We start from the raw sequence: 56,902 nt of genomic DNA, 5'->3' as shown, positions 1-56,902 counted from the left end.
CTGCGCTGGCTGCTGATGTTCTCGCGTCAGCGTCGTGAGAACACCATGACCGAGCGTCTCGCTAACGAGATCCTCGATGCATCCAACGGCCTGGGTGCATCCGTCAAGCGTCGTGAGGACACTCACAAGATGGCGGAAGCAAACCGCGCATTCGCTCACTACCGCTGGTAATCGCTTATCGACGGGGCCGCGAGTGGTCACCGTCGTAAAGCAGCTGCCGGTATGTCAACGGCGCGCGTCGGTCGCGGTCCACGGATCTTTAAGGGTCACTCAAATAGGGCCAGCCCGGCGCTTACACCTGATGTCTTGCGTAGAATTTACGCAAAAGGTGTACGTCACGGCGCGACTTCGCGCCAAGACGGTGGCATTATAGATAAAGCAAACCCGACCGACGGCGGATTTGACGGCCAATTGCAATCCCGTAATTGAGCCTCACCGCCAAACCGATTTGAAACGAGTGGGGAATCAAGTGGCTGAAGGTGCACTTCCCGTTAAGAAGGACCTCCACAAGGTCCGCAACATCGGCATCATGGCGCACATCGATGCTGGTAAGACGACTACGACCGAGCGCATCCTGTACTACACGGGTATTAACCGCAAGGTCGGCGAGACTCACGATGGTGCGTCCACAACCGACTGGATGGAGCAGGAGAAGGAGCGCGGTATTACCATTACCTCCGCTGCTGTGACCTGTTTCTGGAACGACAACCAGATCAACATCATCGATACCCCGGGTCACGTCGACTTCACCGTTGAGGTCGAGCGTTCCTTGCGTGTGCTCGACGGTGCCGTCGCAGTCTTCGACGGTAAGGAAGGTGTCGAGCCGCAGTCTGAGCAGGTTTGGCGTCAGGCTCAGAAGTACGATGTCCCACGTATTTGCTTCGTCAACAAGATGGACAAGCTGGGCGCTGACTTCTACTACACCGTTGGCACCATCGTTGACCGCCTGGGCGCTAAGCCGTTGGTTATGCAGCTGCCGATTGGCGCTGAGGATGACTTCGACGGCGTTGTTGACCTGCTGGAGATGAAGGCCCTCATGTGGCCGGGCAAGGTCGAGATTGGCACTCCTGCGCAGGTCGAGGAGATTCCGGCTGACCTGGTCGACAAGGCTAACGAGTACCGTGAGAAGCTCATTGAGACCGTCGCTGAGTCCGACGAGGAGCTCATGGAAAAGTACTTCGGTGGCGAAGAGCTGACCATGGACGAGATTAAGGGCGCCATCCGCAAGATGGTTCTGAACTCTGAGGTCTACCCGGTCTACTGTGGTACCGCTTACAAGAACAAGGGTGTTGAGCCGCTGCTCGACGCTGTCATTGACTTCCTGCCGAATCCGCTGGACATCGGTGAGGTGCACGGCCACCAGATGGGCGACGAGGACGTCGATATGGTTCGTAAGCCGTCTAAGGATGAGCCGTTCTCTGCTCTTGCATTCAAGATCGCTGCTCACCCGTTCTTCGGTAAGCTGACCTTCGTCCGCGTTTACTCCGGTCGCGTGGAGCCGGGCCAGCAGGTCCTGAACTCCACCAAGGACAAGAAGGAGCGCGTCGGTAAGCTGTTCCAGATGCACGCCAACAAGGAGAACCCTGTTGACGAGGCAGTGGCAGGTAACATCTACGCCTTCATTGGTCTGAAGGACACCACCACTGGTGACACCCTGTGTGCACAGGATGCTCCAATCGTTCTGGAGTCCATGTCCTTCCCGGATCCGGTTATCTCGGTTGCTATTGAGCCGAAGTCCAAGGCTGACCAGGAGAAGCTGAGTACCGCTATTCAGCGTCTTGCTGAAGAGGACCCGACCTTCACCGTTCGCCTGGATGAGGAAACCGGCCAGACCGTTATCGGCGGTATGGGCGAGCTCCACCTTGACGTCCTGGTTGACCGCATGAAGCGCGAGTTCAAGGTCGAAGCAAACATCGGTAACCCGCAGGTTGCTTACCGCGAGACCATCCGCAAGCCGGTCGAGAAGTTCGAGTACACCCACAAGAAGCAGACCGGTGGTTCGGGTCAGTTCGCCCGCGTCATCATTGCTCTGGAGCCTTACGCTCCGTCTACTGACGAGGTTGAAGAGGGTGAGTCCACCACTTACAAGTTCGTCAACGAGGTGACCGGTGGCCGTGTTCCGAAGGAATACATTCCATCTGTCGACGCTGGTATTCAGGACGCAATGCAGTACGGTACCCTGGCTGGCTACCCGCTGGTGAACATCCAGGCAACCCTGCTCGACGGTGCTTACCACGAGGTTGACTCCTCTGAAATGGCCTTCAAGATTGCTGGTCAGCAGGCTCTGAAGGAAGCTGTCCAGAAGGCTAAGCCGGTCCTGCTTGAGCCGATGATGGCCGTTGAGGTCATTACTCCGGAAGAGTACATGGGTGAGGTCATCGGTGACATCAACTCCCGTCGTGGTCAGGTTAACTCCATGGAGGACCGTACGGGCGTCAAGGCTGTTAAGGCTCTGGTTCCGCTGTCCGAGATGTTTGGCTACGTTGGTGACCTGCGTTCCAAGACCCAGGGTCGCGCTAACTACACCATGATCTTCGACTCCTACGCTGAGGTTCCTTCCTCCGTGGCCGAGGAGATCATTGCAGCGCGCACCGGCGCTTAAATTGCATCGGCAGGGTGGGGCGCTCTATCAGGGCTGACCCCATCTCTGTGCGCACTGCGCTGTCACTCTTTTTAGACGGTGCAGTGCGAGGGTCTGCAGCTTTTTAGTAGATTCCCTTAAGATTTGACTGTGCTGAGATGTCGCCAGACTCTTGGCTCGTGTTAGCACAGGCAAGCTCTTGGGGGTAGCTGCTCGCAATTCATATCGTTGGGCGATTTTAGATCGCAACTCAAATATCTAGTATTTATGCAGGTAAATGACGATGTGAGTTGCTGGCCGTTACCCACCCTTAACTAGGGGGTTGGTCTGGTTTGGAAAACTCCAGTATCCTGCCCTAGTATCGAGTAACTGGCACAGTGAAAGAATAGTGCTCTTTTGCGCGCGCACGTTCCGAAGTCGTAAGCGAACAGCTTGAAAGCTTCTGATGTTGTGAAGGCGGATTGAGTGACCACAAAATTGTGGCTGCGAGAGTCGTGGCCACCTAGACCTCCAGGAGGACTAAAAGTGGCAAAGGCGAAGTTCGAGCGTACGAAGCCGCACGTCAACATCGGTACCATTGGTCACGTTGACCACGGTAAGACCACCACTACCGCCGCTATCACCAAGGTTCTGGCTGACAAGTACCCGGACCTGAACCAGTCGTTCGCTTTCGACGCTATTGACAAGGCGCCGGAAGAGCGGGAGCGCGGTATTACCATCAACGTCTCGCACGTTGAGTACCAGACCGAGAAGCGTCACTACGCTCACGTCGACGCTCCGGGCCACGCCGACTACATCAAGAACATGATCACCGGTGCTGCTCAGATGGACGGCGCGATTCTGGTTGTCGCCGCTACCGACGGTCCGATGCCGCAGACCCGTGAGCACGTTCTCCTGGCTCGCCAGGTTGGCGTTCCGTACATCCTCGTTGCACTGAACAAGTGCGACATGGTTGACGATGAAGAGATCATCGAACTCGTCGAGATGGAGATTCGCGAGCTGCTGGCTGAGCAGGACTACGACGAAGAGGCTCCGATTGTTCACATCTCCGCTCTGAAGGCTCTTGAGGGCGACGAGAAGTGGGCAGAGTCCATCGTCGAGCTCATGCAGGCTTGTGACGACAACATCCCGGACCCGGTCCGCGAGACCGACAAGCCGTTCCTGATGCCGATTGAGGACATCTTCACCATTACCGGTCGCGGCACCGTTGCTACCGGTCGTGTTGAGCGCGGCGTTCTGAACGTCAACGACGAGGTGGAGATTCTGGGCATCAAGGAGAAGTCCCAGAAGACCACCGTTACCGGTATCGAGATGTTCCGCAAGCTGCTGGATTCCGCTGAGGCTGGCGACAACTGTGGTCTGCTGCTCCGCGGTACCAAGCGTGAGGACATCGAGCGCGGTCAGATCGTTGCTAAGCCGGGCGCTTACACCCCGCACACCGAGTTCGAGGGTTCCGTCTACATCCTGTCCAAGGATGAGGGCGGCCGCCACACCCCGTTCTTCAACAACTACCGTCCGCAGTTCTACTTCCGCACCACCGACGTCACCGGCGTCGTTTCCCTGCCGGAAGGTGTCGAGATGGTCATGCCGGGCGACAACGTTGACATGTCTGTCAAGCTGATCCAGCCGGTCGCAATGGACGAGGGCCTGCGCTTCGCTATCCGCGAGGGTGGCCGCACCGTCGGCGCTGGCCGCGTTACCAAGATCATTAAGTAAGTCTTCTCCCCAATGGGGAAATGCTTTAGCTAGGTCTTAGAAGAATCCCGACTCCGCGTAAGCGGAAGTCGGGATTCTTTGTATCTGTACATAGCCGACATTAGACGGGATGGGACCGGCGCAATAGCCGTCGTTAAGCAGACTGTTCCGTAATGGGTGTGATGTACGTTGCACTTTGGAATCGCGATTTTACATTTGCAGTGTGGTCGTGCTTTAATACGGAGGTTGCTTTAACAAAGGCGTTCGCGCCAATTGTTGTATCAGGCCCAGCTGGGAACCAGTACGAAATTGGACTTAGCGCCTATGGTAAGGCGAGCATGACCACGTAGGGAAGTTTCTTCCCAATCGTGCCTCACGGAGAAAACGGGCGACACGCCCGACCGCGGGGGTCGGAGGTGGCATGGCAAATTAACAGCGGCAGTAGGCAAAATGAAGAGCCCCACGAGGGGGGACTTGTTTTCCACTGGGATTTGAGTGCAAGGCGTTATTCGTCCGCTCGGGTCATGGCCAAAAGTTAATTTGCCATGACGATCGAAGACGAAATCGCTTTGAAGTAATGCACAACCCAGTTTTAATTTCTGGCGCTGGCCATAGTTGCTGACGGCGTCGAGAAACATTGACAGGGTCGACGCCCCTTTAATTGGGGCGCGCCGACCGAGGAGAGGACAAGCGTGGCCGGACAGAAGATCCGCATCAGGCTCAAGGCCTACGACCACGAGGCTATCGACGCTTCTGCGCGAAAGATCGTGGAGACCGTTACCCGTACGGGTGCACGCGTCGTTGGCCCGGTGCCGTTGCCAACCGAAAAGAACGTTTACTGCGTTATCCGTTCGCCGCACAAGTACAAGGACTCGCGCGAGCACTTCGAGATGCGCACTCACAAGCGTCTGATCGACATTCTCGATCCAACGCCGAAGACCGTCGATGCACTTATGCGCATTGACCTTCCGGCAAGTGTCGATGTGAACATTCAGTGATCCTGGACTTTTGGTAGCGGAGACAAGATAAATGAGTGAAAACGAGATCAAGGGCATCCTGGGCACGAAGCTCGGTATGACTCAGATCTTCGACGAGGAAAACCGCGTTGTTCCGGTTACCGTCGTTGAGGCTGGGCCGTGCGTAGTGACTCAGGTGCGCACTAAGGAAACCGACGGCTACGACGCCGTCCAGATTGCATACGGCGAAATTGACCCACGTAAGGTCAACAAGCCGGAGGCCGGCCACTTCAAGAAGGCCGGTGTGACCCCGCGTCGCCACAGCGTCGAGATTCGCACCCCGGACGCTTCCTCTTACGAGGTCGGCCAGTCCGTTGGTGTCGACATCTTTGGCGAAATTGAGTACGTCGACGTCACTGGTACCTCCAAGGGCCACGGCTTTGCCGGTGGTATGAAGCGCCACGGCTTTGCTGGCCAGGGTGCTGCTCACGGTAACCAGGCTGCTCACCGTCGTGTTGGTGGCATTGGCGCCTGCGCCACGCCAGGACGCGTCTTCAAGGGCAAGCGCATGGCAGGCCGCATGGGTAACGACCGGGTCACAACCCAGAACCTGAAGATCCAGAAGGTTGACGCTGACGCGAACCTGCTGCTCATCAAGGGCGCAGTTCCGGGTGCACGCGGCGGCCTGCTGGTTGTTAAGACTGCCACGAAGGGTGGTGCTCACGCATGACCAACCTCAAGCTAGACGTACACACCGCTGAAGGCGGCGTGAACGGTTCGGTTGAGCTTCCTGCTTCCGTGTTCGACGCGGAGGTGTCCATCGCCCTGATGCACCAGGTTGTTGTCGCGCAGCGTGCAGCAGCTCGCCAGGGCACCCACAAGGTCAAGACCCGCGGCGAGGTTCGCGGCGGTGGCCGCAAGCCGTGGCGCCAGAAGGGTACCGGTCGCGCTCGTCAGGGTTCGATCCGTGCTCCGCACTGGACCGGCGGTGGCATTGTCCACGGCCCGGTGCCGCGCGACTACAGCCAGCGCACCCCGAAGAAGATGATTGCAGCTGCACTGCGTGGCGCACTCTCTGACCGTGCTCGCCACGACCGCATCCACGTTGTCGAGGAACTGGTCCCAGGCCAGACCCCGTCCACCAAGGCAGCTCGTACTTTCGTCGAGCGTCTGACTGAGCGCAACAACGTGCTCGTCGTTCTGCCACGCGAGGACGTCAACTCGTGGAAGTCGGTTCGTAACCTGCCAGGTGTCCACATCCTGTCTGAGGATCAGCTGAACACCTACGACGTTCTGAAGGCCGATGACGTCATCTTCGCCGTTCAGGCGCTTAATGACTTCATCACTCGCACCGCCGGTAAGGAGGAGAAGTAATGGCTACCATCGCAGATCCCCGCGACATCATTGTTGCACCGGTAGTGTCTGAGAAGTCCTACGGACTCATGGAGCAGGGCGTTTACACGTTCCTGGTTCACACCGACGCTAACAAGACCCAGATCAAGATCGCGGTCCAGGAGATTTTCGGTGTCAAGGTCGCTTCCGTCAACACCCTCAACCGTGAGGGCAAGCGCAAGCGTTCCCGCACCGGCTACGGCAAGCGCAAGAACACCAAGCGCGCCTACGTGACTCTCGCGGCCGGCAGCGATCCCATCGACATCTTCGGCGGTTCGGCAGCCTAGCCGCTAGCCGACGAGGAAGTTAAGGAAGAGCAAAAGTATGGCTATTCGTAAGTACAAGCCGACTACGCCGGGTCGCCGCCAGAGCTCCGTCTCCGAGTTCAGCGAGGTTACTCGCTCGACTCCTGAGAAGTCTCTGCTGCGCCCGCTGTCGAAGACTGGTGGCCGTAACGTACACGGCCACATCACCACTCGCCACAAGGGTGGCGGACACAAGCGCCAGTACCGTGTCATCGACTTCCGTCGTAATGACAAGGACGGCATTCCGGCAAAGGTCGCTCACATCGAGTACGACCCGAACCGTACCGCCAACATCGCACTGTTGCACTACGCAGACGGTGAGAAGCGCTACATCATCGCTCCGAAGAACCTGAAGCAGGGTGCCATCGTTGAGTCTGGCGCTAATGCCGACATCAAGGTTGGCAACAACCTGCCGCTGCGTAACATCCCGACCGGTTCCACCATTCACTGCGTGGAGCTCAAGCCGGGTGCCGGTGCACAGCTGGCACGTTCTGCTGGTGCTTCTATTCAGCTTCTCGGTAAGGAAGGCAAGTACGCAGTTCTGCGTATGCCTTCTTCTGAGATTCGTCGCGTTGACGCTCGTTGCCGCGCAACCGTCGGTGAGGTCGGAAATCAGGATCAGATCAACATTCGTTGGGGCAAGGCCGGCCGTATGCGCTGGAAGGGCTGGCGCCCGACTGTCCGCGGTGTTGTCATGAACCCGGTCGACCACCCGCACGGTGGTGGTGAGGGTAAGACCTCCGGTGGTCGCCACCCGGTTTCCCCGTGGGGCCAGAAGGAAGGCCGCACCCGTAAGCCGAACCGCCCGAGCGACCAGCTGATCGTTCGTCGCCGTCGTACCAACAAGAATAAGAAGCGCTAAGGAGGGAACTGAGAATGCCACGCAGCCTTAAGAAGGGCCCGTTCGTCGATGAGCACCTCCTCGCGAAGGTCGATGCACAGAACGAGAAGGGCACCAAGCAGGTCATCAAGACCTGGTCTCGCCGCTCCACGATTCTCCCCGATTTCATCGGCCACACCTTCGCCGTTCACGACGGTCGCAAGCACGTGCCGGTGTTCGTGGATGACTCTATGGTCGGCCACAAGCTGGGCGAATTCGCCCCGACCAAGACCTTCAAGGGTCACGTCAAGGATGACAAGAAGGGACGTCGATAAGCCATGAGCAACGACATTACTTCTGCACGCGCAACTGCGCGCTTCGTCCGCGTTACTCCGATGAAGGCACGTCGCGTCCTGGACACCGTTCGCGGTAAGTCCGTCGACGAGGCACTGAACATCCTGGAGTACGCACCGCAGGGTGCTGCTGATCCAGTTGCCAAGGTTGTTGCGTCTGCAGCTGCAAATGCTGAGAACAACTTCGGCCTGGACCGTCGTACTCTGGTCATCTCCGAGGCTTACGCCAACGAGGGACCGACCATGAAGCGCTTCCGCCCGCGTGCGCAGGGCCGTGCTTTCCACGTCCGCAAGCGCACCAGCCACATCACCGTGGTCGTCGAGAGCCAGAAGGAAGGTGACCGATAGTGGGACAGAAGATCCATCCACACGGTCTTCGCCTCGGTATTTCCAGCGACTGGAAGTCCCGCTGGTACGCCGACAAGCAGTACGCTGACTACCTGGCCGAGGACATCAAGATCCGCGATCTGCTGTCCACCGGTCTTGAACGCGCCGGCATCTCCGATGTCGTTATCGAGCGCACCCGTGACCGCGTGCGCGTCGACATCCACACCGCACGCCCGGGCATCGTTATCGGTCGTCGTGGCTCCGAGGCTGACCGCATTCGCGGCCAGCTCGAGAAGCTCACCGGCAAGCAGGTTCAGCTGAACATCCTCGAGGTCAAGAACATTGACGCGGATGCGAAGCTGGTTGCTCAGTCCATCGCTGAGCAGCTCGCCAACCGTGTCGCTTTCCGTCGTGCAATGCGCAAGGCTATCCAGTCTGCAATGCGTCAGCCGCACGTCAAGGGCATCAAGGTTGTCTGCTCCGGTCGTCTCGGCGGTGCCGAGATGGGCCGCACCGAGCGCTACCACGAGGGTCGCGTTCCGCTGCACACCCTGCGTGCGGAGATCGACTACGGCACCCACGAAGCTCACACCACCTTCGGTCGCATTGGCGTCAAGGTGTGGATCTACAAGGGTGACGTGATCGGTGGCCGTCGCGAGTCCGAGATCAACGCCGGCAACGCCCGCCAGCGTCGCGGCAACGACCGCCCGCGTCGCGGTGGCAAGCGTCGTCAGCGTGCATCTGAGAAGAAGGAGGGCTAATTCATGCTCATCCCGAAGCGCGTTAAGTTCCGTCGTCAGCACCGCCCGACCCGTTCTGGTATGTCCAAGGGCGGCAACAAGGTGACTTTCGGTGAATACGGTCTCCAGGCTCTCGAGCCGGCCTACATCACCAACCGTCAGATTGAGGCAGCGCGTATTGCCATCAACCGCCACGTCAAGCGTGGTGGTAAGGTCTGGATCCAGATTTTTCCGGACCGCCCGCTGACCCAGAAGCCACTGGGTGTTCGTATGGGTTCCGGTAAGGGCCCGGTCGAAAAGTGGGTTGCAAACGTCAAGCCGGGTCGCATCATGTTCGAGATGTCCTACCCGGACGAGGCAGTTGCTATCGAGGCACTGAAGCGCGCAGGCGCTAAGCTGCCGATTAAGACCCGAATCGTTCGGAAGGAGGATCAGTACTGATGTCGAACGGCATTCCCGCCCACGAGCTTCGCTCGCTGGATAACGATGACCTGGTTGCCAAGCTCAAGGAGTCTAAGGAGGAGCTGTTCAACCTCCGTTTCCAGAGCGCTACCGGTCAGCTGACCAACAACCGCCGTCTCCGCACTGTCCGCAAGGATATTGCTCGCATTTACACCGTTATGCGTGAGCGCGAGCTCGGCCTGTCTGCTGCACCAACCGATGGTGATGCAGCATGAGTGAGGAAAACATGAACACCACCGAGGCTGGCGCACGTAAGGTGCGCACCGGTTACGTCGTGTCCGACAAGATGCAGAAGACCATCGTTGTCGAGCTCGAGGACCGCAAGCAGCACGCCCTGTACGGCAAGATCATGCGCACGAACTCCAAGGTCAAGGCGCACGACGAGAACGAAGAGGCTGGCGTGGGCGACCGCGTCCGCATCGAAGAGTGCCGTCCGCTCTCCAAGGACAAGCACTACCGCCTGATCGAGATCGTCGAGAAGGCTAAGTAAGACCCGTTGGCTAACTAAACAGCTAGGGCTTTACAACGAGAACCCCGCCGCGGGAAACACGCAAGTGTTTTCTGTGGCGGGGTTTTGTTTTTGGCAAGCCATGTTTCTTCGTGTTTCTAGTCTCTTCAGTGCAGGTTTGCTGGGTTTTATCTCTGATAGCATTGGCGACGATTTGTGCTTTGTGAGGGGAGAAGTTCGGTGACTACTGACGTGACCAGGATTGATGATCGAGACCTGGAGTCCGCGCTTCGCTCACACGACGTGGCGACATTGTCGCGGCTCTTAACTGATGTTGAGCCCAAAGCTGCCGCTCGAAAGATGCGCCGCCTCAGCCATGAGGAACGTGCGCTGTTCTACCGCACACTGCCGAAAGACACGGCGGTTGAAACCTTCGATGAGCTGGACTCAGCGCTGCAGGCGCATCTGATCGACAGCCTCCGTGATCCTGAAGTCACCGCAGTCTTTGCGGAGATGGAACCGGACGACCGAGCTGAGTTGCTCGATGAGCTACCAGCCTCGGTTGCTTCAAAGCTGCTGGCCGATTTGCCGGATGATGAGCGCGAGCTCACCAACATTGTTCTCGGCTACCCCGACGGTTCCATTGGCCGCCGTATGAGCCCGGAGCTGGTATCGCTTCACGACGACATGACGGTGGGGAAAGCCCTCGAGACCGTCTGCAAGCATCTGGATGATGCCGAGTCTATCTACACCTTGCCGGTGTCGAACCGGAATCGCCGACTGATGGGCGTGGTAAGTCTTCGTGATTTGATGCGCGCCGACCGTGATATCCATGTGTCGGCAATTTTGAGGAAGGCCGACTACGCAGAGGCCACCGAGTCCGAAGAGAAGGTGGCTCGCATGTGCGCCAATCGTAAGCGCTTAGCTCTACCGATCGTCGATAGCGAGCAGCGTGTTATCGGCCTGCTCACGGTGGACGACGCACTCCGGATTCTGGAGGAAGCAGATTCCGAGGACCAAGCTCGTATTTCCGGTTCTGAGCCACTGCGCTTGCCGTACCTTGCTACGCCAATCTTTGAGATTGTTCGCTCTCGTGTGGTCTGGTTGCTCGTGCTGGCAATCGGTGCGACATTGACCGTGCAAGTCCTGGAAACCTTCGAAGAGACTCTGTCTCAGATGGTCGTTCTCTCAGTGTTCGTACCGCTGCTGATTGGTACAGGTGGCAATACCGGTAACCAGGCTGCAACTACGATTACGCGTGCGTTGGCGCTGGGGGATGTCCAACCGCGAGATATATTCAAGGTCATTCTCCGAGAGGTGAGGGTCGGCGCGTTCCTCGGTCTATTGCTTGGTTCTCTAGGCCTACTATTGGCTGGATTGTTCTACGGTTGGGACATCGGCCTCGTTATCGGCCTGACGCTGCTGGGTATTTGTACCCTCGCGGCAACCGTCGGTGGCATCATGCCGCTGATTGGTAAGAAGTTCGGCATTGACCCAGCAGTCTTCGCGAACCCGTTTATTACGACGCTTGTTGATGCCTCCGGTCTGATTATCTACTTCCTGATCGCTAAGTCGGTACTGGGGATTTAGACCCCACGGTGCGCAGCTGCACCGATACATAAAAAGTGTCCAGCTGCGCCATAATGGTGGCCATGAGCAATGGCACCCACAATCACCGCACTTGGAAAGAAATTATTGCCGCCGATCCGCAGCATTCTCGGCGCTACGCCAACCGGTGGCGGGGATTCGTGCGCGAGGGCCGCGATATCGATGGCGAGGCGCGGCTGGTGGATGCGATGGCGCCACGCCACGCTCGAATTCTAGATGCCGGCTGCGGACAGGGGCGCGTGGGCGGTTACCTGGCGAAGGCTGGGCACCGAGTCATGGGCGTCGATGTCGACCCCTATCTCATCGATGAGGCGAAACGCCAGTTCCCGGACGCGACGTGGTTGGTAGGGGATTTGGCGCAATTGGCGCACGTGCTTGACGACGGCCTCGAGAACACGCCCCACGATGACACGGCATCCGCTTTCGATGTCATCATTTGCCCCGGCAATGTCCTGACCTTCGTAGCGCCAGAAGACCGCACGAAGGTACTGCAGGCCTTCGCAGCGGCACTGAATCCGGAGGGCGGTCGTGCCATCATCGGCTTCGGTGCCGGCCGTGGCTGGGACTTTGCGGATTTTGAAACCACTGCGCAGGAGGCGGGGCTCACCGTGATTCAGCGTTATTCGACGTGGGATCTTCGTCCGTTTGAGGATGAGTCTCAGTTCCTGGTTGCAGTGCTTGAACGGGGGTAGAGAGCTGTGATCGTCGTAAAGCGGTTGCGATTCCGTGCCGGACTATCGTTATTCTTTTATGCGAATAACTGCAATTAACGGCACGCAGGGAAGGCTTCGGCGGTGACGCTATACGAAACGCTGGATACGGCTGGTGACAAAAAACAGGAACTGATGACGCAGGACTACGGGCGTTTTGCGGTTCGAGCGGTCCTGGCGGGCATGTATCTGACGTTGGGAACGGCCTTTGCAGCGGTAGCTGGCCAAGTGGCCGAAGCTGTTGCTCCGGGCACTGGGGGACTGGTCTTTGCGTGCCTGTTCGGGCTTGGACTGTTCGCCATTGTGGTGCTCGGTGCAGAGCTGGCGACTGGCAGCATGATGTTTGTGTCCTGGTCCGCTGCACGCGGTCGCATGCCGTGGGGAGTGGCTCTTCGGATGGTGGCCGTCGCCACGTTCTACAACTTCATCGGTGCCGCGATTGTGGCGCTGGTGCTAAGCCAGAGCGCCAAACTCGGTGGGATTGATGACACACATCTGATTTCCACCTTGACCGAGGGGAAGCTGGCCAAGCCGTTCTTCGGTGCTTTCGTAGAGGCGATGGGCGCGAACTTCGTGGTCAATATGGCTGTTTTAGGCGCGCTACAAGCCAAAGAAATCATTTCGAAGTTCGCTGTGATTCTGCCGATTATTGCGGTGTTCGTTGGGCTCGGGCTTGAGCATGTGATTGCGAACTTCTCGCTGTTTTCCTTGGCCTTTTTCGCCGATCCGCGTCCTGCCGGCTTCGATGGCCTGCACATTACAGGCAACTGGGTGGCAGTGTGGTTGGGCAACTTCGTAGGCGGTGGCCTGGGAATTGGCGCGGTCTACGCCTGGTTGAACCAGACGAAGACCAGCTATGTTGATTAGCTTTTGAGCTTTGCCGGAGCCTATCCGACGACCTATCTCAAGGGCTATCCGACGGCCTGCCCGAAGAGCAGGCCGACGAAGTAGGACACAATCAAACCGAGCGCGCCACCGATGACCAGACGTAGCGCAGCCTTGCCGGAGTGCGTGGAGCTGAGCTTGGCGCTGATGTAGCCGGTCAAGGCCAACGTCACGATGGTGACAACGGTGACCGCAATCGCGCCGGAGGTGGGGCCGGTGAACACCAGAGCCGCAATCATCGGCAGGATGGCGCCGAGTAGGAACGACAGTGCCGAAGAACCAGCAGCCGCCCAGGGGTTGGTAAGTTCCTCGCCGTCAATGCCCAATTCCAGCTTTAGGTGAGCTGCCAGCGGATCATTTTGTGCGATGCCGTGGGCAGCATCTTCGGCGATATGTTGTGGGATGCCGTAGCCAGAGAGAATCCCCACGAGCTCCTTATGCTCTTCATCTGGAAAGTCCTTGAGCTCGGCCTTTTCTTTGGCAATCAGTGCTCGCTCAGTATCGCGCTGAGTTGAAACCGAGACGTATTCCCCCAGAGCCATCGAGATAGCACCAGCGATAACGGCGGCGGCACCAGCAGTCAGAATGGCTTCGCGAGAAGAACCTGCTGCAATCACGCTGAGCAAGATTAGAGCAGTGGAGACGATGCCGTCGTTGGCTCCGAGGACTCCGGCGCGAAGCCAGTTGAGCTTCGACGTCTCAGAAGACTTATGCGGTTCATGAGGATGCGCGTACGTGGTCATGGCAGGACCTTTCTCCCATGTCAGCCTCACGCCTACGGGTGGTACGAGGCCTCACCATCGATTTAATGCCGATTCGGGCACATTCTCAACCAGTGAAGTGAAACGAGGGCAGTCCTCTCGTATGTAGTTTTATGCCAGCTTATGTGGGTGTTTGCGGAGGCCGTCGTGCGTCAATGTCAATACCGCGATCAGCGCAATCAGCGCGCAGGTCAACATTGATATGGCCATTGATAAAGGCAGATTGGAACCAAGCCCCACCAACGGGGAAACCGTGGCGGCCGCGAGGAACTGTGCGAAGCCCATGAGGCCGGAACCTGAGCCAATTCCGATATCTCGAACCTCCTCAATTCCGAGTGCTGTGGCATTGGCGAAGATCAGCGGCATCATCGGTACCGTAATGAACAGCAACAGCCAAGTAGTGAAGAAGTTAATCCCGACTATGGCATTAACAATCAGGCCTATCGACGTCACGAGCATGACCGTGAGTGCAACTAAAATGCCCTTGCGGGGATGAAGCCGGTTGATCATCTTGCCGTTGAGGATTGACACAAAGGTCAACATCGCTGCATTGGATGCGAACACGAGAGAGAACTGAGTAGGGGTGAGCCCCAGCAGCTCCTGGAAGATAAAGGGTGACGCAGCGATATAGGAGAACATCACCGAGAAGCCACCAGCGAAAGCTAACAAGTAGCCGACAAATACGGGCCGCTGTAGCAGCCTGCCGATATTGGGCAGGAGATTGCGCAGAGAGCCTGTGGAGCGTCGCTCTGGCGGTAGAGTTTCCGGAACCATCAGAAACACAATCGCGACCATCGCGACGTTGATGGCTGCGAGAAACCAGAACACGCTGCGCCAGCCGAATGCGGGGCCCAGAAAGCCACCCACAAGGGGAGCGATTGCCGGGGCGATGGAGGAAATGCCCATCAGCGTCGAGAAAGCTCTCGCTGATGCCTTGCCCTTCAAGAGGTCTGGGACTACAGCACGAGCCAGAACCACTGTGGAGCCACCAGCTAACCCCTGGAACAGGCGCATTGCAATAAGCGTGCCAATATTCGGTGCTATTGCACAGAGGATTGACGAGCCCAAGAACACCAAAGTCGCAATGAGAAGCAACTTCCTACGGCCCAAACTATCGGAGAGAGCGCCAATGACGAGCTGCCCTGCAGCCATACCGATCATGAAGGTTGCCAGAGTGAGCTGAACCATTGACTCGGTTGTGGAGAACTCCTTGGCTATCTCCACGAAGGAGGCCAGGTAGGTATCTGCGCCGAACGGGGCGGCGGCGGATAATAAGGCTAACCCGGCAAGTAGCGATACCGGAAGCGTCTGTGCTGGCTGTGTCTGAGCGTTCTCGGAATGTGGATTTGTCACTGTCTCAGTCTAGGGTTTCCGCGGAATAGGGTTGCTGCGGAGGGTATAAACCATGTTGGGGGCATGAAACTAAGGGATTTTGTTGTCCCGCACGAACGTGCCATAATACACAGGTTGCGCGAAGTGGCTGCGTGCTGCTCTCAACGGTCTATGACCGTAGCTAGCATGGGGTCAAAGCGATATGGAAGTTGCCTCTAGCAGGTGCTTTCGTCGTAAAGCGTAAACACAAGACATAAAGACCGCGTGCGTTTAGGACGGAAATCTGACGCACAATGCAACCAGGTCAGGAGAAACGCAGTGATTCAGCAGGAATCCCGTCTGCGCGTTGCCGACAACACTGGTGCACGTGAAATCCAGTGCATCCGCGTTCTCGGCGGCTCGACCCGACGCTTCGCTGGCATTGGCGACACCATTGTCGCAACTGTCAAGGAAGCTACTCCGGGCGGCAACGTCAAGGCAGGCGAAATTGTTAAGGCAGTCATCGTCCGTGCGAAGAAGGAGACCCGTCGTCCGGACGGCTCCTACATCTCGTTCGACGAGAATGCAGCTGTCATCATCAAGGCCGACGGTGAGCCAAAGGGCACCCGTATTTTCGGCCCGGTCGCGCGTGAGCTGCGTGACAAGAAGTTCATGAAGATTGTCTCGCTCGCACCGGAGGTGATTTAAGTGAAGATCCGTAAGGGCGATACCGTGCTGGTTATCTCCGGTCCGGACAAGGGTGCTCAGGGCAAGGTCATCGAGGCCTACCCGAAGCGCGACAAGGTCCTGGTCGAGGGCGTTAACCGTATCAAGAAGCACGTTGCAAACTCCGCTGCGGAGCGCGGTGCATCCTCGGGTGGCATTGTCACTCAGGAAGCTCCGATTCACGTGTCGAACGTCATGCTGGTCGACGAAGATGGTACCCCGACTCGCGTTGGTTACCGCTTCGATGAGGACGGCAAGAAGGTTCGCATCTCCCGCCGTACCGGGAAGGACATCTAAGCATGAGCGAAAATTACACCCCTCGTCTGAAGGCCCGTTACCGCGATGAGATTCGCGGCAAGATGCAGGAAGAGTTCTCCTACGAGAACGTCATGCAGATTCCGGGCGTTACCAAGGTCGTCGTTAACATGGGCGTCGGCGCTGCTGCTCAGGACAAGAAGCAGATCAACGGTGCTATCAACGACCTGACTCTGATCACCGGTCAGAAGCCGGAGACCCGTCGCGCTCGCAAGTCGATCGCTAACTTCAAGCTTCGTGAAGGCGACGCCATCGGCGCTCGCGTCACCCTGCGTGGCGACCGTATGTGGGAGTTCCTGGATCGTCTGCTGACCGTGGCTCTGCCGCGAATCCGCGACTTCCGCGGTCTGTCTGATCAGCAGTTCGATGGTCACGGTAACTACACCTTCGGACTGTCTGAGCAGACCATGTTCTACGAGATCGACGTTGACAAGATCGACCGCCCGCGCGGTATGGACATCACCGTCGTGACCACCGCTACCAACAATGAGGAAGGCCGCGCGCTGCTGCGCGAGCTGGGCTTCCCGTTCAAGAAGTAGTTTTGCCTCTTCGGTAGCTTCTGTCTGAAGCCTCGGATGCCGCTTGGCCTCCGGGGCTTTTTGCTGCTCCGTTAACCCTTATGTTCATGGGGGGATGTCGCTGTGCGGGGCCTGCGCAAAAGTTACCAGTGTTGCCGGTGTGAAAGTTGACCCTTTTTGGGGGTTGAAAATTAGTAAAGTCACAAGCTTTCTTAAATGAAAGTTAGGCGTTCGTGATGATTTCGTTGTAAACTGCCATTCGTCATAGTGACGGCCGCCAAAATGCATTGTGGTCGTTATCAATTTGGGCAAGATTTAAGTGACTTCAGCTTCTGTGTGGTTGAGCCAGTGGTTCTACACAGAGCGGTCCTTAAGTTAAAACGCAAAGGGATTAACTACATGAAGAACTTCTCCGTGGCCGTCCGCTCGGCTGCTGTTGCAACTGTTGCGGCTCTGGGTCTGAGCTTGGGCGCAGGTGCTGCCAACGCACAGCCGGCACTGCCGGAAATGCCGAACATTCCGATTCCGGGTATCGGCGACACCGGCCCGAAGGGCGTCAAGCAGATCGTCACCTTCGGTGACTCCTTCACCGCTAATGCCGGTAAGGGTGGCCCGCGTGGCCTGGCGCCGGGGCAGAACGTGCTGGTCGCTAACTGTGCCACCGACATGGAAAACTGGCCGAAGATTGCAGCGTCGAAGCTGAACAAGTCCCTGGGTGACTGGTCCTGTAACGGTCTTGGTGGCTTCCCGGGTCAGCTCCTCGCATACCTGGAAGCTTCCATCCAGTACGGCGACATCGGAGAGGGCACTGAGAAGGTTGTCCTGATGTACGGCGGCATGGACTGGGTCCAGTGGGTTGACGTGGCAGGCGAGCTGGTCGCAAAGCCGGACCCCAAGGCTCCGTCGCTGTTCAAGCAGACGCTGCGTCAGTTCACTGACCGCGTCCACCAGGTTGCTCCGGGTGCTCAGGTCGTCCTGGCTTCGTACCCTGAGTACGCTACCAATGACCAGCTGTGCCTGGTGAACGCCCCGAACCAGACCTTCCCGATCCCGGCACCGGGTGCCAGCGAGATTCAGGGGGCATTCCGCGACAGCATTCGCTCCGCGTCTCAGCACGTAGGTGCCGGCTTCATCGACGTCTACGAGGCAACCCTCGGCCACGGTACCTGCAACCCAAACCCGGATGAGCGCTTCGTCGCCGGTTTCGCAGATCCGGTGATGGGCCCGATGACCAATCACCCGACGGTGGCTGGCGAAAAGGCTATGGGTAACATCATCGCCGACCAGCTCTACTAATTTCCTCTAGCCGGCGCCATATCGGCTAGAAATTGAGTTCCACTGCTAATTGGTGGGGCTTCACGCCGCGAGCGGACTAACGTCCAGCCGCGGCGTTTTTGCATTTCGGCCGGTATTTGTTAGTATCACCAGGTCTGCCCTCTGTAAGAGGTGCGGCAGTAAAAATGTAAGAACTTTGCTGTAGGCCCCTCGCCTCGCATCGTCTCTGGCGTCACCTGGGTGGCGAGCTGACTCGGCTATTGAACCGAGTTGGCGAACAGTAGCCCTTAAATCGCCGGAATCACGATATTGGTAATCGCTCCAACTTAAGCTTTCGTCGTGTGACAGTTGCTGTTTGCGCGGTCATTGGAGTTAGCCACGAGGTGGGAAGGAACCGCAGCGAGAAAGGAAGCGGTCACTAACCATGACCATGACTGACCCAATCGCCGACATGCTGTCGCGCGTGCGCAACGCTAACAACGCGTACCACGACTCTGTCTCGATGCCGTCGTCCAAGCTGAAGGCTAACATCGCCGAGATCCTCAAGTCTGAGGGTTACATTGCGGACTACGCAGTCGAGGACGCCAAGGTCGGCAAGACCCTGACCCTGAACCTGAAGTACGGCCCGTCCCGCGAGCGTTCGATCGCTGGCGTGCGTCGCGTCTCCAAGCCGGGTCTGCGTGTTTACGCAAAGTCCACTAACCTGCCGAAGGTCCTCGGTGGCCTGGGCGTGGCTATCATCTCCACGTCTCAGGGCCTGCTGACTGACCGTCAGGCTTACGAGAAGAAGGTTGGCGGGGAAGTCCTCGCTTACGTCTGGTAAAGGGGGAACTACACAATGTCTCGTATTGGTAAGAACCCTGTCGTTGTCCCGGCAAATGTTACTGCACAGGTCAACGGCCAGGACGTTTCCGTCAAGGGCCCGAAGGGCGAGCTGTCTGTCTCTATCCCGGCTCCAATTACCGTTGAGCTGAAGGACAATGAGATTGTGGTCAACCGCCCGGATGACCACCGCAAGAGCCGCTCCCTGCACGGCCTGTCCCGTTCGCTGATTAACAATATGGTTGTCGGTGTGACCGAGGGCTACACCATCAAGATGGAAATCTTCGGTGTTGGTTACCGTGTCGCCAAGAAGGGCAAGGACCTCGAGTTCTCCTTGGGCTACTCGCACCCAGTCCTGATCGAAGCACCGGAAGGTATCACCTTCGATGTCGACGGCACCACCAAGCTGTCGATCACAGGTATTGATAAGCAGCAGGTCGGACAGCTCGCAGCTAACATCCGTCGTCTGCGTAAGGATGATCCTTACAAGGGCAAGGGCATTCGTTACGATGGCGAGCAGATCCGTCGCAAGATCGGAAAGACGGGTAAGTAATGAGCAACACCAACGAAAAGCGCCTCCCGGTAGGCAAGGACATCTCGACTCGTCGTCGTGTCGCCCGCGCCCGCCGTCACGCACGCTTGCGCAAGAACGTCCGCGGCACCTCCGAGGCACCGCGCCTCGTCGTGCACCGCTCTTCCCGCCACATCACCGCTCAGGTTATCGACGACTCTATCGGTCGTACCCTGGCCGCTGCTTCCACTCTGGACGCAGATCTCCGTGGCTTCGAGGGCGACAAGAAGGCCAAGAGCGCCAAGGTCGGCGAGTTGATTGCTGCTCGCGCTAAGGATGCTGGCATCGAGAATGTCGTTTTCGACCGCGGTGGCTACCAGTACCACGGCCGCGTTGCTGCTCTGGCCGAGGCTGCCCGTGAAGGTGGTCTGAAGTTCTAATGCGCACTTACAAGTCCAACGGAAGGAATGCGTGATGTCGGAACGCGATAAGCGCGAAGGCGGACGTAACTCCGCTGACAACAAGAACAACAACCGTCGTGGTGGCCGCGGTAACGACCGTCGCCAGCAGGACGAGCGTTCGCAGTACATCGAGCGCGTAGTAACTATTAACCGAGTTTCCAAGGTCGTCAAGGGCGGTCGTCGCTTCAGCTTCACCGCTCTGGTCATCGTCGGTGACGGCGAGGGCATGGTCGGCGTCGGCTACGGCAAGGCCAAGGAAGTACCGGCAGCTATCCAGAAGGGTGCTGAAGAGGCTCGTAAGAACTTCTTCCGCGTCCCGATGATTGCTGGCACCATCACCCACCCGGTTCAGGGTGAGACCGCTGCTGGCATCGTGCTGCTGCGCCCGGCTGCTCCGGGTACCGGTCTGATTGCCGGCGGCGCTGTCCGCCCGGTTCTCGAGTGCGCCGGTGTTCAGGATGTTCTGTCCAAGTCGCTGGGTACCAACAACTCCATCAACGTTGTTCACGCAACCGTTGATGCTCTCAAGCAGCTGGTTCGCCCTGAAGAGGTCGCCGCACGTCGTGGCAAGTCCCTCGAAGAGGTCACCCCGGCACGTATGCTGCGCGCACGCGCAGGTCAGGGAGCGTGATTTCCATGGCACTGAAGATTACCCAGGTCCGTGGTACCGCTGGTACCAAGCAGAAGCAGAAGGATTCGCTGCGCACCCTCGGCCTGAAGCGCATCAACGATTCCGTCGTCCGCCCGGATTCTCCGGCTGTGCGCGGTCTCGTGAACGTTGTGCGTCACCTGGTCGAGGTTGAAGAAGTAGCGGGGGAGTAGGTAAACCATGAGCGAACCAATTAAGCTCCACGACTTGGCCCCGGCTCCGGGTGCTAAGAAGAAGAAGACTCGCGTCGGCCGTGGTGAGGCTTCCAAGGGTAAGACCGCTGGTCGCGGCACCAAGGGCACCAAGGCCCGCAAGCAGGTTTCGGCAGCATTCGAGGGTGGCCAGATGCCACTTCACATGCGTCTGCCGAAGTTGAAGGGCTTCAAGAACCCGGCGAAGGTCACCTTCCAGGTGGTCAACGTTTCGGATTTGGAGCGTCTGTTCCCGAACGGTGGCGACGTCACCATCGCCGACCTGGTTGCAAAGGGCGCCGTCCGCGCTAACCAGCCGGTGAAGGTCCTCGGCGACGGCGACATCAACGTCTCCGTCAACGTCACCGCAACCAAGTTCTCGGGCTCCGCAAAGTCCAAGATCGAGGCTGCAGGCGGCTCTGTCACTGAGGCTTAAAGCATTTAAGCTTTAATAGAAGAGCTCCTAACCCATGTGGTTAGGAGCTTTTTTGTATTGAGAGGGAGGAAATTGGAGGGGAGGGCAGCGCAAACCGCTGGCTTACAGCAGGCCGGTGGTTCGCAGAGCCCACTCCAGTTGGTCGATGTCAGCGTCGGTGTGCAGCGCGGTGATGGTCAATCGCAACATTGCCTCACCACGGGGCACCGTCGGATAGCGAATTGCAGGTATAAACACGCCTAGCTCCGCCAACTGTGCTGAGGCGTCCATCGCTTCGGTCTCGTCCCCGACGGGCAGCGGGATGATGGCAGATGCGGGGTCTGACTGCGCGCCAACCAGGGAGCGGACGCACGCAATATTACGTTGCAATCGCTTGACGACGTCCCCAACCTCCAACTGCTTCAACGCTGCGCGGATAGCTGCGACAGAACCAGGGTTCATGGACGTTGAGTACACGTAGCTACGGGCTTGATTGCGTAGCAGTTCGCCAACTGGTGCCGAGCAGAGAACGTATCCTCCTTCGACCCCGAGAGCCTTGCTCGCGGTGCCGACCACAATGTCCGGGCGAATGCCCAGGTGCGCTGCAGTGCCACGACCGTGTTCTCCGATAACTCCGACGCCGTGGGCGTCGTCAAGCATCAGCCATGCGTTGCGACGGTGACAGGTGCGCTCGAGTGCCGGGCCGTCGATGACCTCGCCTGACATAGAGAACACGGAGTCGGAGATGACAAGTTTGTGGCGGGCGCTCGATGTTGCGAGGAGATGGTCGAGTGCCTGGTAGTCAGTGTGCGGAAAGACCGTGACTTTAGCTCGGGCATTGCGGCATCCGTCAATGATGGAAGCATGGTTGGCGGCGTCGGAGAAGATTTCAACGTCGGCGGTGGCGATGGCAGCGATGGTTGAGTGGTTCGCCTGGTAGCCAGTCGCAAAGAGAACGGCATCGTCGAAACCGAAGAACTGCGCGAGTTCATTCTCAAGTGCGCTGTGGATGCTAGTGCCAGTGGTTAAGCGAGAGCCGCCGGACCCGGTGCCGAAATATCCAATTGCCTCGGTGGCAGCTGAGATGAGCTCAGGGTGCGTGGACAGGCCGAGGTAGTCCGAAGAAGAAAACAATAGGTAGTCGGCTCCGTCAATTCGGCTATGCGGTAGTTGTGCGGTTTCGAAAGTGCGCAGTGTGCGGGCAAGTCCTGCACCGGCCCAGGCCGTGTTTCTTTGGGCGGCGATTGCTGAGAGGTCGCTGCTGAGGCCGGTAGTGTCCGTCGAGAAACTGGCGTCAGCTGGGAGCTCGATATAGACCGGCGTGTTCTCCAGGTAGTCGATTAGCTCGGGGATATCGATGCCGGGTTCAACGATGAAAATGCGAGTACCAAGAGTGCTGCCGTGGTCCTTGATATTGGGGATACGGTGGAAGATTCCGTCCAGTGCGAGATAGCCACGCGTGTAAAAGGGATCGTCGGAGAGGCAGATTTCTGCGACGATGCCCGGGGCGCTGTGAACCTTGGATGCGAGGATGAGCGCCTCGTGAAAATGGTCCTTGGCGCAGTCCTTGCTGGGGTGTGAGATGGCATCAAAAGTGGAAACCCGTACACCGCGGGCTGGGTTTGGGTCGAGCCGCTCACCGGAGGAGGCATCGATAAGAGCGGCGCCGCGAAGACCCGTGAGTGAATAGGCCATCTCGACGGCGATATCGGCGGCCTGTATACCTGCAGCGTGTAGGCGTTGAGTAATGAGCTTGCGGGCGTCCCCAGGGCTGGAGTTCGACTCTAGAAAGGGGACTAACGCCGGCACGGTGCTGATGGTCGACTCATCAATCTTGTCCGCAGTGATGTGAATTGTGTCGGCTCGCCCCTTGTCGTGGTGAAGTGCACGGCTAGTCATAGCAGAAGCCAACTGAGGTAGTTCGGTGGCCGGTGCAAGACGCTCAGCGCCAGAGATATGGCAGCCATCGGCGCTGGAGCGCATGCGGATGCTGTAGGTACTCACAGAGCAAAACTTTAACACTGTTCAAGTTTTGTTTGAGAAGGTTGGGTGGAGCACATGAGAGGGCGGGGGCTCAGAGGGGATGAGCGCTGGAATCGTCGTCAAGCGAAAAGAGGGTGATTGACGGGGCGCTGTACTAACGGTGATATAGAGGCGTATTGCGACGATATGGAGAAACGCTGGTAGACTCACTACGTCAAATACTGTCAATTAAAGGTTTGAGGAATACGTCATCCGCGTTGCTTAACTAAAACGGAAGACTACTGGCGGATAAGCGGGTAAATCTTTCGGGAAAAGCGTGGGAGAAGCGGATTTCTTGACCTCGGGAGGATGCACGTGGCTTCCGGTCTCATTGCGGCGTTGCGCGATCCCGATTTGCGTAAGAAGATCTTCTTCACTCTGACGATGATCATTCTGTACCGAATCGGCTCGCAGATTCCAACCCCTGGTATCGACTACCAGTTGGTCAACGCGCAGCTCGAGCAGATTTCGAAAGATCAGTCCAGCGTTTACTCGCTGATCAACCTGTTCTCAGGTGGCGCTCTGCTGCAGATGGCGATTTTCGGCATCGGCATTATGCCGTACATTACGGCCTCGATTATCGTCCAGCTGCTCACGGTGGTGATTCCACACTTCGAGCAGTTGAAGAAGGAAGGGCAGTCGGGTCAGACAAAGATGACCCAGTACACCCGCTACCTCACAGTGGCGTTGGCGTTGCTGCAGTCTGCGGGCATTGTGGCCATGGCAGACCGTGGCGCCCTGCTGGGCGGCTCGCAGTCGCTGCTGGTAAAGGATGCGGGTGTCTTTGACCTCGTGGTGATGGTCGTTGTGATGACCTCCGGTGCCGTGCTGGTCATGTGGATGGGTGAGCTCATCACTGACCGAGGGGTCGGCAACGGTATGTCACTGCTGATTTTCTCCGGTATCGCCGCTGGTATGCCGGCGCAGGGAGCGAACATTCTGCGCTCCACTACCGGTGTCGTGTTTGCCACCGTGATTGTTGCCGTGCTGATTCTCATCATCGGCGTTATTTTCATTGAGCAGGGACAGCGCCGTATTCCGGTGCAGTACGCAAAGCGCATGGTTGGTCGTCGCCAGTACGGCGGATCTTCCACCTACCTGCCGCTGAAGGTGAACCAGGCCGGTGTTATCCCGGTCATCTTCGCGTCCTCTCTGATTTACGTGCCGGTTCTGATTACCCAGATTGTTCAGTCCGGTCAGTCGAATCCGAACATGGACAACTGGTGGCAGCGCAATGTCATTCAGTACCTGCTGGCGCCGTCCAGTTGGCAGTACATTCTGCTGTTCTTCCTGATGATCATCTTCTTCTCCTTCTTCTACACCTCCGTGCAGTATGACCCGCACGAGCAGGCGGAGAACATGAAGAAGTACGGCGGATTCATTCCGGGCTTCCGCCCGGGGCGTCCGACTGCTGAATACCTGTCCTACGTCCTGATTCGCCTGCTGACTGTCGGCTCGCTGTACCTGGCACTGATCGCTGTTCTGCCAAATGTCGCTCTTGATATGGGGCTTGGCGACGCGAACGCTGGTCGAGGCGGTATGTTTGGAGGTACAGCCCTGCTGATTCTGGTCAGTGTTGCGCTGACGACGGTCAAGCAGGTTGAAAGCCAAATGATGCAACGTAACTACGAAGGGTTCTTGAAGTAATGCGACTCGTACTTGTAGGTCCTCCCGGTGCAGGCAAGGGCACTCAGGCAGCTATCCTCTCGGAGAAGCTCGGTGTCCCACACATCTCCACCGGTGACCTGTTTCGCGCAAACATCGGTGAAGGTACTCCGCTCGGCATTGAGGCGAAGTCCTACATCGACGCCGGCAACCTTGTTCCGGACGACGTGACTGTGCGTATGGTCGAGTCCCGTCTGAACGAGGACGACGCTGCCAAGGGGTTCCTGTTGGATGGCTTCCCGCGCACTGTTGGTCAAGCAGAAGAGCTGAAGCGTCTGCTGTCCAACCTCGGCACTGAGCTGGATGCGGTCGTACAGTTCGACGTTTCTGAGGATGTCGTAGTCGAGCGCATGCTGGCCCGTGGTCGCGCAGACGACACTGAAGAGGTCATCCGCAACCGCATGCATGTGTACACCAATGAGACCGCTCCTTTGCTGGATTACTACTCGGAGAAGATCATCAAGATTGCCGCTGAGGGATCCGTTGAGGAGATTAACGAGCGCACGATGGCTGAGCTGGAGAAGCTGAACTAAGCTCCTGGCGCGCCGGATAACTAGACGCTCTAGCTTTTTTGCTGGCTGGAGCCGATGGGTTTGCCGGTTGTAGGTGGTTGTTGAAGCCGCCCTTTCGAACCGTTGAGGTTTGGAAGGGCGGCTTTTGTGTGTGGCTGTTGGGGTCTGGGGCGGGGGTGGGGGGCAGCCGATAGTGAGGGCTACTGGAAGTCCTGAATAATCTGGTCGATGAGTGGCTGCGCGGCCTCAGCGCTGATATTCGCGAAAACGAACTCTTGGTAGATGCGGTTGGCCTCGTCAATGACCATAACGAAAGGGGACCCCTTGTTGATGCCGCTAAATGCGTGCTTGCCGGGTAGCTCGTATGGTACGTAGTTTTCGACGGACTCAGCCTTTTCGTTAATGCGCTCGACAGTGGCCGGGTCCTCGGCCGTACTGAGCATTGCGGTGCCACCGTCTCCAACTGCCATTACGCAGGTGAAGCCATGTACGCTCTCGCTGCCAAAAATGACGGGTTTAGAGTCATCCGACTCGACGCAGCTGCCAATCGCCTCCTTAATTGCATCAGGTGTGAAGTTTTGGATTGACTCAGGCAGTGCAGAGGTGCCCATGAAACCCGAGGTGCTTCCAGGGGTCTCCGGCGATTCCGCGGCAGGGGAAGTGGAGGGGATAGTCGGCGCTGGCGACGGTTCGGGATTGCTTGAGCAAGCGCCAACCAGGAAAAGTGAGCTGGTGACAATAACAGCGCCCGCAGTCTGCGCGGACTTCAACAGTGAATGCATGCCAGTTATCGTAGGGCAGCTCAACTTTGGGTGTAAACCGCCCGAAAAACGAAGCAAGCCGATTGCAGATTAAGCGTCACGAATGAACATCCATAAAGATTCCCATGCAACGCCTCGTAGAAATACATGAAGCAGAGCGCTGGCTGGGGGAGCGATGCCCTCGTAGGTGGCGGGATTCGGCTAGCCGGTGGTTCCCTTCTAAGTCAGAGTAGACTCAACCAGCGTGATGAGTTTTCGACGCCGCCGCAAAGTAGTTCCTGCCCGCACCGAGGGAGAATTGGATGCGATGCAAGCGGCCGGCGAGATTGTCGGTCGTGCATTGCTGGCTTGCAGAAACGCTGCTAAGCCGGGGGTGACCACGGCAGATCTCAATGAGATCGCGCACCAGGTCATTATCGATGCTGGCGCAACGCCGTCCTTCCTTGGCTATGAAGGTTTTCCGGCGTCTGTCTGCGCATCTGTGAATGAAGTTGTTGTCCACGGCATTCCGTCAAGCTCTACGGTTCTCGCCGATGGTGATTTAGTCTCAATTGACTGTGGCGCAATCCTGGATGGCTGGCACGGTGATTCGGCACTTACGTTCGGCGTCGGAAAGCTGAGTGAAGATGTCGAAAAACTGAACATTGCGACATCAGAGGTCCTCACCGAAGGTATTAAGGCCATGGTTCCGGGCGCTCGCCTCACCGATATTTCGTATGCGCTTGAAATGGCCACCCGTGAGGCTGAACTGCGCCACGATATTGAGCTCGGCATCGTAGATGGATATGGCGGGCACGGCATTGGGCGGGAGATGCACATGGACCCCTTCCTGCCCAACGAGGGCAAAGCTGGAAAGGGCCCCCGCATCGTCGAAGGCTCCGTATTGGCCATTGAGCCGATGCTCATTCTCGGCGGCGAGTGGGGTAGTGATGAGCTTGACGACGGCTGGACGGTCGTCAGCGCGGATAGAATGCCGGCCTCCCATTGGGAGCATACAGTTGCCGCCACGGCGGACGGCCCCCGTATTTTGACTCCTCGATACGAATAACTAGTGCGTGAGGGCCAAGCGAAAGGTCAGAATGTTGCCATAAAGGCTGCGATGAATTCTGAACGGGTGGAGCGAACCAGCCTGCCGTCGCTTGCAACCGGTCCCATAATGGTCGTATTTGGTAAAAACGCAGGTCGCGTGTAAAGTTGGGCGATGGTGTGGGCGCAGTGTCGCTGCAGTGATGATTATCCCTGCACGGAACTGCTAAAACACCAGGCAGAGTAGAGATTTCCCAACTGGTGCCGGGATTGTCCCGGGTATCCGCCAGAGAGACGTGGAGGACATGGCTAAAAAGGAAGGCGCAATTGAGGTTGAGGGTCGCGTCGTCGAGCCCTTGCCGAACGCGATGTTCCGAGTGGAGCTGGACAACGGGCACAAGGTGCTCGCCCATATCAGTGGCAAGATGCGCCAGCACTACATCCGTATTCTCCCGGAAGACCGAGTCGTAGTGGAGCTCTCTCCCTACGATCTCGAGCGTGGGCGAATCGTCTACCGCTACAAGTAAATCGACCTGACCACTGTTGGTAGTGGTTATGGGCTTATTTACTAACTAGACAGAAACTCCACCGTCCTAGCTGCTTCTGGTGACGGCCGCGTGATGTTGAGGCCTGGCGTCTCAGCAGATTGGCGCGGCGGTTCTTTATGAAAGCTTTTCCACAGAAGTAAGCGAGACTACCTCCGGCAACGGTGGCTGGAGCCTTTCTATAACACCTGCGCGACTCGGCGTCCGACCGAGTGAGCCGGGCCTGGGAAGGGTGGCAGTGGAGTAAACCACCGCATCAACCGGAAGGAAATTGCCGTATGGCACGCCTTGCTGGAGTTGACCTGCCACGCAACAAGCGTATGGAGGTCGCTCTTACCTACATTTATGGCATCGGCCCTGCCCGTGCCAATGAGCTGCTGGAGAAGACTGGCATCTCTCCGGACCTGCGTACCGATGCTCTCACTGATGAGCAGGTCGCCGCGCTGCGTGACGTGATTGAGGCCACCTGGAAGGTCGAGGGTGACCTCCGCCGTCAGGTTCAGGCTGATATCCGCCGCAAGATTGAGATTGGTTCCTACCAGGGTCTGCGCCACCGTCGTGGCCTGCCGGTCCGTGGTCAGCGCACCAAGACCAACGCTCGTACGCGTAAGGGTCCGAAGAAGACGATCGCCGGAAAGAAGAAGTAAAACATGGCAGCTCCGAAGTCCGCACGCGGCCGTCGTACCGGCCGTCGCGTTGTAAAGAAGAACGTGGCTCAGGGCCACGCATACATCAAGTCCACCTTCAACAACACCATCGTGTCCATCACGGACCCGAAGGGCGCTGTTATCTCGTGGGCCTCCTCGGGTCACGTCGGTTTCAAGGGCTCCCGTAAGTCCACTCCGTTCGCTGCCCAGATGGCTGCCGAGAACGCTGCTCGTAAGGCCATGGAGCACGGTATGAAGAAGGTTGACGTTTTCGTTAAGGGTCCGGGTTCGGGCCGCGAAACCGCCATCCGTTCCCTCCAGGCTGCTGGCCTTGAGGTGTCCTCGATCTCGGATGTGACCCCTCAGCCGCACAACGGCTGCCGTCCGCCGAAGCGTCGTCGCGTCTAGGAATAGGGTAAGGAGAGAACAGAAATGGCCCGTTATACCGGTCCCGCAACCCGTAAGTCCCGTCGTCTCCGCGTCGACCTCGTCGGTGGCGACATGAACTTCGAGCGTCGTCCCTACCCTCCGGGGCAGGCTGGTCGCGCTCGTATCAAGGAGTCGGAGTACCTGCTCCAGCTCCAGGAGAAGCAGAAGGCACGTTTCACCTACGGCGTGATGGAGAAGCAGTTCCGTCGCTACTACGCCGAGGCTCACCGTCGTCCGGGCAAGACTGGCGATAACCTCGTCGTCCTGCTGGAGTCGCGTCTCGACAACGTTGTCTACCGCGCTGGTCTGGCTCGTACTCGTCGCCAGGCTCGTCAGCTGGTTTCCCACGGCCACTTCACCGTTAACGGTAAGAAGATCAACGTGCCGTCCTTCCAGGTAAGCCAGTACGACATCATCGACGTGCGCCCGAAGTCGCAGAAGATGATGTGGTTCGAAGAGGCACAGGAGAACCTGGTCGACGCTGTCGTCCCGGCATGGCTTCAGGTTGTTCCTGAGTCCCTGCGCATCCTCGTGCACCAGACCCCGGAACGCGCACAGATCGACATTCCGCTTCAGGAACAGCTGATCGTCGAGTTCTACTCGAAGTAATAACTAACTTCGCTTGCATCCATTCATTCCCTATGGCGTCATATAGCGGTCGCCACCTGGAGGATTTTCGAAAATGCTCATTTCCCAGCGCCCAACGCTGACTGAGGACTACATTGATTCCTCTCGCTCCCGGTTCGTTATCGAACCGCTGGAGCCGGGTTTCGGTTACACCCTCGGTAACTCTCTTCGTCGTACGTTGCTGTCGTCCATTCCGGGCGCTGCAGTCACCAGCATCCGCATCGACGGTGTGCTGCACGAGTTCACCACTATCCCGGGCGTGAAGGAAGATGTCTCCGACATCATCCTGAACATCAAGGGTCTGGTGCTCTCGAGCGAGTTCGACGAGCCGGCTACCGTTTACCTGCGTCGCGAAGGTGCAGGCGCGGTGACCGCTGCAGACATTGAGTGCCCAGCAGGTGTGGAGATTCATAACCCGGATCACCACATCGCTACTCTCAACGAATCCGGTCGCTTGGATATTGAGATGATCGTTGAACGTGGTCGTGGCTACGTGCCGGCGACCCCGAACTCCGGTGGCGAAATTGGCCGCATTCCGATGGACCAGATTTACTCGCCAGTTCTGAAGGTCAGCTACAAGGTGGAGGCTACTCGTGTTGAGCAGCGCACCGACTTTGACAAGCTGATCATCGATGTCGAGACCAAGAACTCGATCACCGCCCGCGACGCAATGGCGTCGGCAGGCAAGACTCTGGTTGAGCTGTTCGGTCTGGCACGCGAGCTGAACGAGGCTGCTGAGGGCATCGAGATTGGCCCGAGCCCGCGCGAGGCTGAGGATGTCGCTGCGTACCAGACTCCGATTGAGGATCTGGACTTCTCTATGCGCTCCTACAACTGCCTAAAGCGTGAGGAGATCCACACTGTCGGTGAGCTCGCTGCTCGTACCGAGTCGGATCTGCTGGATATCCGCAACTTCGGTGACAAGTCCATCAATGAGGTCAAGGAAAAGCTCGCTGAGCTTGGCCTGGCTCTGAAGGATTCCCCGAACAACTTCGACCCGGCTGCTGTCGCTGATTTGGACGCTGCCTCGGGCGATGACGCTGACTGGACTGATGGCGCAAGCGCTGGCTACGACGAGTAGTTCACCGACGCGACTTCATTAAAACGAGGAGATACCTATGCCTACCCCTAAGCAGGGTTCCCGTCTCGGCGGCTCCGCTTCGCACCAGAAGAAGATTCTGGCCAATCTCGCGAAGCAGCTCATCGAGCACGGCAAGATTAAGACCACCGACACCAAGGCCAAGCTGCTGCGTCCGTACGTTGAGAAGCTGATTACCAAGGCAAAGCGCGGCACTCTCGCAGATCGCCGCAACGTTGCAAAGCTGCTCAACGACAACTACGCAGTTAAGAAGCTGTTCGACGAGATCGGTCCGCAGTTCGCTGATCGCGACGGCGGCTACACCCGCATCATTAAGCTGGGTAACCGCAAGGGCGACAACGCCCCGATTTCTCTGATCGCTCTGGTTGAGGAAGAGACCGCAACTGCTGAGGCAACTCGCGCAACTCGCGCCGCTGCTTCCAAGCAGGCTGAAGAGGCAAAGGCCGAAGAGGCCGAGGCTGAGGCTGCTGAAGCTGAGGCTGCAGAGGAGGAGTAAATCCCCTCGCCGACGGCTTTTGGCCGTCACAGCTTTGAACCCCCGTCGAGTAGTTCATATCTGAACTCTCTACCGGGGGTTCTTTGTGCTTGACGACGGCGCACAGCGCCCGACCCCAGTTCTGTCTCCGGTTACACCGAAGATTACGTACCAACATTGGGAGCTGTACGGAGGCCCTTCGGTGGAAACTGGTGATTTTCTAATCCGGGGTCGCGGCTACAATCTGTTAACCGTGACATCACTTACGCCAACGACTCCGGATACCCCGTGCGATTCTCCCGATCGTGCCGCTACGGGGAGTACCGCCTCCGACCTGGTTCGGTTGCGTTTTGACATTGCCTATGATGGGACAGATTTCCACGGTTGGGCTGCTCAGCGCGATAAGCCTACGGGAGAACCGGTGCGGACTGTGCAGGCGACGTTGGAATCCACTCTGGAGAAGGTGTTGCGCACTCCAGTGCAACTGACTGTGGCCGGTCGTACAGATGCCGGCGTTCATGCCTCCGGTCAGGTGGCTCACGCAGATGTTCCTGTCTCTTGTTTAGACACACGTTCTATCGCAGGGGACCCGGGTAATTTGGTTCGTCGTGTAGCGCGACTATTGCCCGCGGACGTGACGCTTCGGGGCGCCTCGTTTGCGCCCCCGGGTTTCGATGCCCGCTTTTCCGCGTTACGTCGGCATTATGTCTATCGTGTCACTAGTTGCGTCAGTGGCCCGCTTCCTACCCGTGCTCGCGATACGGCCCACTGGCGACGGTCAGTGGATATCGACCGTATGCAGGTGGCAGCTGATGCTCTACTGGGGCTCAATGACTTCGCCGCTTTTTGTCGACACAAGCCACATGCCACAACCACTAGAGATTTACAGCGGTTCCAGTGGTTCGACGTATCTACGCGGGAAGAACCGGAGCTGTACGAGGCCCATGTGACTGCCGACGCGTTCTGCTGGTCTATGGTGCGCTCACTGGTAGGGGCCTGCCTTAGCGTCGGTGAAGGGCGGCGTGAGGTTGGATTCACTGAACAGTTGTTGAGTGAAGAGAAGCGTTCCCCGTTGGTCCCGGTGGCAGAGGCGCGTGGGCTCAGCCTGGTAGGTGTTGATTACCCCGCCGATGCTGATCTGGCGGCCAGGGCGGAGCAGACCCGTGAGCGTCGTGATGCCCGGACAGATGTGGACGAGGCTTAAATGTACAAGCTCTCGGTAAAATTCCCTGAAGAAAGTGACCGTAGGAGGAGTGTTCGGTAGTGGTGTGGGCAATTGTTAGCTTGGTTGCGCTGCTCGTAATCCCCGGCGCTGTTGTAGTGCGAGCCAGCGGCGTTCGTACACCGTGGGCGCTGGCCCTCGGTCCTGCGGTGACGTTTGGTATCGCAGGCACCGCAGGGTGGGTGCTCGGCGCTATCGATGTGCGCTTCACCTTGGTCAGTGCGTCTATCTGCTGCGCCGTGACATTACTTCTCGCGCTGTGCTGGCGTGGCGGCAGCGCTTTGATTCGGCGACGGCGCGGTGGTGTCAATCGCTCGGTGTCGGCCGAGGCGCAGCCGCTCGCCGCAAGTCGATGGCGCGAGTTGGGTTATGGGCTAATCGCAAGTATCGGGGTCATCATCGCAGCGGCGGTTCTCACGTGGACCGCTATCGGCCGCATCGCTTCAATGTCCGAGGGGATGGCGACCATCCAGCAAGGCTGGGACACACTCTGGCATGCAAGTGTGCTCCGTTCGATTACGGAAGATGGCATGGCCTCGGCCACTAGGATGGGCGAGATCCAGAATGTGGAAACTCAGGCGGTGTCCTACTATCCCGCCGCATGGCATGCGTTCGGTGCGCTTTGGGTACTGATTGTCCGTCTACCAATCACCGAGGCGGTCAATTACCTCGGCATTATCATTCCGGCCGTGACCATACCCACGGCTGCTGCGGCGCTGACCTGGCGAATTATTGATCGCCAAAAGCTGTCCACCGCCGTTGCCGCGGGGGTTGCGGCGCTTGTTTCCGCAGCGCTTCCGGTATTGATGCCCGTCGGGGTCTTCGTGGGGGCTTGGCCGTACCAGGTCTCGATTGCGCTAGCGATTACCGTTTTTGCCTTTGCTACGTCGCTCCCACACGCACCTCAGCGCATCTTGAGCGCCGCTCTTGCAATAATCGGTATCGGAGAGCTCCATCCGGCATCGGTGCCTACAGTTGTTATGCTCGGTGCAATCTGGTGGTTGTGCTACCGCCTGCCGCGTCCCGCGCATCCTGAACTGGGTGCGGTTCGCGCCAAGCTTTACGACGTCGCGGTGATTGCAGCCGCCTTTGTGCCAGCAGTGGCAGTTCTACTGCCGCAGTGGCTTACGGGAACTTCTCAGACCGAGGATGTGCGCGCGGTTAGCGCTGAAGTAGACGACCTCGATCGTTTCGATGCGTGGTATCGAGGCGCCACAATGCTGACTCGCCACACTGAGGAATTCCGGCCGTTCTGGCCAATTATTATCCTCGGTTTCATCGGAATGGCGGTTTTGGTTTTCGCAGGTACTTCGCGCCGACGGGTGTGGGTAGTACCGGCCTGGTTTGTTTCGGTGTTGATGACGACCCACGCGCTCAATCATTTTGGTGGCATGCCGGGCGATATTCTCGCGTTGTACACGGAGCTTCACTATTCCACGCCTCACCGGTTGGTGATGGTCACCGCGTATCTGTATTCCGCGTTTGCGGGTATCGCCGTGGCGTGGAGCTGCGCGTGGGCGGCTCGAATTAGTGAGTCAAAGGTGCCATCGACGGGGCGGGTTCTGGGGTTGAGCTTAGCGACGGTGAGCTCTGCTGTACTCGTCGTCTATGGAGTGGCGTCTAATGCTAGCGCTGCAGATTTCGCCTACAAGAGCCCTCGAGAATGGCAAATCATTTCCAATGCTGACCTGAAGGCATTTGATTGGTTGGCCGAGCAGCCGGAGGCACATAAGTACCGCACGTTTACGAATCCGCCGGAGGGGTCCAGCTGGATGTACGCTCGCAATGATCTGCCGGTAGTGTTCCCGCACTATGACTGGCCAGTTGCGAATAAGTGGACTGCCACCTCAATGCTGTATTGGCACGCTGATTACCTCGGTTTTCCAGACCCCGATCGGCCGGATGGGGCGAACGATGTCGACCGCTCAGCCCGAAAGCTGAACGTGGGATTCATCTATTTGTCACCCCCGGGTATTTGGGATTCCAAGGAGGATTTAGAGTTTCCTGGTGAAGGGCTCTGGGTAGCTCCAGGGGTAACCCCTGTTTATCGAGATAGGGAAGTAACCATCTTCGCTTTCAATGATGTGATCACGCCAGAACGCATCGACGAGATGCGAGCTAGTTCTCCGGAAGTAATTCCTCCCTCGGCTACTAGGGGATGGAGCGATGGTCGGGTAGGTTAGGACATCATGCGGATGAATAAATTTATGGCAACGATCGCAGCCGGTGTGATGATGACTTTCGCGCTGGCCGGATGTGGAGACGACGAGCCGGCTAAGCCGGAAGTCTCGAATCGCTCCGTCAGTTCTTCCGCAAAGACTAAATCCTCGACTCCGCCGAAACCGACTGAGGAGTCGACGAAATCGACAGAATCAGAGACGCCGACGGAGACTCCTGCAATCACCCAGGTCAATGATGCGGATTACACTCCGGCGGACGGCCCAAATACTCGACTCTTTCAGTTGGAGGATGGCACGACACGTTGTTTCCTCAACGATTTGAGCGGTGACGCCTACTTGGCCTGTCAGGTGAATCTTGCCAATCCTCCGATGGTCGATGACGGCACGGGGAACGAGGTTCCCGCCAATGCTGTGTCCTGGAATCCGGGAGGAGTTACTTACGAGGTCCTTACTTTCCCGCCGGCGGGTGAGATGAAGACGCTGCCAGCGAATTCTCAGTTGAGCGCATTCGGATACAGCTGCGCGGCCTATGGCCCGTCGACTCTGGAGTGCTCGGGACCAGCGGGCGCTGCCACTATCGACAATGGCAATGTCACCGGTGCACAGATGCCGAAGGAGGATGTGCCTCCTGCAGCAGGCGGTCAGCCGGGTGGCCAAGAAAATGGTGCTCCGAATGACCCAGCGCAGCAGGGTGAGCCTGACGGCTCCCCGGCGCCGGGCGGTCTGCCAGATTTGGGCGCGTTGATTCCGGGACTGAACCGCTAGTTGCCCGCATAGCCAGTGGCTGCAGTTCATCGGTAGTGCGGGAGGTAGATAGCGTCCAGGTGAATTCGCCCATCACCAGTCGAGGGCATGAAGCTGGCATTTCCGATGCTGCTGCCGTGGGCGAACCTGCACGACTGACCTCGATGATTCTCGCGATTCCCGTACGCAGGTCGGGCTCATACTCTTCGACGACAACCACATCGACGGTGTCGTCTCCAGCTCGCGCGAGAAGTACTGCGCCCAGATCAAGAGCCACAGTAAAGAAATGTGGACGGGACGTGCGAATTCCTACTCGATAGCCGAGCGAGAGCATTCCGATGAGCAACTCACAAATGTCCTGATTTCCGCAGTCGACCTCCAATCGGGGAAGGTTCGCGGGACACATTGTGATGGTTTGTCCACTGCTCCCGACCCCTATGACCTGCGCTGGACCATTAGTGATAGCGACGTCACGTTGTCGGCTTAACCACAGGTGCGGTTTGCGCCCCAACGCCGCCACATGATGAGAGCGTCCAGTGCGGCGCAGCTGTACTACCTCCGCAGAGCTCTCAGTCAGAGCACACTCCTGTGCCGTTAATCGCCGTACGCGAATGCCAAGGGTCCCCAGCCTGTGGATGAGGAAGCGTAGGGCTTTGTCAGTGGAGGCTTCCACCGGAAGAGTTGCCACCAGATGTGTCCAGGGCTCAGGGGTTGTGCCGGAGCGTTCGGCCGCTCGGAAGTAGCGGTGCGCATGCTCTCCGCGGATTTCCGGCGCAATGTGATAAAAACACAGCGCATCCAGGGTCACTGGGCTGTCGTCGGCAAGCGAGACGATATCCGCAGCGCTTAGCTGGCTACGCAGACCTGGTGTGAGACGTAGTCCGATGAACTGTCCTGGTTCGGTGCGTCGCAGCCGGTCGCGAAGGCTGCGTCCGCGCACAGGGACATGCGCGCCTGCAGTGATGATTATTGCTGTAATGAGCAGCCACAATGACAATGGCATGTGAAAATCCCCCCAATATGTTCCCCACTAAAATTCCCCTGGTCGCACAGTAGCGCGGCCTGGCTTACTCTGCAGGGTAGAGATTATTTGGGGGAATAGTTTTGGGGGAAACTCATGCCACGTACACCGACCACGCCTAGCCAGGTCAGCGGTCATCGATTCTTGATTCGTCGGATTGAGCATGCGCTTGTGCGTGCGGATTCGCGAATGCTGCACGACCCTCTGCGCACGCGAACCCGAGCACTGTTTATCGGCTGTGCGCTGGTGGTTTTACTGGCCGCCGGTACTGCGGTGCTGTCGTTGGTGCGACCGCAGGGCGGTTCTAGCTCCAATGAGCAGCTGATTGTCGTGTCAGGGTCGGAGGGCCTACATGTACGTGTCAATGGTCGATTGCATCCAGTCGCGAATCTCGCATCGGCGCGGTTAATTTTGGGCAATCCTGCTGAGCCGAAACGGGTGCGCAGTAGCGAGTTGGACAAAGAGGACATCAGTTTTGCTGTCGGGATTGAGGGCGCACCAGCAGTTCCGGCCACGCCGGCAGGCTCTGGGGCCTCGGGAGCTGCCAAGACGGGCAGCGTAGGTGCGCCGGAGCTGGCACTGTCTTTATGCGAGCGGACGGTGCAAGACCTCGGGCAACCGTGGATTGTTGCAGAGTCACTTGCGCGTCTTGAGGAAGTACGTGGGGAACCGCAGCAGCTTACCCGGACCCACTCGGACAGTGCCGTTGTTGCCGATGGCCAAAACCACTGGCTGATTACGCAGGGCTACCGCTCACGGTTGGATGTCAACCACCCGGAGCACGCCGCTGTTTCTCGAGCGCTGGGTTTGGAGCGCGCCGCAGTCCGGCCTGTTAGCCCTGCGTTGCTCAGAGCGATTCCGGAGGTTCCGATTCTGGCCGCGCCAGCAATTCCAAACCGCGGCGCACCCACACACTTCGCCGCCCCATTCGACACAGTCGGCAATGTGGTCGAGGTCGGGCAGCGGCGCGTTATCGTGCTTGACGACGGTGCCGCGATTCTCTCCCCGGTGCTAGGAGAGCTATTAGCTGCACATAGCCCAGTTCTGCAGGCCAGTGAAGGGCAGCTGGCGGCAGTACCCGTTGCGAATGCACCAGCAGTCCCGGGACTACCTGAAAAGCCGTTGACGTTTGCCGATGCTGATGGCTGGTTGTGTGCCGGCCGGATAGCAGGACGGCTGCAAGCTCTCGTGCAGTGGTCGCAGCATGCTCCGGAGGGGCGGCACGTGGATTACCCGCATGCTGACGGGGCGGGTGTGGCCGTCGACGGTTTCGTGGATGGCCGCAGTCGTGAGCGCAGCTCGATCGCAGTAAGCGTAAATGGGGCTGTACACGTCATTTCGCCAGAGGGAATGCGCTTTGCTGTGCACGATCGCACGACGTTGGCTGCTCTCGGGTTTAATGCATCATCCAACGCCGACAGCGGTGGTACGCGGCCAGTGGACTGGGAAGTTCTGGCCGCGTTGCGTGGAGGCCCTGAGCTGAGTAAGCAGGCGGCGCTAGGGCCGCTGTCCGGGACGCGAGAGCAGCCAGGCACCTAGGCCCAGCACGCATATCAGGAGCAAACCAGTCGCCCGGAGCGGTGCATTGTGCTCCTGCGAAGAAAGCAGATCCGGCGGAGCCGGTGCGGCAGCGGGATTGGCGGCGTGCTGCGCGGCGGTGTCCACAGTGGTCCAAATCAGAGCGTCATACGGTGCAATGATGCCGCGACCAAGGTCGAGGTCGGAACTAATTGGGCTCGCGGAATTAAGGATGATGTCGCGAACCTGTGCTGGGGAAAGCTCTGGGTTTCGCGCCAGCAGCAGGGCAGCCGTTCCCGACACGGCTGGCGTGGCAAAACTGGTGCCGGCGATTTGCTGAGCTCGGGTGTTATCCCCGGACCCGAACACGTGGCGGTCTATGAGGCCGGTAGGGGTGCGCGGATCGGGACCGAGTACGGGACCGCCGGGAGCAGAGACATTGACCCATTGTCCCGTGATTGCATACTCCGCGGGTTGTGCTTGGCCAGCATCGTCGAACTGTACTGCTGATACTGCGATTACCTCCGGCAGGACTGCGGGCCACGCTACGGATCCGGCCTGACAACTATCGCCCTTATTTCCTGCCGCTGCGACCACTACTGCGCCTGAGACTTCCGCACGTGCGACGCTCTCGGCAACATCCGTTGCACCTTGGGGCATTACACCTGCCGGGGCACACGATGTGAGCGAGATATTGATAACCCTCGCGCCCTCCGCGACGGCCCTGTCGATAGCTTGTGCCAGCGACTCCAAATTGCCTTCGCCATCGGCCGTTTGTCTTATCGACAACACGTGCGCGTCGGGCGCCAGTCCCGCAAAACCATCGGCACCGGGCCGGCCTGCAATAATGCCGGCTACTAGAGTTCCGTGACCGTCGCAGTCTACGAACCCGCTGTCGCCGTCGACAAAATCGCCACCGTCGAGAACCTCGCCCAGGCGCTCATTGGGTGAGACCCCGGTATCGATCACCGCCACCGTAATCCCCGCACCCGTCGTCAGTTGCCATGCTTGGCGAAACCGAAGAGTTTTTTCGATCACTGTCGGTTCACGCAGTGCGCTTTCCGACGACAGCATCGTGGCCACGCAGTCCTGGCTGTTCTGGGCAGCCGCTATTGGTGCGATGCCCGACGGTGCTACTGCGGTGGCCGCCGTCAACGTGGAGATAAGCACCGTGGAAAGTGCGGTCGTGGCGGTGAGACGGGTTTTTATGGCATTCATGAAAAGTGGGTTTTTCACTGGAAGAACCCACTTACGAACTCAGGGAATTCGGCAATGATGGCCGCAATGGGCAGAATGACGGCGATGCTGCAGGCCTCGGTTAGCTCAGCTATGCGGCGCGTTGTAGGTGAGATGCGTGACGCTGGAAATGCGGCTAAGGCGGTGGCTGCAAGCATTGGGACGACAAGGCCAGCGGAAACTGGCCAATTGCCTTCGAACCACTGTTGAAAGGCGACAGCCACAATGACGGCAAGACCAGCTAAAGCAGTGCAGGTGGAAGCTACTTTCCGGGCTTGGCCACGGGAGTGAATTGCACAAAAGACTATGACAGCAGCAGCCATGCCCAGAGGCCACCACCTGTTCGCATAGGCTCCGGAGAAAAGTACCACCAGGGTGAAAATGCTGAGACTTCCGGTGCCACTGCAGACGATGCCGTCGAGAATCCAACCCGCTCGCTTAGGTGCGTTGTGGGATATTTCGGGAGTTTCGCTGTCATCGAAGCTCTCTCCGGCGGCAGGGACTTTGGGTACGCGAATACCGGCAGCCTTGATAGCCAGGGAAGGTGCCAGCAGTATCAGGATGACTGCACTAGCAGCGGTGAGTGCTCCTGATTGAACCGAGTTCTGGAAAAGTGCGACAGCCGCAGCGTAAATACCGAAGGTAACTGCAGCGCTGAGACTCGCGGCGCCCAGGGTAACAGTGATGCGGTTGTCGCCGTCGTCGGTGTTGGAAATGAGAAAAACCAAACCGGTGACGGCAAGCGCGACGCTAATCGCAGCAGTCGGCGGCCAGTCGGTGAGTATGCGGTGTAGGTCGAGGCCAACGAAGCAGAGCCCCGAAGCGGTGCCCAGAATGAGCACTTGCAGCTCCAGGGACATGACAATCGCCGGTTTTGCGCTACACAACAGAGCCAGGCGCAGTCCACCGGCTACTGCCAGCAGTGCGATGAAGCTGATTGCCGCGGCCAGTGTGGAATCGGTACTGCTCAAGCTCAGTGAGGCAGCTGCAATTGAAGCTGTGGCTACGAGGGCGGCGGTACAGCCAACAACTAAATCAGCCGTACCGATACCGTCGGTATAGGTGGTGTCGGTAATAGCATCGGCGGCATCGAAGAGCCGAGGTTTGGGCACGGGCCCTGGGTCGTTGATAACAACCAGGCGTTCGCCTGGCGCAATACCGGCATCGTTCAGGGTGTCGTCGGCAAGCAATATCGTGCCGGCGGCGGTCCGTAGCTGCCACTGTGCCAGCGGGAAGTCCGCAATGTCGATATCGAAAATTTGCAGGATATCCGGTACGAGTGCGGCGATTGCGACGTTGGTCGGTAATGCAAGGTCTGCGTGTGCTCGGTTGGCGTCTTCGGGCATGTGTGCGGCATCAATGCGCACGCGAATGAGTTCCCCCAGCATGTATTTCCCCCATGAATTCTGCATGCTTTAGTCCCTCTAGAGTGGCGTACAACTCGTTAGAGCGCTACTCGGGGTAGTAACTGCGCGTGCCCCCGCTAACAGTCTCGGCCATGCGCTGCGAGAATCCGGAGTGTGTTTTAAGCTATGTGCACACCGATTGGTCGGGGGATTGGCCGTCGAGTGAACACAAGGGGCGACACATAGCGGGGGGATTTTTGTGACTAGTGCACGGGCGGGGATTTCGGCTACCCGAAAAGCGGGGCCGCAGCCTATGACGGGCACAATCGCGCCGGATGCGCCACCGGAAGCGCCGGAGCCACAGCCGGTGCCGCTGATGCGTGCACTCATGTCGTTGATCATGGTCGTGGCGGTGGTTGGCATGGTGGTGTTGATGTTTGTCTCTGGGATGGGACGTAACCCGATGTCGTTTATGTTTCCGCTGATGATGGTGTTTTCCACTGTGGGCATGATGGTGTCGGGAGGGGCGGGAAATAAGGACATGGCACCGGCGCGGAAGGACTATCAGAGGCATTTGTCCAGTATTCGCCGGGCGGTGGCGAAAGCAGCGAGGATGCAGCGTGAATCGGCGCAGTTTATCCACCCTCGGCCTGGAACTCTGTGGCAGCTGGGGGCGATGGGGCGGGCGTGCGAGCGCCGAAAGGGGGACCCGGATTTCTTGCAGCTGCGCATCGGGGTGGCAACGCAGCAGCCCGCAACGCTTGTGACACCGCCGGCAATTCCGGCGCCCGAGAAACTGGATCCGGTTTCCGCCGTAGCACTGCGGGAAGTTATTCGATCGGCTCGTCAGGTTGAGGGAGTGCCCTTTGCCATAGATGTGTCGGCCTTTGAGATTATCGCCCTCACTGGAGATACCGCGGCGCAGGGGCTGGCTCGAGCGATGGTCGCCCAAGCCGCTGCGCTGCATCATCCGGAGGATTGCCTGATTGCAGTTGTGGGAGATGGGTGGGAATGGCTGAAATGGACACCACACCACGGGCACCCCGCAGTTACTGATGCCTGTGGCTCAGCGCGGTTGCGGGCAGCGACGTGTGCGCAGCTGACGGAGCTGCTCACGGCTATCGACACACTGCCAGCTGCAGTGCTGATTGTGCTGGCGGATTCGAGCGGACAGCTCGATGTCACTGAACTGACACCGATTTTTGACGAGGCGGGGTCGGAGACCTCGGTAGCTCTGCTGACCGTCGTGGAGGCGCAGTCAATGTTGTGGGAGGCCGCGGTTAACCATGGCATCGCGCTGGCCGTTTCCACCTCTACTGTGCATGCGGAAACCGCGTCCGGAAGGGAGGAGATTGGTGTACCTGATCAGCTGAGTCCAGCAGAAGCGGAGGTTCTTGGGCGGAGCTTGGCGCGTTTTGAAGTGCCAACAAGCGCAGATGATTCTGTTAAGACCTCGGAAGATCCGGTTATGGAGGAGCTCGGGTTGTATCCGCCTCCGACAACTCTGCGCTACCGACCGCGCTCTGGCAGTGCTCGTCTGCGTATTCCCGTTGGGGCTGATGACGGCGGCGCGCCGGTCTATCTGGATTTTAAGGAGAGCGCCGAGGGCGGCATGGGCCCACACGGTCTGTGCGTTGGTGCCACAGGATCGGGTAAGTCGGAATTCCTCCGAACGACCGTGGTAGGGCTCGCAGCCACGCACAGTCCGGATCAGTTGAACTTTGTGCTGGTGGACTTCAAAGGCGGTGCGACGTTTCTGGGACTGGATCAATTGCCTCATGTCTCGGCGGTGATTACCAACTTGGAGCAGGAGCTTATCCTGGTCAACCGCATGGAAGACGCACTGCGCGGTGAGATGACGCGGCGCCAAGAGCAGCTACGCGCTGCGGGGAATTTCGCCGGTGTCAGCGACTATGAACAGGCCCGGCGCTCTGGGCAGATAGATGCGCCACCTATGCCCGCGTTGCTGATTGTGGTGGATGAGTTTTCGGAGCTGCTCTCCGCACGCCCGGAGTTTGCCGAGCTCTTCGTTGCGATTGGTCGGTTGGGGCGCAGTTTGCACATGCATTTGCTGCTGGCCAGTCAGCGTCTGGAGGAAGGCCGCTTGCGCGGGCTGGAAAGCCATCTTTCCTATCGCATTGGGTTGAAGACCTTTTCCGTCGCGGAGTCCCGCAGCGTGTTGGGTGTTCCGGACGCCTATCATCTGCCGGCCATCCCGGGCATTGGGTATATCAAATCTGCTGCCGCCGAGCCGGTGCGTTTTCGGTCGGCGTATGTTTCCGGCCCGGTGGTCCGCCCGCAGCCTGTTGACGGTGCGGCGGCTGGGGCAGAGCAGGGGCTGCAGGGGCAGGTCGCCACTGTCGCTGAATTTACCGCTGAAAATTGGACGCGGGAGGCTTTCGGTGCGTCGTCAAGCGATGGTGGAATGGTGGATCCGCCTGTGCAGACATCGGAGCAGACGGTGCTCGGTGCCGTGGTGGCAGCGGTATCGCACGTACCGACACGTGCGCATCGCGTGTGGCTGCCACCATTACCGGAGGCCATCGAGTTCCAGCCCGACGAGCAGCTGCCGCGACAGCGATTGACCGGTGTGATTGGACTGGTGGACAAGCCGCTGTTTCAGCGCCAAGACCCACTGCGTATTGACCTGCGCACAACCGGCGGGCACGTGGCAATCGTCGGAGCTCCGCGGTCAGGAAAGACCACTGCTGCACGCACAGCGGTCCTCGCGCTTGCCGACGGCATCAGCGCCCGTGACCTGCATTTTTATATCGTTGATTGTGGTGCGGGCGGCTTGAGCGACCTGGCTGAGTTGCCGCATGTCGCGTCGGTTGCACACCGCGGAGACGAGGAGCTTATTCGCCGTACGCTTGGTTTTTTGCGTCGTGAGGTAAGTCGTCGGGAACAGCTCTTTCGCGCTAATGGATGGCTCTCGTCGGAAGCAGCACGGGCGGCAGGGCAGCCAGATTCGGTGTTGGTCATTGACGGCTGGGGTGCGTTCAAAACGGAGTTTCCGGCGCTGAGTGACGATGTGCAGGCGCTGGTTGCAGATGGATTGGCGGTGGGAATTCATGTCCTGCTGACAGCCCATCGGTGGACGGACATGAGACCTGCCGTTCGCGACCTGATTGGTACTCGGATTGAGCTGCGTCAGGCGGAGTCGATGGATTCAATGATTGATCGTAAGGCAGCGGAGCTGGTGCCGGAGAGCCCAGGACGTGGGGTCGCGCCGGGCGGCTTTTCGATGTTGGTAGCTCTCACCGGTGCTGCGGACACCAAGCGGATTGTAGAGACGGTGCCACACGGTGAGCAGGCGCCCAAGCTCCAGTTGTTGCCGCGGCGGATTGATATTGCGCGTTTGCCGCGACCAGCGGCCGCGACGAGAGGTGCGATTGCAGTGGGTCTCGAAGAAGCCGGTCTGGGCGCGGTGATATTCCACCCCGAAAAGGATCGCCACCTACTGATATTCGGTTCGGCGGGCAGTGGCAGAACCGCCGCGCTGAAGGGCATCGTTCACCAGCTGCGGTACTCGCAGTCGGACTCGAAATTCGTCGTGATTGACTACCGTCGTGGGCTAATGGAGGCCGTGCCCCAAGAGCGGCTGGCCGGCTATGCAGGCTCGGCTGCGGTGGCGACGCCCATGCTGGCGGAGCTGGCAGAGGTACTGAAGGCTCGTCTCCCGCAACCGGATATCACTCCAGCGCAGTTGAAGGCCCGAAATTGGTGGAGTGGTCCAACCATCAATGTCATCGTGGATGACTATGACCTCGTGGCTGGCTCACGGGGTAACCCCTTGCAGCCGCTGGCAGAAGTCATCGCTCACGCCGCCGACATTGGGCTCAATATCTTTTTCGCCCGTCGAATCAGCGGGGCGTTGCGTTCCCTCCACGACCCGGTCATGGGTGCGGTTAAGGATCAGGGCGCCAGCGTCTTTGTTATGGATGGCACACGCGACGACGGCCCCATCCTCGGCGTAAAGCCCTGCGAACAGCCGCCGGGTCGTGGCTATTGGGTGGCGCACGGCCAGAGTCCGCAGGTTGTGCAGTTGGGTTTGTTGGATACTGCTGGTGACCAGGAGGACAGTTGATGATTCGGGTCGATTCTCCTGACACCACGCAGACCCCGACGCTGCGCCACGGTACCTGGCATCTGTGGGGACTCGCGGCACCTGCAGACACCACAGAACTGGCTGTGCATGGCCCTAGACCGCTTCTCGAGAGCATGCAAACAGTCATTGTGCCCAGCTATTGGGGTGCTGTGCGACAGTGCCGGCTGGCCTCCGCGCTATTGGCTGCCGAACTCAATCCGTACATTCTGACGCTTGCCGACGCCGTTGTGGAACTCGATGAGGCAACTGTGTCTCATAGCGTGTTGGTGGAAGTAGAGGAAACGCGTGTCTGTGTCACTCGTCTGAGCGGTGGGCACATTGACAGTCGGATGACACATTTGGTCGGAGCGAACGACAGCGCACCGCTGGTGGAAACAGTTATTGCGCTGGCTTATCAGCTGACCATGTATCCGGATGTACCCCAGGGGATACCTGATGATGTGGAAGTTAGCGGTGGGCGCGGTATTACCGAGTATCCGCCCCGCTGGCAGGAGGATATTGAGTTCATCGTCGGCGAAGTTCCACCTGGGCTAGCGAACCCGCGGCGAGCTCTACTAGTCGATCGTCTGCGCGACCGTGGGTTTTTGGTCTTCGACTGTCCAGCCTCGCGGCTCGGGGAGTGCGTAAATCCGGCCTGGTTGAAAAGCATCGGCGACGCTGAAGCCGGTGAAGTGGAGCAATTGGAGGATCTCGCGGGGAGGCATCCTGCAGCCAGGGGAGAAGCCAGCGCAGTGTCGAATCAAAGCACAGTTGTGTCAGTAGCTGCCGTTGGTTTGTTGACGGTGGTGGTGCTGATTGTTGGGATTGCTGCATGGCTCATTAGTGGCGGCATAGGCAGGGAGAACGAGGGGAGGCAGAAGCAGCGTGAGACATCGCACGCACAGGCTCCTCCTGTAACTACGCCACCTGTAACTACGCCTCCACCCACATCGAAACCGGTTCCCGATTCTGCTCCAGTAGTCATGCTGGCCAATGCAGGCGTGGAAGCTCGATTTCCCGGCGGGTGGGAGCTTGATTCGGCAAGTCCGTTCGACCGTCTGATTGCGGTGGATGGCGGAGATATGCGCGTATTGGTGCTCGCTAATCCGCTTTCGCAGGACATGGCGCTTGAACATCTAGCAGCAGCTTTGAGTAGCTCCGTTGCCGGGGATGAGACAAAGTCCGCGCCGGAACGCAGGCAAGTACTGGGCACCGATGTCGTAGTCCTAGAAGAGCGGCTGCCGTCAGGTAATTCGATAGTGCTCTGGCATCACAAAGTGATGGACGGAACTCAAGTCAGTGTGGGGTGCCAGTTCAGAGGAAGGACTATTGCGCCGGTACGGCCCGTATGCGACCAGGCAGTAGTAAGCGCTCGGCCGGTGCCGTAATGCGCAAGGGGCGTAGAGAAGGTGACTGGGGCGGGGTGGGGGTAGGTAGGGGTAAAGGTCGGAAAACCAAAATGGAACCGAATCGGGGTTTTTCGCGCCAAACAATATGACGGGTTTTTTAACGCGGGAAGCTGGCTGGCTCGCGCGGGGAGGTAAAAATGCCGTCGTTAATCAGTCACTCAACACGAAAAAGGGGGAAACAGTGGCAAACCTATTTGCAGCCGAATCAGATCAAATGACCACTACCGCAGGGGACGTCGATGGCGTCAACTCGGAAGTACAGGGCGAGCTGGGGCGCATTCGAGGCGTCGTGGACGGTCTGGCGGGGGAATGGAAGGGCCAGGCTAAAGACAGCTTCGATGATCTGATGCTTCGTTGGGATGACGCAGCTATGCGTCTATCCAATGCGCTGACGGATATTGCGGATAACATCCGCGCAAATTCCAGCAGCTTCGATGCGGGCGAGGACGAGGGGGCGTCGTCGTTCAAGCAGGTGGCAGCAGCGGGTGCGTCGTTGCTGAACCTCTAAACGTTTTGTCGGATCGCACAATTACAACACTGAATCACACAACACACATCACCTTTTGGGGAAAGGGTTCTTAATGCAACCAATTAGGTACAGCTTCGGCGGCATCGACGGTGCTGCGGATGACATTCGTTCCACTTCTGGCACTATCAACGGGCTGCTCGGAGATTTGAAGAAGCGCATCGCGCCGATGGTCTCTACGTGGGAGGGTGAGTCTTCGGATTCTTACCAGGAGGCTCAGCGTGAATGGGACACAGCAGCGGAGGAGCTCAATATGATTCTCACGACTATTGCGGATACTGTCAGCGCAGGTAGTCAGCGAATGGCGGATATTAACCGCCGTGCGGCAGCTAGCTGGGGATAGCTTGGATCCTGGTTGAGGCACTTTTGATTGAGCTATGTAACCGGGGGGAGGGGGAGGGCATTTGCTCAATTGAGATCCTCAATTAGGTATCTGCCTTTGATGTATTCTTGCTAGCAGCACTCCGGGGGGGGGAGGCCAGTCTCAGCAGTTTGCAGCTGAGACTGGCTTTGGCATTTTTGTTCTAGCGCCATCTCAAGGTAAAGTAGCCAAACTGTGTGCGCACACGTGAATGTTGCCTCGGGTCTCCACCGGCCGCCGGGGAATAACAACAGTGTGCACGGTGGCTGGCAAATCTACACGGACCCTAAAAGGAGTCATGTTGTCTACTTTCCATCCGAAGGACGGTGACATCGAGCGCAAGTGGTACGTCATCGACGCTACCGACGTTGTTCTCGGCCGTCTGGCTACTCACGCCGCAGACTTGCTGCGCGGTAAAGGCAAGGCTTACTTCGCCCCTAACGTCGACTGCGGTGACCACGTCATCATCATCAACGCCGATAAGGTGCACGTCTCCTCTAACAAGCGGGAACGTGAGATGCGCTACCGCCACTCGGGCTTCCCGGGCGGTCTGAAGTCGATGACCCTGGGTCGTTCCCTCGAGGTTCACCCGGAGCGCGTTATCGCTGAGGCTATTGAGGGCATGATGCCGCACAACAAGCTTTCGCGTGCGTCCATCAAGAAGCTGCACGTCTTCGCCGGCTCCGAGCACCCGTTCGCCGGTCAGAAGCCTGAAAACTACGAGATCAAGGCGGTGGCACAGTGACCAACCCACAGGACGTCAACGAGAACCAGAACGTAGAGGCCACCGAGGCTTCCTACGATGATGTTCAGGCTGCCGCTGCTGCTGCCACCGAAGAGTTCACCTCTTCCATCGGCGATGCAGTTGCTACTGAGGCAGAGGCTGAGGCGGCTCCGGCTGCACCGCTGACCCTGGATCGTCCGATTCAGACGGTCGGTCGTCGTAAGCGCGCTGTCGCCCGCGTCGTTCTGACCGCTGGTTCCGGCAAGATTGTCTGCAACGGCCGCGAGCTCGAGGACTACTTCCCGAACAAGCTGCACCAGCAGGAAATCAAGGACCCGCTGGTCCTGGTCGAGCGCGAGAGCCAGTTCGACATTAAGGCCAACATCAACGGTGGTGGCCCGTCCGGTCAGGCCGGTGCTCTGCGCCTGGCTATCGCTCGTGCCCTGAACGAGTTCAACCCGGAGGAGCGCAGCGTTCTCAAGAAGGCTGGCTTCCTCACCCGCGACGCTCGTGCTGTCGAGCGCAAGAAGGCTGGTCTGCACAAGGCCCGTCGCGCACCGCAGTACTCCAAGCGTTAAGCTTTACTGCTTCGAAAAGCACCTCAGTTTGCGTATTACGCGCAAGCCGGGGTGCTTTTTTGGGTTAAAGTCCGCCGTGACCAGGCATGGCTGCATTTTTGGGGCAAGCCCCGTACGTTAGACTTTTATCCGTTAAAAACTGCCACGAGAATCGTTGTTCGCGGTGCGATTGCGGTGCGATGGAAGTGCGATTGCAGTGCGATGGGAAGAAGGAAACCGTATGGCGGTGAGCACCACAGCCACCAAGACCTCCGACGTGAAGAGCTCCTCTAACTCGTCTTCGGTGGCGAAGCATCCCTTCCGCATTCGACGCGTACCAGGCATTGATGGGCTGCGCGGTCTGGCCGTTGCCACTGTGGTGATCTACCACTACTTCGATAATGTGCTGCCCGGTGGCTACATCGGTGTGGATATCTTTTTCGTGCTCTCCGGATTTCTTATCACTTCGCTTCTGGTGCGCGAACGCGCGGTCACTGGGCGCATCGATCTAAAGGACTTCTGGCTCCGTCGACTGCGCCGCATCGCCCCGGCTGCGATGTTTGTGCTATTTATTTCCATCGCCGTCGCAGGTCTGGTTGGCGGTGATCCCGCTGTTGGATTGTCGACGCAGTTTCTCGGCACGGTCTTTTTCGTCAATAACTGGACGCAGATTGCGGGCTCTCAGTCCTATTTCGCGGATTCTGGTGTGCAGCTGCTAGCCCACTACTGGTCACTGTCGGTAGAGGAGCAGTTCTACTTGCTCTGGCCACTAATCTTTGTGGCTCTTCTCGCGCTGAAGCTGGCATCTCGCAAGCTGGCAGCAGTGGCGGGCATTGGCGCGGTTGCTTCTTTCGTGTGGATGGTGTCACTCTACGATCCGAAGGTTGACCCCACGCGGGTCTACTACGGCACCGATACTCACGCCTTTGGTCTCCTGTTTGGTGCGGCCCTCGCATTGTGGTTGACGTCGACGTCGTCACGCGCGGAGGCGGACTCCTGGCCACGCACAGAACCCTTGCTGCGAGATTTCTTTGGCAGTTCTGCCCAGGCTTTCGTAGTGGCCTCGCTGCCGCTGATTTTCCTGTCGTTGGTTTTGCTGATGATGTCAGATACCGCGTCGGCGACTTACCTCGGTGGGTTGGTGTTCGCGTCGTTGCTGTCGGCGGCGATTCTCTACCTTGTCGTTCGCGGTGTCTCGCCCGTGCGTCAGATTTTTGAGTTCAAGCCACTGTGCTGGTTGGGAAAGATTTCTTTCTCGCTGTACCTGTGGCACTGGCCGGTCATTGTGCTCATCCGTGAACTGCTGGAGCGCAATGAGGCGATGCAGTATGAGAAACTCGCTGCCTTTGCAGGTATTGCGCTGGCGCTGCTTTTGGCGAATTGGTCGTACAAGAATGTGGAATCCCCAATTCGCCGGATGGGCTACCGCCGTTGGATGTCGCAGTTTTCGGGCACGCAGTACGCCGGTTCTTGGAAGCCGCGCGTTGCAGCAGTGCTGGCGTTGGTCGTCGTGGTTGGTGCAGTGGCAGGGATGGCCACGGCGCCGAAGATGACGCGTTTGGAGGCACAGCTACAGGAGGCAGCTGAGCGCCGTGCACAGGCACAGAAGGCGGAGGAAGCCGAGTTGGCCAAGCGCGTTATGCCGCGTGGTGACCAGATCACTGCTATCGGCGACTCTGTGATGCTCGCCTCGGCGTCCGCGTTGGAGGAGAAGCTGCCCGGCATCTACATCGATGCGGCAGTTTCCCGTGGTTATCCGGCCGCGCCGGAGATTATCGCCAGTATGAAGGCGGCGGGTACGCTCGATCCATTCGTTGTGCTGGGGCTTGGTATCAATCAGTCGGCTGCGGCATCGGACGAACACCTGTTGGATGAGATTCTCGATTCGCTGGGTGAAGACCGCATCATTGTCCTGATTAACCCGTACGGTGATCGCGTGTGGATGCCTCAGTCGGAGAAGGAAGTCCTCGACGCGGCAAAGAAGCGCGACAATGTCTATGTGGCTGACTGGTGCCATGGTGTGCGTGACGATTTGTCCAAGCTGCGCGCGGACCTTATCCACCCGACCCCGGATGGTGCCGAGGTCTATGCCAATGCCGTGGTCGATGCTTTCCAGCAGTATGCGAAGAACAAGAAACGCATTCCGGACACCTGCGGAATCTAATAAAAATCTAGTTAGTAGTGTTTCCACGGTAAAGTAAGTGGCTGTGGCCAAACAAAAGTCTTCCTCCAGTCACCGCGGATTAAAGATTTTCCTCGGCATCGTCCTCGGTATCTTCGCGCTCTTCGGTGTGTTTTACGCTGTCGATTACGTGCTTAATAAGGACCATGTCCCGCGCAGGTCTACCGTTGCGGGGATTGACATCAGCACGCTGAGCGCGAACCACGCTGAGGCGAAGCTCGAAGAACAGCTCGGTGATCTTTCCACTCATCCAGTGGCGTTGCGTGCCGGCGAGCGCGCGGCGGAGGTTCTGCCCGAGGAGGCGGGGCTGAGCATCGACTGGGAGAAGACGGTCGCTCAGGCGGGCAAGCAGACGGCGAACCCAGTTACCTGGGTGCGCAGTTTCTTTACTACCCGTGAGCTGGATTTGGTCAGCGATATCGATAGCTCTAAGTTCGAACCGCAGGTCGACCGTCTCGTCGGCGAACTGACTATTGCTCCCGTCGATGGCGAGGTCAAGCTTGTTGACGGCCGCGTGGAAACAACTCCACCGGTCATCGGCCAAGATGTCGACCGCAATGCGGTCAGCGGGGATTTGGCCGCCAAGTGGTTGTCGCCGGAGGGCATCGATGTGGAGACCACCGCGCACGACCCGGCTATCGGTGAAGATCAGGTTCGTGAGGCAGCTGAGGGAGAGGCCGCCGATGCCGTGTCGGGTCCGATTGTTGCCAAGGGCCGCGATGGCAAAGATGGTGTAATTCCTCCGGAGCGCATGGCTGAGATCATCAGCTTTGTGCCGCGCGACGGCGGATTGGCCGCCGATATCAATGTCGACCGCGCACGCGAGATCCTCGAGGAGGGGCTGGCTGCTTCCGAGGTTGATAAGCGCAATGCGTCGATACGCTTCAGCGGTGGTTCGCGTGAAGTGGTCCCCTCGGTTGATGGCGTAGCCGTGAAGTGGGATGAAACTATGAAGGACTTCGCCGAGCGTGTGACTTCGACGGATAAGCGCGAGTTCGATGCGGTCTACGAGGACCAGCCCGCCACCTACACCACTGAACAAGCGGAAAGTGCGACCTTCGATGATGTCATTGGTGAGTTCACCACCGGTGGTTTCAGCTCGGCATCGGGAACAAACATTGCCCTGGTGTCTCAGATGGTCAACGGCGCATTCGTGGCGCCGGGCGATACATTTAGCCTGAACGGCTACACGGGGCCGCGCGGTACTGCGCAGGGCTTTGTCGAGTCGGGCATCATCCTCAACGGCCATGCGGACATGGCTGTCGGCGGTGGCATTAGCCAGTTCGCCACTACTTTGTACAATGCTTCGTACTTTGCGGGCATGGAGGATGTCGCGCACACTCCGCACAGTTACTACATTTCGCGTTACCCGGCCGGCCGTGAAGCGACGGTGTACGAGGGCGCAATCGACCTGGCGTTTAAGAACAGTTCCGACACTCCGATTCTTATCGAGGCCGTTACTACTGGCTCCGACGTCACTGTGCGCATCAAGGGCGTGAAGAGGGTCAACGTCGAGTCCATCAATGGTGGCCGTTGGGCATACACGCAACCGCAGCGCATGCAGGTCAGTGGCAGCTCTTGCCAGCCGTCGTCGGGTGCGCAGGGTTTTACCACTTCCGACACACGCGTCATTCGGAACCTCTCTGGCGCGGAAATCTCGCGTGAAACTCAGACTACGGTTTATGACCCGCAGCCATTTGTGTCCTGTGGCTAGTCTGGATTCGCCTGCGCGACCGGCTAAAGTAATACAGCATTGACAATGCAACAGTCCGCGATACCAAAACTCATAAACCCCCAAGGAGTGGTCTAGCAACAATGGCACGTCTTTTCGGAACTGATGGCGTCCGCGGTTTGGCGAATAAGACTCTGACCGCACCGCTGGCAATGCGGCTGGGTGCTGCTGCGGCCACTGTGCTGACTAGCGGCACGAATCCATCGGGGCGTCGTCCCCTGGCCATTGTTGGCCGCGATCCGCGTGTCTCCGGTGAGATGCTCGCCGCAGCGCTGTCTGCCGGCATGGCTTCCCAGGGCGTCGACGTCTTGCGTGTCGGTGTGCTGCCCACTCCGGCTGTCGCTTTCCTCACCGACGACTACGGTGCCGACATGGGTGTGATGATTTCGGCTTCTCACAACCCCATGCCGGACAACGGCATCAAGTTCTTCGCCGCGGGCGGCACCAAGCTTGACGACGCGGTGGAGAAGGAAATCGAACACGCTCTCCACAACCTGCCGGAGACCGGCCCCACGGGCACCGGAGTGGGTCGTGTCATCGAGGAGGCCCCAGACGGGCTCGACCGCTACCTGTTCCACCTCTCCCGTGCGGTCAGTACCAAGCTCGACGGCATTCGCGTCGTGGTGGATTGTGCAAATGGTGCTGCTTCGCAGGCAGCCCCCATGGCGTACGCGGCCGCCGGTGCCGACGTCGTCGCTATTCACGACAAGCCGAACTCTTACAACATCAACGATAACTGCGGTTCCACCCACATTGAGGTTTTGCGCGCGGCAGTGCTGGAGCACGGCGCGGATCTGGGACTGGCTCACGATGGTGATGCCGACCGCTGCCTGGCTGTGGATTCGCAGGGCAACATCGTCGACGGTGATCAAATCATGGCCATTCTGGCCGTCGCCATGAAGGAAGAGGGGCTGTTGCACCACAACACGCTGGTGGCCACTGTGATGAGCAACCTCGGCCTCAAGCTGGCGATGGAGGAAAACGATATCGCCCTGCGCACCACCAAGGTCGGCGACCGCTATGTGCTGGCTGATTTGAACGCTGGCGGTTACTCGCTCGGCGGTGAGCAGTCGGGGCACGTGGTCATTCCGGATCACGCCACCACTGGTGACGGCACCCTCACTGGTCTGTACCTCATGGCGCGGATGGCACGCACTGGTAAGTCTCTGGCTGAGCTGGCCTCGGTAATGAAGGTGCTGCCGCAGACTCTTATCAACGTGCCGGTGTCCAACAAGGCCGCAATTCTGGAGTCTAATGAGGTCAAGGCCGCCATCGATGCAGCCGAGGAGAAGCTGGGCTCCACCGGTCGCGTGCTGTTGCGCCCGTCCGGCACCGAGGAGCTCTTCCGCGTCATGGTGGAGGCCGCCGATGCGGAATCGGCCCGCAAGATTGCCGGGGAGTTAGCTGCGGTTGTGGCCGCAGTCTAAAGTCAGGAGTGTGGAAATGAATGATGCGCCAGAGGACATTAAAGCCCGCTTTGCCCCGGGTGAAGCCGACATCCAGGTAGAGGTAGTCGATCGTGACGGTCGAGTTCTCGGTACCGTCGGCAAGCTTGAAGCACACGTTCCGCCGGGAATTTTGCACCGTGCCTTTTCTCTTTTCCTCTTCGATGAGCAGGGACGCATGCTGCTGCAGCGCCGTGCGGAGTCGAAGTATCACTCACCACTGCTGCTGACGAATGCGACCTGCTCGCACCCACTGCCGGGGGAGCCGGTGGCGGATGCCGTTGAGCGTCGTGCGAAGGAAGAGCTCGGTGCGGATGTCTCCCAGTTGGAGGAAATCGGCATCGTTATCTACCAGGTCATCGATGATCGTTCGGGACTGGCGGAGCACGAGTACAACCATGTCTACGCCGGCATCGTCGATCCGAAGTCGGTGGATATCAACCCCGATGAGGTCGATGAAGTGGTGTACGTGACCCCGCAGGAGCTCGCCGAACGCCGCGCCAACGAACCGATGACGGAGTGGTTTAACCACGTCTGGGGTGTTGGTGCGGAGAAGTTCTCCAAGTACGGTTTCGACATTGCGGGTGTGCCGGGTATCCATGGCCCCGCGGAGGCGCAGGCTGCCGCACAGTCGGTTTCGGAAAGGGATGTGTAGCTTCGTGACCAGCGTAGAAAACGCCAGCGTCGACGACTTCGGCCTCGACAAGTCCGAGGAATTGGAGACCGGAGAGTTCTATGCCCTGGCCAACGAGCAGGGTGCCGCATTCGGTGAAGGGCATGCCAAGTCGATTCTGTTGGGCGAGCATTCTGTCGTCTATGGCAAGCCGGCTATTGCGCTGCCGGTGACATCGCTGCGCACGATGGCGTGGATTGACCGCGTGGAGGATTCTCCCGTGCTGTTTTCCATGGATGGCGAGGTCATTGACATCGACGAGCTGCCGGAGCGCTTTTCCTCCATCGCCGCTGCACTCCGCGCTGGCCTGCGCACCTTCGGTATTCCCGAACGTGACCTGCTGATTCGTCTCCGCTCCGGTATCCCACCCGCCGCAGGGCTGGGTGGTTCCGCCGCTGTGGCACATGCGCTTATCGACGCAGTGCGTGACCTCGCCGATGGCACTTTGACCGAGCGTCAGCGCTTTGACCTGGTGCAGGAAGCTGAGCGTCTGGCGCACGGTAACCCCTCTGGCCTGGATGCCACGGTTGCCCGTGCGTCTCGTCCGGTCTACTTCAAGCAGGGGGAGTTCCATCCGCTGCAGGTAGCCAAGAAGATGTGGCTGGTGCTGGGGGATACCGGTGTGCGTGGCTCGACGTCGCTGGCCGTTGCCCGCGTGCGTGGTTTCGTCGATTCCCATCGAGTCCACGGCCAAGAGTTGTTGGACCACTTGGGGCAGCTGACCGATGCTGCGGTGCACAACCTGGCCAAGGGCGATTTTGCCCGTCTGGGACATCGCATGGACTCGGCGCAGGAAGCGCTAGAGGAACTAGGTGTTGGGCATGAGTCCATCACTGATCTCGTCACTGCCGCACGTCTGGCAGGTGCCCACGGTGCAAAGCTCACTGGTGCCGGTTGCGGCGGCTGTGTGATGGCGCTGGCAGAGTCCGCCGATCACGCGGAACTGATTAGCCATGCCATGATGGGCGCCAATGCCGTTGCTACTTGGACTGTGGAGGTAAATCCCTCGTGACCACGACCGCTACCGCCGTCGCTCATCCCAACATCGCCCTGATTAAATACTGGGGCAAGCGCGATGAGGCCGTGCAGCTGCCGGCCACAGGTTCGCTGTCCCTTACTCTGAGCATCGCTCCGACGACCACCACGGTGTCGCTTATCGACGACCCCAGCGTCACCGCCGACTTGGGCACTTTGAACGGCCAGGAGATGGCGGGCAAGGATCTGTCCCGTGTTCAGAAGTTTTTGGATTTGGTCCGCGAGCGTGCGGGCAGCACTAGCTTCGCAGAGGTGACCAGCACCAACGAGATTCCGACGGGCGCTGGACTGGCCTCGTCCGCGTCAGGCTTCGGTGCTCTCGCGCTGGCCGCGGCGAAGGCCTACGGCCTGGACTACACCCCGGAACAGCTCTCGGCTCTGGCCCGTCGCGGTTCGGGCTCGGCCTGTCGCTCTATTTTCGGCGGCCTCGTCGAGTGGCTGCCCGGCGATGACGATGCTTCGAGCCATGCAGTGGCTCTGCCGGATTCCGGCCTGGACCTCTCCCTGGTCGTGGCGGTTTTGGCCCCAGGCCGCAAGAAGATTGACAGCCGTGCCGCCATGCGTCGCACGGTCGAGACCTCACCGTTCTTCCCGGCGTGGGTGGAGCAGGTGCCCCGCGATATCGAGGACATGAAGGCCGCCATTGCCGCTGCGGACTTCACTGCGGTCGGCGAGCTTGCCGAGGCCAATGCCATGCGTATGCACGCCACTATGCTGGGGGCTCTTCCTCCGGTGCGTTACTGGAATCCGGATTCGGTGGCGGCTCTCGATCTCGTCGCTACGCTGCGCGACGAGGGCACCGAGTGCTACGCCACCATGGATGCCGGTCCGAATGTGAAGGTGCTGTGCCGCAGCGGCGATGCCGAGACCATCGCGGATCGTTTCCGCGCAGAGTTCGAGAATATTGACGTGCTGGTTTCCGGCTCCGGCCCCGGCGCATACCTGGTGTAGCTGGGGGAGTAGTTGAGTAGCGCTAAGGGCGAACCTCTCGAAGGCGAATCGATTGGCCGCGGCTGTGGCAAACTGTATCTCACCGGCGAATATGCGGTGATGGATGTTGAGGGGCTGGCCGTCATCGCAGGAGTCAACCGCTATGTGACGGTTCGGTGCCACGATGCCGACCCATCGCAGCCGGTCTCTCGCGTATACTCCAGCTATTACGGCCCGCAGGGGCGCGTCATTGATATCGATGCGCCAGGTGACATTGCTACCTATACGATTTCCCTGGTCTATCGCATTGCTGCGGGCGAGCTGGAAAACACCCCAGAGAGCCCCATCAATATTGTCATTGAATCGGACCTCGATGACGCCGACAGCGGTGCGAAGTACGGCCTGGGATCCTCCGGGGCTGTCGCTGTGGCAGTGACTCGTGCGCTGGGAGCGCACCTAGGCCTGGAGCTCAATTCGCTGGACGTGTACAAGATTGCGATGGTGGCCACGCTTCTGGCTGGTGCGGCTGGTTCCGGCGGCGATATCGCGTGCTCCGCGCACGGCGGGGTGGTGCTCTATCGCCGGCCGAATCCGACGGCGCTCGCAGAACTCGTGGCGGCTGATCCTGTCGCTGCCGTGGCGGCACCGTGGCCGAATCTTCGCATTGACGCCCGTGCCGACCTCGGCGGGTTACAACTGTTGGTCGGCTGGACGGGCAGTCCGGTGAAGACGGACTCTCAGTTGAAGAAGGCCGGTGGCGCAGACCGTGTTTTTGTACGCGGGGTCTCGTCGATAAGCGAAAAACTCTGGCAGGCGCTTGCCGACGGCGACCACACAGCGGCGTTTGCCTGCCTGCACGAGAATCGGACGCTGCTGCAGGACTATGAGCGCGAGCGTGCTGTGTGCATTGAGACGGAGAAACTGAAAGC

General features: G+C 58.8%; 59 protein-coding genes and 1 pseudogene (2 of these 60 cut by a window edge). 52 read left to right on the top strand and 8 right to left on the bottom strand.

The features are described 5' to 3' along the window. From rpsG to HMPREF2651_RS04800, 17 genes are all read left to right on the top strand, one after another. A protein-coding gene (gene rpsG, locus HMPREF2651_RS04880) for a 30S ribosomal protein S7 (protein WP_016422052.1) crosses the window boundary here: on the top strand, positions 1–171 show its final stretch. 300 nt of this gene lie to the left of the window's left edge; the window shows 171 of its 471 coding nt (coding positions 301–471); its start codon lies off the left edge, out of view; it ends in the stop codon at positions 169–171. 298 nt (positions 172–469) lie between these two features. After that, entirely contained in the window at positions 470–2,602 is a 2,133-nt protein-coding gene (gene fusA, locus HMPREF2651_RS04875) for an elongation factor G (RefSeq protein WP_038627639.1), read from the top strand. Between the two features lie 504 nt (positions 2,603–3,106). Continuing rightward, positions 3,107–4,297, top strand: coding sequence for an elongation factor Tu (tuf, locus tag HMPREF2651_RS04870; protein ID WP_038627641.1), 1,191 nt, complete (start codon positions 3,107–3,109; stop codon positions 4,295–4,297). A gap of 671 nt (positions 4,298–4,968) precedes the next feature. After that, a complete protein-coding gene (gene rpsJ, locus HMPREF2651_RS04865; RefSeq protein ID WP_003938093.1) occupies positions 4,969–5,274 on the top strand; it encodes a 30S ribosomal protein S10 in 306 nt (101 codons plus the stop codon). 31 nt (positions 5,275–5,305) lie between these two features. Further along, positions 5,306–5,962: a 50S ribosomal protein L3 gene (gene rplC / locus HMPREF2651_RS04860; protein WP_005509762.1), complete on the top strand. Its 657-nt coding sequence runs from the start codon at positions 5,306–5,308 to the stop codon at positions 5,960–5,962. Continuing rightward, positions 5,959–6,606, top strand: coding sequence for a 50S ribosomal protein L4 (rplD, locus tag HMPREF2651_RS04855; protein WP_038627645.1), 648 nt, complete (start codon positions 5,959–5,961; stop codon positions 6,604–6,606). The genes rplC and rplD overlap by 4 nt, the downstream gene beginning before the upstream one ends. Beyond that, positions 6,606–6,911: a 50S ribosomal protein L23 gene (gene rplW / locus HMPREF2651_RS04850; protein ID WP_038627647.1), complete on the top strand. Its 306-nt coding sequence runs from the start codon at positions 6,606–6,608 to the stop codon at positions 6,909–6,911. The genes rplD and rplW overlap by 1 nt, the downstream gene beginning before the upstream one ends. Positions 6,912–6,948: 37 nt before the next feature. Further along, positions 6,949–7,791: a 50S ribosomal protein L2 gene (gene rplB / locus HMPREF2651_RS04845; RefSeq protein ID WP_005509800.1), complete on the top strand. Its 843-nt coding sequence runs from the start codon at positions 6,949–6,951 to the stop codon at positions 7,789–7,791. Between the two features lie 14 nt (positions 7,792–7,805). Next, positions 7,806–8,084, top strand: a complete 279-nt coding sequence (gene rpsS / locus HMPREF2651_RS04840) for a 30S ribosomal protein S19 (RefSeq protein ID WP_005509882.1) — start codon at positions 7,806–7,808, stop codon at positions 8,082–8,084. A 3-nt stretch (positions 8,085–8,087) separates the two neighbouring features. Beyond that, positions 8,088–8,450: a 50S ribosomal protein L22 gene (gene rplV, locus HMPREF2651_RS04835; protein ID WP_005509775.1), complete on the top strand. Its 363-nt coding sequence runs from the start codon at positions 8,088–8,090 to the stop codon at positions 8,448–8,450. After that, on the top strand, positions 8,450–9,190 hold the full coding sequence (gene rpsC / locus HMPREF2651_RS04830; protein ID WP_005509954.1) for a 30S ribosomal protein S3: 741 nt from the start codon (positions 8,450–8,452) through the stop codon (positions 9,188–9,190). Before rplV ends, rpsC begins: the two co-directional genes overlap by 1 nt. 3 nt (positions 9,191–9,193) lie before the next feature. After that, complete coding sequence (gene rplP, locus HMPREF2651_RS04825) at positions 9,194–9,610, top strand: 50S ribosomal protein L16 (RefSeq protein ID WP_005509813.1); 417 nt, start codon at positions 9,194–9,196, stop codon at positions 9,608–9,610. After that, on the top strand, positions 9,610–9,846 hold the full coding sequence (gene rpmC / locus HMPREF2651_RS04820; protein ID WP_005509851.1) for a 50S ribosomal protein L29: 237 nt from the start codon (positions 9,610–9,612) through the stop codon (positions 9,844–9,846). The genes rplP and rpmC overlap by 1 nt, the downstream gene beginning before the upstream one ends. Continuing rightward, entirely contained in the window at positions 9,843–10,121 is a 279-nt protein-coding gene (gene rpsQ / locus HMPREF2651_RS04815) for a 30S ribosomal protein S17 (protein ID WP_005509926.1), read from the top strand. The genes rpmC and rpsQ overlap by 4 nt, the downstream gene beginning before the upstream one ends. Before the next feature lie 198 nt (positions 10,122–10,319). Continuing rightward, complete coding sequence (mgtE, locus tag HMPREF2651_RS04810; RefSeq protein WP_038627650.1) at positions 10,320–11,669, top strand: magnesium transporter; 1,350 nt, start codon at positions 10,320–10,322, stop codon at positions 11,667–11,669. Between the two features lie 53 nt (positions 11,670–11,722). Beyond that, positions 11,723–12,379 (top strand): class I SAM-dependent methyltransferase, encoded by a 657-nt coding sequence (locus HMPREF2651_RS04805; RefSeq protein ID WP_049180779.1) that lies wholly within the window; start codon positions 11,723–11,725, stop codon positions 12,377–12,379. Between the two features lie 102 nt (positions 12,380–12,481). Then, positions 12,482–13,264: a formate/nitrite transporter family protein gene (locus HMPREF2651_RS04800; protein WP_038627654.1), complete on the top strand. Its 783-nt coding sequence runs from the start codon at positions 12,482–12,484 to the stop codon at positions 13,262–13,264. Between the two features lie 44 nt (positions 13,265–13,308). Here HMPREF2651_RS04800 and HMPREF2651_RS04795 read toward each other — a convergent pair whose 3' ends face one another. Continuing rightward, positions 13,309–14,025: a VIT1/CCC1 transporter family protein gene (locus HMPREF2651_RS04795; protein WP_038627657.1), complete on the bottom strand. Its 717-nt coding sequence runs from the start codon at positions 14,023–14,025 to the stop codon at positions 13,309–13,311. Positions 14,026–14,154: 129 nt separating this feature from the next. After that, positions 14,155–15,396 (bottom strand): multidrug effflux MFS transporter, encoded by a 1,242-nt coding sequence (locus tag HMPREF2651_RS04790; protein WP_049180780.1) that lies wholly within the window; start codon positions 15,394–15,396, stop codon positions 14,155–14,157. 297 nt (positions 15,397–15,693) lie between these two features. Here HMPREF2651_RS04790 and rplN point away from each other — a divergent pair, with 297 nt between their 5' ends. The 10 genes from rplN (at position 15,694) to rplO (ending at position 21,258) form a co-directional block, all read left to right on the top strand. Further along, complete coding sequence (gene rplN, locus HMPREF2651_RS04785) at positions 15,694–16,062, top strand: 50S ribosomal protein L14 (protein WP_038627660.1); 369 nt, start codon at positions 15,694–15,696, stop codon at positions 16,060–16,062. After that, a complete protein-coding gene (rplX, locus tag HMPREF2651_RS04780) occupies positions 16,063–16,377 on the top strand; it encodes a 50S ribosomal protein L24 (RefSeq protein WP_005509963.1) in 315 nt (104 codons plus the stop codon). Between the two features lie 2 nt (positions 16,378–16,379). Then, positions 16,380–16,934, top strand: coding sequence for a 50S ribosomal protein L5 (gene rplE, locus HMPREF2651_RS04775; protein ID WP_005509901.1), 555 nt, complete (start codon positions 16,380–16,382; stop codon positions 16,932–16,934). A 378-nt stretch (positions 16,935–17,312) separates the two neighbouring features. Further along, complete coding sequence (locus HMPREF2651_RS04770; protein WP_038627665.1) at positions 17,313–18,209, top strand: GDSL-type esterase/lipase family protein; 897 nt, start codon at positions 17,313–17,315, stop codon at positions 18,207–18,209. 403 nt (positions 18,210–18,612) lie between these two features. Then, positions 18,613–19,011 carry a 30S ribosomal protein S8 gene (gene rpsH / locus HMPREF2651_RS04765; RefSeq protein WP_005509822.1) on the top strand — a complete coding sequence of 133 codons (399 nt, stop codon included), beginning with the start codon at positions 18,613–18,615 and terminating at the stop codon, positions 19,009–19,011. A 15-nt stretch (positions 19,012–19,026) separates the two neighbouring features. Next, the gene (gene rplF / locus HMPREF2651_RS04760; protein ID WP_005509895.1) at positions 19,027–19,563 is read left to right on the top strand and encodes a 50S ribosomal protein L6; all 537 of its coding nucleotides are present in this window, start codon (positions 19,027–19,029) and stop codon (positions 19,561–19,563) included. Then, entirely contained in the window at positions 19,563–19,961 is a 399-nt protein-coding gene (gene rplR, locus HMPREF2651_RS04755) for a 50S ribosomal protein L18 (RefSeq protein ID WP_038627668.1), read from the top strand. Before rplF ends, rplR begins: the two co-directional genes overlap by 1 nt. A 34-nt stretch (positions 19,962–19,995) precedes the next feature. Continuing rightward, the gene (gene rpsE, locus HMPREF2651_RS04750) at positions 19,996–20,613 is read left to right on the top strand and encodes a 30S ribosomal protein S5 (RefSeq protein WP_005510059.1); all 618 of its coding nucleotides are present in this window, start codon (positions 19,996–19,998) and stop codon (positions 20,611–20,613) included. A 5-nt stretch (positions 20,614–20,618) separates the two neighbouring features. Beyond that, positions 20,619–20,804 carry a 50S ribosomal protein L30 gene (gene rpmD / locus HMPREF2651_RS04745; protein WP_038629359.1) on the top strand — a complete coding sequence of 62 codons (186 nt, stop codon included), beginning with the start codon at positions 20,619–20,621 and terminating at the stop codon, positions 20,802–20,804. A gap of 7 nt (positions 20,805–20,811) precedes the next feature. Beyond that, positions 20,812–21,258: a 50S ribosomal protein L15 gene (rplO, locus tag HMPREF2651_RS04740; RefSeq protein ID WP_016422071.1), complete on the top strand. Its 447-nt coding sequence runs from the start codon at positions 20,812–20,814 to the stop codon at positions 21,256–21,258. 102 nt (positions 21,259–21,360) lie between these two features. Here the strand turns inward: rplO and HMPREF2651_RS11215 are convergent, their stop codons facing one another. Beyond that, on the bottom strand, positions 21,361–22,548 hold the full coding sequence (locus HMPREF2651_RS11215) for an aminotransferase class I/II-fold pyridoxal phosphate-dependent enzyme (protein WP_370547474.1): 1,188 nt from the start codon (positions 22,546–22,548) through the stop codon (positions 21,361–21,363). Positions 22,549–22,557: 9 nt separating this feature from the next. Beyond that, positions 22,558–23,220, bottom strand: a pseudogene (locus HMPREF2651_RS11210) (6-carboxyhexanoate--CoA ligase); the annotation flags it as partial. A 354-nt stretch (positions 23,221–23,574) separates the two neighbouring features. On the opposite strand from HMPREF2651_RS11210, the gene secY reads away from it, so the two are divergent. After that, positions 23,575–24,906 (top strand): preprotein translocase subunit SecY, encoded by a 1,332-nt coding sequence (secY, locus tag HMPREF2651_RS04730; RefSeq protein ID WP_141737477.1) that lies wholly within the window; start codon positions 23,575–23,577, stop codon positions 24,904–24,906. Then, positions 24,906–25,457, top strand: coding sequence for an adenylate kinase (locus HMPREF2651_RS04725; RefSeq protein ID WP_005509947.1), 552 nt, complete (start codon positions 24,906–24,908; stop codon positions 25,455–25,457). The genes secY and HMPREF2651_RS04725 overlap by 1 nt, the downstream gene beginning before the upstream one ends. Before the next feature lie 179 nt (positions 25,458–25,636). Here the strand turns inward: HMPREF2651_RS04725 and HMPREF2651_RS04720 are convergent, their stop codons facing one another. Then, complete coding sequence (locus HMPREF2651_RS04720) at positions 25,637–26,218, bottom strand: hypothetical protein (protein ID WP_049180781.1); 582 nt, start codon at positions 26,216–26,218, stop codon at positions 25,637–25,639. A gap of 226 nt (positions 26,219–26,444) precedes the next feature. Here HMPREF2651_RS04720 and map point away from each other — a divergent pair, with 226 nt between their 5' ends. The 9 genes from map (at position 26,445) to HMPREF2651_RS04675 (ending at position 34,450) form a co-directional block, all read left to right on the top strand. After that, positions 26,445–27,245 (top strand): type I methionyl aminopeptidase, encoded by an 801-nt coding sequence (gene map / locus HMPREF2651_RS04715; RefSeq protein ID WP_038627674.1) that lies wholly within the window; start codon positions 26,445–26,447, stop codon positions 27,243–27,245. A 283-nt stretch (positions 27,246–27,528) separates the two neighbouring features. Then, complete coding sequence (gene infA / locus HMPREF2651_RS04710; protein ID WP_016422077.1) at positions 27,529–27,750, top strand: translation initiation factor IF-1; 222 nt, start codon at positions 27,529–27,531, stop codon at positions 27,748–27,750. Positions 27,751–28,046: 296 nt separating this feature from the next. Then, complete coding sequence (gene rpsM / locus HMPREF2651_RS04705; protein WP_005509836.1) at positions 28,047–28,415, top strand: 30S ribosomal protein S13; 369 nt, start codon at positions 28,047–28,049, stop codon at positions 28,413–28,415. A gap of 3 nt (positions 28,416–28,418) precedes the next feature. Beyond that, on the top strand, positions 28,419–28,823 hold the full coding sequence (rpsK, locus tag HMPREF2651_RS04700) for a 30S ribosomal protein S11 (protein ID WP_016422078.1): 405 nt from the start codon (positions 28,419–28,421) through the stop codon (positions 28,821–28,823). Between the two features lie 24 nt (positions 28,824–28,847). Beyond that, a complete protein-coding gene (gene rpsD / locus HMPREF2651_RS04695) occupies positions 28,848–29,453 on the top strand; it encodes a 30S ribosomal protein S4 (protein ID WP_038627676.1) in 606 nt (201 codons plus the stop codon). A gap of 73 nt (positions 29,454–29,526) precedes the next feature. Further along, positions 29,527–30,552, top strand: coding sequence for a DNA-directed RNA polymerase subunit alpha (locus HMPREF2651_RS04690; protein ID WP_038627678.1), 1,026 nt, complete (start codon positions 29,527–29,529; stop codon positions 30,550–30,552). Between the two features lie 37 nt (positions 30,553–30,589). After that, positions 30,590–31,066, top strand: a complete 477-nt coding sequence (rplQ, locus tag HMPREF2651_RS04685) for a 50S ribosomal protein L17 (RefSeq protein ID WP_038627680.1) — start codon at positions 30,590–30,592, stop codon at positions 31,064–31,066. A 313-nt stretch (positions 31,067–31,379) separates the two neighbouring features. Beyond that, positions 31,380–32,249: a tRNA pseudouridine synthase A gene (locus HMPREF2651_RS04680; RefSeq protein WP_049180801.1), complete on the top strand. Its 870-nt coding sequence runs from the start codon at positions 31,380–31,382 to the stop codon at positions 32,247–32,249. Positions 32,250–32,308: 59 nt separating this feature from the next. After that, positions 32,309–34,450, top strand: a complete 2,142-nt coding sequence (locus HMPREF2651_RS04675) for a DUF6541 family protein (RefSeq protein WP_049180782.1) — start codon at positions 32,309–32,311, stop codon at positions 34,448–34,450. Between the two features lie 589 nt (positions 34,451–35,039). On the opposite strand, the gene HMPREF2651_RS10770 is transcribed toward HMPREF2651_RS04675, so the two are convergent. After that, positions 35,040–36,194 carry a hypothetical protein gene (locus HMPREF2651_RS10770; RefSeq protein ID WP_080972803.1) on the bottom strand — a complete coding sequence of 385 codons (1,155 nt, stop codon included), beginning with the start codon at positions 36,192–36,194 and terminating at the stop codon, positions 35,040–35,042. A 114-nt stretch (positions 36,195–36,308) separates the two neighbouring features. Between HMPREF2651_RS10770 and eccB the strand changes: the two genes are divergently transcribed. Next, positions 36,309–37,751, top strand: a complete 1,443-nt coding sequence (gene eccB, locus HMPREF2651_RS04665; RefSeq protein WP_038627684.1) for a type VII secretion protein EccB — start codon at positions 36,309–36,311, stop codon at positions 37,749–37,751. Here eccB and mycP read toward each other — a convergent pair. Both mycP and eccD read right to left on the bottom strand, forming a co-directional pair. Next, on the bottom strand, positions 37,710–38,948 hold the full coding sequence (mycP, locus tag HMPREF2651_RS04660; RefSeq protein ID WP_246817330.1) for a type VII secretion-associated serine protease mycosin: 1,239 nt from the start codon (positions 38,946–38,948) through the stop codon (positions 37,710–37,712). The two genes, eccB and mycP, sit on opposite strands and share 42 nt — an antisense overlap. A gap of 14 nt (positions 38,949–38,962) precedes the next feature. Then, on the bottom strand, positions 38,963–40,378 hold the full coding sequence (gene eccD, locus HMPREF2651_RS04655; protein ID WP_239663037.1) for a type VII secretion integral membrane protein EccD: 1,416 nt from the start codon (positions 40,376–40,378) through the stop codon (positions 38,963–38,965). 247 nt (positions 40,379–40,625) lie between these two features. Between eccD and eccCa the strand changes: the two genes are divergently transcribed. The 13 genes from eccCa to HMPREF2651_RS04590 all read left to right on the top strand — a co-directional run. Further along, positions 40,626–44,399 carry a type VII secretion protein EccCa gene (gene eccCa / locus HMPREF2651_RS04650; protein WP_049180786.1) on the top strand — a complete coding sequence of 1,258 codons (3,774 nt, stop codon included), beginning with the start codon at positions 40,626–40,628 and terminating at the stop codon, positions 44,397–44,399. Further along, positions 44,399–45,787 (top strand): type VII secretion-associated protein, encoded by a 1,389-nt coding sequence (locus HMPREF2651_RS04645; RefSeq protein ID WP_049180787.1) that lies wholly within the window; start codon positions 44,399–44,401, stop codon positions 45,785–45,787. The genes eccCa and HMPREF2651_RS04645 overlap by 1 nt, the downstream gene beginning before the upstream one ends. A gap of 202 nt (positions 45,788–45,989) precedes the next feature. Continuing rightward, entirely contained in the window at positions 45,990–46,316 is a 327-nt protein-coding gene (locus HMPREF2651_RS04640) for a WXG100 family type VII secretion target (protein WP_005510029.1), read from the top strand. 73 nt (positions 46,317–46,389) lie between these two features. Further along, on the top strand, positions 46,390–46,677 hold the full coding sequence (locus HMPREF2651_RS04635; RefSeq protein ID WP_005509924.1) for a WXG100 family type VII secretion target: 288 nt from the start codon (positions 46,390–46,392) through the stop codon (positions 46,675–46,677). A 319-nt stretch (positions 46,678–46,996) separates the two neighbouring features. Further along, entirely contained in the window at positions 46,997–47,440 is a 444-nt protein-coding gene (gene rplM / locus HMPREF2651_RS04630; RefSeq protein WP_005509852.1) for a 50S ribosomal protein L13, read from the top strand. After that, the gene (gene rpsI, locus HMPREF2651_RS04625) at positions 47,437–47,997 is read left to right on the top strand and encodes a 30S ribosomal protein S9 (protein WP_049182341.1); all 561 of its coding nucleotides are present in this window, start codon (positions 47,437–47,439) and stop codon (positions 47,995–47,997) included. Before rplM ends, rpsI begins: the two co-directional genes overlap by 4 nt. 220 nt (positions 47,998–48,217) lie before the next feature. Then, positions 48,218–50,140, top strand: coding sequence for an acyltransferase family protein (locus tag HMPREF2651_RS04620; RefSeq protein ID WP_049182340.1), 1,923 nt, complete (start codon positions 48,218–48,220; stop codon positions 50,138–50,140). A gap of 43 nt (positions 50,141–50,183) precedes the next feature. Further along, positions 50,184–51,872, top strand: a complete 1,689-nt coding sequence (locus tag HMPREF2651_RS04615; RefSeq protein ID WP_070585995.1) for a VanW family protein — start codon at positions 50,184–50,186, stop codon at positions 51,870–51,872. Between the two features lie 101 nt (positions 51,873–51,973). Further along, positions 51,974–53,317, top strand: coding sequence for a phosphoglucosamine mutase (gene glmM / locus HMPREF2651_RS04610; RefSeq protein WP_038627699.1), 1,344 nt, complete (start codon positions 51,974–51,976; stop codon positions 53,315–53,317). Positions 53,318–53,333: 16 nt separating this feature from the next. Beyond that, complete coding sequence (gene idi, locus HMPREF2651_RS04605; RefSeq protein WP_049182338.1) at positions 53,334–53,990, top strand: isopentenyl-diphosphate Delta-isomerase; 657 nt, start codon at positions 53,334–53,336, stop codon at positions 53,988–53,990. A gap of 4 nt (positions 53,991–53,994) precedes the next feature. Continuing rightward, positions 53,995–55,020: a mevalonate kinase gene (mvk, locus tag HMPREF2651_RS04600; RefSeq protein WP_224786608.1), complete on the top strand. Its 1,026-nt coding sequence runs from the start codon at positions 53,995–53,997 to the stop codon at positions 55,018–55,020. Then, positions 55,017–55,994: a diphosphomevalonate decarboxylase gene (gene mvaD, locus HMPREF2651_RS04595; protein ID WP_070585986.1), complete on the top strand. Its 978-nt coding sequence runs from the start codon at positions 55,017–55,019 to the stop codon at positions 55,992–55,994. The genes mvk and mvaD overlap by 4 nt, the downstream gene beginning before the upstream one ends. Before the next feature lie 12 nt (positions 55,995–56,006). Beyond that, positions 56,007–56,902, top strand: partial view of a phosphomevalonate kinase gene (locus HMPREF2651_RS04590; RefSeq protein WP_049182337.1) — the 5' portion only. It continues 202 nt past the right edge of the window; the window shows 896 of its 1,098 coding nt (coding positions 1–896); its start codon is at positions 56,007–56,009; the stop codon falls past the right edge of the window.

This window comes from Corynebacterium sp. HMSC063A05, from assembly GCF_001809695.1.
GTDB classification, from domain to species: domain Bacteria; phylum Actinomycetota; class Actinomycetes; order Mycobacteriales; family Mycobacteriaceae; genus Corynebacterium; species Corynebacterium amycolatum.
This window is presented reverse-complemented; position numbering and strand designations above follow the sequence as displayed.

Excerpts from the sequence above, each read along its gene's own strand:
- rplC (WP_005509762.1), top strand. The coding sequence starts at position 5,306 with ATGAGTGAAAACGAGATCAAGGGCATCCTGGGCACGAAGCTCGGTATG.
- rplD (WP_038627645.1), top strand. The coding sequence starts at position 5,959 with ATGACCAACCTCAAGCTAGACGTACACACCGCTGAAGGCGGCGTGAAC.
- rplW (WP_038627647.1), top strand. The coding sequence starts at position 6,606 with ATGGCTACCATCGCAGATCCCCGCGACATCATTGTTGCACCGGTAGTG.
- rplB (WP_005509800.1), top strand. The coding sequence starts at position 6,949 with ATGGCTATTCGTAAGTACAAGCCGACTACGCCGGGTCGCCGCCAGAGC.
- rpsS (WP_005509882.1), top strand. The coding sequence starts at position 7,806 with ATGCCACGCAGCCTTAAGAAGGGCCCGTTCGTCGATGAGCACCTCCTC.
- rplV (WP_005509775.1), top strand. The coding sequence starts at position 8,088 with ATGAGCAACGACATTACTTCTGCACGCGCAACTGCGCGCTTCGTCCGC.
- rplP (WP_005509813.1), top strand. The coding sequence starts at position 9,194 with ATGCTCATCCCGAAGCGCGTTAAGTTCCGTCGTCAGCACCGCCCGACC.
- rpmC (WP_005509851.1), top strand. The coding sequence starts at position 9,610 with ATGTCGAACGGCATTCCCGCCCACGAGCTTCGCTCGCTGGATAACGAT.
- rpsQ (WP_005509926.1), top strand. The coding sequence starts at position 9,843 with ATGAGTGAGGAAAACATGAACACCACCGAGGCTGGCGCACGTAAGGTG.
- HMPREF2651_RS04805 (WP_049180779.1), top strand. The coding sequence starts at position 11,723 with ATGGTGGCCATGAGCAATGGCACCCACAATCACCGCACTTGGAAAGAA.
- HMPREF2651_RS04795 (WP_038627657.1), bottom strand. The coding sequence starts at position 14,025 with ATGACCACGTACGCGCATCCTCATGAACCGCATAAGTCTTCTGAGACG.
- rplE (WP_005509901.1), top strand. The coding sequence starts at position 16,380 with ATGAGCGAAAATTACACCCCTCGTCTGAAGGCCCGTTACCGCGATGAG.
- HMPREF2651_RS04770 (WP_038627665.1), top strand. The coding sequence starts at position 17,313 with ATGAAGAACTTCTCCGTGGCCGTCCGCTCGGCTGCTGTTGCAACTGTT.
- rpsH (WP_005509822.1), top strand. The coding sequence starts at position 18,613 with ATGACCATGACTGACCCAATCGCCGACATGCTGTCGCGCGTGCGCAAC.
- rplF (WP_005509895.1), top strand. The coding sequence starts at position 19,027 with ATGTCTCGTATTGGTAAGAACCCTGTCGTTGTCCCGGCAAATGTTACT.
- rplR (WP_038627668.1), top strand. The coding sequence starts at position 19,563 with ATGAGCAACACCAACGAAAAGCGCCTCCCGGTAGGCAAGGACATCTCG.
- rpsE (WP_005510059.1), top strand. The coding sequence starts at position 19,996 with ATGTCGGAACGCGATAAGCGCGAAGGCGGACGTAACTCCGCTGACAAC.
- rpmD (WP_038629359.1), top strand. The coding sequence starts at position 20,619 with ATGGCACTGAAGATTACCCAGGTCCGTGGTACCGCTGGTACCAAGCAG.
- rplO (WP_016422071.1), top strand. The coding sequence starts at position 20,812 with ATGAGCGAACCAATTAAGCTCCACGACTTGGCCCCGGCTCCGGGTGCT.
- HMPREF2651_RS04725 (WP_005509947.1), top strand. The coding sequence starts at position 24,906 with ATGCGACTCGTACTTGTAGGTCCTCCCGGTGCAGGCAAGGGCACTCAG.
- HMPREF2651_RS04720 (WP_049180781.1), bottom strand. The coding sequence starts at position 26,218 with ATGCATTCACTGTTGAAGTCCGCGCAGACTGCGGGCGCTGTTATTGTC.
- map (WP_038627674.1), top strand. The coding sequence starts at position 26,445 with ATGAGTTTTCGACGCCGCCGCAAAGTAGTTCCTGCCCGCACCGAGGGA.
- infA (WP_016422077.1), top strand. The coding sequence starts at position 27,529 with ATGGCTAAAAAGGAAGGCGCAATTGAGGTTGAGGGTCGCGTCGTCGAG.
- rpsM (WP_005509836.1), top strand. The coding sequence starts at position 28,047 with ATGGCACGCCTTGCTGGAGTTGACCTGCCACGCAACAAGCGTATGGAG.
- rpsK (WP_016422078.1), top strand. The coding sequence starts at position 28,419 with ATGGCAGCTCCGAAGTCCGCACGCGGCCGTCGTACCGGCCGTCGCGTT.
- rpsD (WP_038627676.1), top strand. The coding sequence starts at position 28,848 with ATGGCCCGTTATACCGGTCCCGCAACCCGTAAGTCCCGTCGTCTCCGC.
- HMPREF2651_RS04690 (WP_038627678.1), top strand. The coding sequence starts at position 29,527 with ATGCTCATTTCCCAGCGCCCAACGCTGACTGAGGACTACATTGATTCC.
- rplQ (WP_038627680.1), top strand. The coding sequence starts at position 30,590 with ATGCCTACCCCTAAGCAGGGTTCCCGTCTCGGCGGCTCCGCTTCGCAC.
- HMPREF2651_RS10770 (WP_080972803.1), bottom strand. The coding sequence starts at position 36,194 with ATGCCATTGTCATTGTGGCTGCTCATTACAGCAATAATCATCACTGCA.
- eccB (WP_038627684.1), top strand. The coding sequence starts at position 36,309 with ATGCCACGTACACCGACCACGCCTAGCCAGGTCAGCGGTCATCGATTC.
- mycP (WP_246817330.1), bottom strand. The coding sequence starts at position 38,948 with ATGAATGCCATAAAAACCCGTCTCACCGCCACGACCGCACTTTCCACG.
- eccD (WP_239663037.1), bottom strand. The coding sequence starts at position 40,378 with ATGCAGAATTCATGGGGGAAATACATGCTGGGGGAACTCATTCGCGTG.
- eccCa (WP_049180786.1), top strand. The coding sequence starts at position 40,626 with ATGACGGGCACAATCGCGCCGGATGCGCCACCGGAAGCGCCGGAGCCA.
- HMPREF2651_RS04645 (WP_049180787.1), top strand. The coding sequence starts at position 44,399 with ATGATTCGGGTCGATTCTCCTGACACCACGCAGACCCCGACGCTGCGC.
- HMPREF2651_RS04635 (WP_005509924.1), top strand. The coding sequence starts at position 46,390 with ATGCAACCAATTAGGTACAGCTTCGGCGGCATCGACGGTGCTGCGGAT.
- HMPREF2651_RS04620 (WP_049182340.1), top strand. The coding sequence starts at position 48,218 with ATGGCGGTGAGCACCACAGCCACCAAGACCTCCGACGTGAAGAGCTCC.
- glmM (WP_038627699.1), top strand. The coding sequence starts at position 51,974 with ATGGCACGTCTTTTCGGAACTGATGGCGTCCGCGGTTTGGCGAATAAG.
- idi (WP_049182338.1), top strand. The coding sequence starts at position 53,334 with ATGAATGATGCGCCAGAGGACATTAAAGCCCGCTTTGCCCCGGGTGAA.